The sequence below is a fragment of the Pseudomonas batumici genome (genome assembly GCF_000820515.1).
GTDB lineage: Bacteria > Pseudomonadota > Gammaproteobacteria > Pseudomonadales > Pseudomonadaceae > Aquipseudomonas > Aquipseudomonas batumici.
Genome location: NZ_JXDG01000035.1, coordinates 114281 through 157156 on the forward strand (window position 1 = coordinate 114281; position 42876 = coordinate 157156).

Sequence of the window (42876 nt, forward strand, 5' to 3'; positions counted from 1 at the left end):
GAATGGCTGGCGCGCATCGATGCCTACTGGCGCTAGCGGCATGCCTGGCTTTTTTATTCTTCCACGGACGCTCTGGCGTCCGGCTTCGTAGGTCCTCCATGCAGTTACCCGAATCCTTGCAACCCTGGCGTCAATGGCTGGAGTGGTTTGCCCCTGAACTGGTGCCGACTCTCGGGGCCTTGCTGGGTTGCATCAGCCCGCTGCTGGGGCCCTTCAAGGGAGCACAGCAAGGCGGTGTCCCGGAGCCGGATGGCCTGGGTGACTTGCGCCAGCGTGGCTCCTACGAACGGCTGCTGACCAGCGAGTGGTTGCTGGCCGATGAGTTCGCCGACGAGTTCCTGCGTCGTGCTTCCAGCGGCGAGCATCTGTTTCTCGCGCCCGAGCTTCGCGCAAGGCAGGCCTCACGGCTGATCGTGGTGCTGTTCGATGCCGGTCCACTGCAACTGGGCGGTGCCCGCCTGGTTCACCTGGCGCTGATGATTCTGCTGGCCCGACGAGCGGCCGAGCACGGAGCACAATTTCGCTGGGGTGTCTTGCAGCAGGAGCCCGAGTTGTTCGAGTTGCATTCATCTTCGCAGTTGCGCCGACTGCTCGATGCGCGGACCTATACGGCGGTCACCGAAGTTCACTGGCAGCGATGGCAAGCAGTATTGGCCGAGTCTCCCGAGGCGGCGAGCGAGTGCTGGTTGGTCGGTCAGCGCTTGCCGGCGGCCACGAGTTCCCGGGTCGAGGGCGTGCGCGTTTTGCAGATCCAGCAGGGGCTGTTCGGCGAGGCACTGGAGTTGCAGGTACAGCCCTCGGGGACTGCGCCGATTGTCCTGCCACTACCCGACGCGGCAGCAGGCCAACGCCTGCTCAAGGGTCAGTTTGTGAATGAGGTGTCGGTCGAGGCGCACATCGCCACGTCGGAGCGAATCTCGCTAACCTCGCCGCCGCTGATTTCCAGTGCCGGTACCCATGTCGCGGTCCGCTTGCTGGATGAGCCGGGCCTGTTGGTCTACGCGATCCCTCGGGCGGGGCAGAAAAAAAGCGCCAAGTTCAAACGGCAGCTCTGGCCGCGCGGGGCGACGCCCTTGAGTGTGGTCCTGCAGAATCGCCAGGCCGGCGCGGTCCTGAGTGTTGGCGACCAGTTGCGCTTCTGGCAATTGCCACGCATAGGCGCGGTCAGTCGCCCATCCCGGGAGGAGCTGCTGGCGCCGGTCGGTACGGCAACGCTGCTCCCGGCGGTCTACCTGCGAGACTTCCGTCATAGTCGGCTGTTCATGCTGACGAGCGATCGAACCCTGGCGTTCTGGATGACGCCCAGTGATAAGAGCCTGAATGCGGTTGCTCCCGATATCACTCACTATCTGGATCGGGATGTGCTCGGTATGGCTCGGATCAATGATGAGGTGCTGGTCTATGCCAGTCGCAGTGCCGGCCAGTTGTTTATTCGTCACGTGACCCTCAACGCGACACGGTATGACTCCTACGCACTGGGCGAGGGTAGCGAGGTGACGCAGGTGCTGTTTTCCAGTCTGCCGTTCTGGCGTCGGCGTTTCGGCTCTTGTGCTGTGCAATATGGTCATGGCCGGCGGGAAAACTGGACACTGTTCAGTCACGACAGCCATCCTCAACCGCTGGCCCGTCTCGAACTGGCTCCGGGCTGCAAGGCCATCGGGTTGTTGCATGAAGTCGAGAGCGAGCAGCCTTCGCTGGTGGTCATTGGCAGTGACGAGAAAAGCGTGCTGCTGGTCAAGAGCGGACAGACCCAGGTGCTCTTCACGGCGACCACGAAAATTCTACGGGTCAGCTTCTGTCCGGACTCCACGATATTGGCATTGATCACCGAGGCCCGTGAGTTGCTGGTTTACGCTGTCAGCGAACGGCAGGTACGTCTGAAGGTACAGAGCAACCGCAAGGAGCAGGTCGATGGGTGACATCCTTGAGCTGTCCGTCAAGCGTCCTGGGTTGGTTGGCTGGCAGTCGGTCGGAGCGCTGTGGTTTCCCCGCGACTGGTTCGACGAGGTGACCAGCCAGGTAGGGATTGTCCGGCATTGGCGGCCAGGTGCTCGCGCCTATCGTTTTGCCGACGGTGATGTCCTGTGTTTCAAGGCTGCCGAATCAATGCCCTGCGACCGCCTCAAGCCATGGCCGTTGATCCGTCAGGGGCAGGCTTGGAGTTCGGCGTTGCTTGAGTCGGACGAAATCAGTGCACTGCCGCTGGCGGATCTCTGGTTGATTCGTGGTGCCCGGGTCCAGGCGTTGAACCTGGCCGATGGAATCGAACTACAACCGGGCCAGTGGTTCGATATCGAGCGTTATGCTCTGCTGGAAACCTATGACTGCCGGGAAGCCCTGCCCGAACCAGTGCTGCAAGCCTGGGAATCGCAGGACATTCGCCAAGTGCTGGGGGAGGTGATTCCAGCCCCCAGCGCCGAGCGGGAGGCTGTCGCCAAGGCGTTTAAAACTGCCGGTACCGCCACCCGTCAGGCACCCGTCGCGGCGGTGAAGGTTCCGAAGGTGGTACGAGCGAGCGAGGGGCTGAAGGTCTCGGTTCGTACCTGGCTGTTGTCGGGATTGGTCATGCTGGCGATGCTGATTTCCTATTGGCAGGATGCGGCTCGCCCGGCATCGCTCTCTACCCCCCGATCGCCGCTTCTGAGCGAGTCTTCGGCGGGGGCCGGCTTCAACCCGTCCTTGTTCCTGGGCTGTGTGCTGTTTGTCGCCCTGGTCGTGTGGTTGGTGCGCTTGTCCACCAGGCGACTACGCCAGGGCACGCGCGCGCAGACTCGACAAGGTGCTGTCGCAGCCGCTGCCTCGGTGCCTGAACGCAAGCGGCGAGGTCAGGTCAGGCCGTCACTTTGGCGCCAGTGGTTGGAGCGTATGGCCGTGGCCTCGCAGTTCAACCGTTTACTGGAGCGGCGCCAGGCTGCCTATATGAAGCGCATGCTTGAAATGTTCGAGAGCGGCAATATTGCCGAGGCTCTGCGCCACGCGATTCCACTGGGCAGTGACCAAGCCTGGAACGGGCGGGCCTTTGGCACGCCAAAGCGTCGTGACCACTTGACGGTGGGCCAGGCGCGAGGCCCTGCGGCCAGCCTGGAACTGGCGGACGGGCTCAGGGAGCATCTACGCCGGACCTACCGCCAGACATTCGAACGCCTGGATCGCCAGGGGCGGATCGAAGAAGCGGTTTACGTCCTGGCGGAGCTGCTGCATGTGCGCCAGGAAGCGTTGGACTATCTGGAAAAACACCAGCGCTATCCACAAGCGGCGGAATTGGCACTGACCTGGGACTTGCGACCGGCGATGATTGTCCGGCTGCTGTGTCTGGCAGACGACTGGCAACGAGCCGTACAGGTTGCCCGTCGCGACCGTGCGTTTGCCAACGCGGTCCTGAGTTTGCAGGATCGCTGGCCGGAAGCCGCCGAGCGATTGCGCATCGAGTGGGCCGAGATGTTGGTCGGCCAGGGGGATTGGTTGGAGGCGGTGGAAGTGATCTGGCCGCTGCCAAAGTCCCGCGAACGCGCCCGGCAATGGCTGCTCAGTGCCGAGGCGGCCGGCGGCGGGCTGGCGGCAGCGGCACTGGCCAAGCGGGCGGTACTGCTGCCCGACACCCTGGAGGTCCATGAGCCTTACCTGCGTGCGTTGCGTGACGATCCGCAGCGCGGCAGCGAGCGGGCGGACCTGGCCCGGGAACTGCTCAAGGTTTCTCCCGCAGCGGGCAAGGTGCGGTCGATGGCGGCTGCGATTGTCCATGGGGTGCTGGCGGACCACGCCGGTGGCCATCCGGGGCTCACTCCCAAGGAGCTTGCTGCCCTGGTGAAATTGAGTGGTGATGAACTGTTGAGGCTGGACATGCCCAGTGGGGTGATTGCCCAACAGGGCGTGTCGGACCTGGCGACGGTTATTATTCCCACACCCCACTGGTCGGCGCCCCCACCGGGCAGCTACGCACTGTATGACGCCGTCCCACTGAACGATGAAGGGTATCTGGTGGCACTGGGTGAGTCGGGCGCGGCGATGGTTGACCGCTCCGGCAGCCTGTGCCAGCGCTTCGCCGTGCCTGCGCAGCGCCTGGTCATCAGCAAGAATCGCCGGGTTGCCCTGGCCCTGGTCCGGCGCGATGAGTTGTGGCGTGTCAGCAAACTGGACCTGGTGACCGGTAGTGCCACGGACCTGGGGGTTCTGGCCATGGACTTCTTTGCCAGTACCTTCGAGGGGGTGGCCTGGACCATCGCCACCCGCAAGCAGGTGCGGGTGGTGGATATCGACAAGGAGCTCGCAACGCTCTGGCATGTCAGCGACTTGCCCGGCCCGCTGGTACATTTCGACGCCACGGATATTCAGGAACATTGGTTGCTCCAGCTGGCGGACGGCACTTTCGAACGCTGGAACTACAGCCTGCCCGAGCGCCGCCTGCTGAGTCGCGGTGCTGCGCCCAAGCCGATCCGCGGGGATATTTCATGGCGGTTCTACAGCTTTGGCGAATACCTCGAGTGCTGGTTCGAGGCTCCGGCAGAAGATCAGCAGGAACTGGTGGTCAATGATGAGCAACGGTTGCGGCGTTTTCGCTTTCCCGAGATCACGGAGGATCTGCAGCCTCAGATATTGTCTGACCGACAATGGCTGGTGGTCGGGTTTCGCGTGTCGTTGCAGCGAATGCGCTGGCATTTCATGAACCGTAGCTCGTCGCAGTTGTGTGCCATTCTGGACTGGGGCCAGGGACAGGACGTGGCCGTGCGCCACCACGGGCCGGACTGGATCTTCACTGACTCTGACGGCCGGCTTTTCCATGTCAATGTGATCACCAGTCGGGTTCGAAGCCTGAGCATTCATTGAGGGCTTGCCTGCCCGTGGGGAGCAGGCCACTCTGTTTTTATTCTAACGGCGCTCATTGGCTGATTGGCTCGGCATGCGACGGCAGAGCGTCTAGACTCTATGGCCTCTTCGACACGCGGAGCCACCATGTCCGATTTCACTGAAACGCCGGTACTGTTGTTCTCCTACGGCACCTTGCAGGACAAGGCCGTGCAGCTCTCCAACTTCGGGCGCGAACTGGTGGGCGATGCCGATCGCATGCTCGGCTACGCGCAAGCCTGGGTCGAGATCACCGATCCCCAGGTCCTCGCCACCAGCGGCAAGACCCACCATCCCATCGTGCGCCCCTGCCGCAACCCCGAGGACAGCGTGAGCGGCATGCTGTTCCGGATCACCGCCGAGGAGCTGGCGGCGGCGGATGCCTACGAAGTGTCGGACTACCGGCGGGTCTCGGTCCGACTGGCCTCCGGCCTGGATGCCTGGGTCTATGTAAGCGCCTAGCACAAAGCTTGCGACCTTCGGTGACTACACAAAAGCGGTCATCGACGGGTATGCTTTTGCGGCAAGGTTACAGCTTGATCGAGGGAGCGGATTCATGGACAAAGTCATCGTCATCACCGGCGGCAGTCGTGGTATCGGCGCCGCCACCGCATTGCTCGCCGCGCAGCAGGGGTATCGCATCTGTATCAACTACCTGACGGACGAGCCGGCGGCCCTGCGGGTGCTGGAGCAGGTCCGCGGACTCGGCGCCGTGGCCATTGCCATACGCGCCGATGTCAGTATCGAGGATGAGGTGATCCGCCTGTTCAACCGGGTGGACGCCGAACTGGGACCGGTCACCGCCCTGGTCAACAATGCCGGGACCGTCGGGCAGAAATCCCGGCTCGATGAGATGTCCGAGTTCCGTATCCTGAAAACCCTGAAGACCAACACCCTGGGGCCGATCCTTTGCGCCAAGCACGCGGTGCGGCGCATGTCGCCGCGCCATGGCGGGCAGGGCGGCAACATCGTCAATGTGTCTTCGGCGGCGGCGCGCCTGGGCTCGCCCAACGAATACGTGGACTACGCGGCCTCCAAGGGCGCGCTGGATACCTTCACCCTCGGCTTGTCCAAGGAGTTGGCGGGCGAGGGCATCCGGGTCAATGCCGTGCGCCCCGGCTATATCTACACCGAGTTCCATGCCCTGAGCGGCGATGCCGACCGGGTCAGCAAGCTGGAATCGGCCATTCCCATGGGCCGTGGCGGTCGTGCCGAAGAAGTGGCCGAAGCGATTGTCTGGCTGCTCTCGGACAAGGCCTCCTACGCCACCGGTACCTTCATCGACCTGGCGGGTGGACGCTGAGTCGGTTTTTGTGCCGGGGATGTCGCTCGGGCACATCGACCGGTTGATCGTACGCCCCACACTGTAACGCCGGAGCCAGGGCCTTGCCTGGCTCCGACCGACCGCTACAGGGAACCCCGAATGACCGTTATCTTTCGTCCGGCGCTACGCTCGGACGCCCGCGAGATTGCCCGCCTGTTCCAGATTTCCTCGGAAGGGGCGTCCGATTACATCTGGAGCCAGTTGGCTGAAGGCGCCGAGTCCCTGCTGGATGTCGGCGCGCGGCGCTATGCCCGTGAAGGTGTGGATTTTTCCTATGAGAATTGCCTGATGGCCGAGGCGGATGGCCAGGTCATCGGCATGCTGCACAGTTATCCGATGCTGCATGACCCGGATGCAACGCCGAGCACCGATCCGGTCCTGGCGCCGTATGCCGACCTGGAGATTCCCGACACCCTCTATATTTCCAGCCTGGCCTTGCACGAGGGCTGGCGCAACCAGGGGTTGGGGGCGCGTTTTCTCGAACACGCGCGCCAGCGCTGCCGGGCCCTGCGGCTCAAGGGCCTGAGCCTGATCGACTACGCGATGAATAGCGGTGCCTGCCGTTTCTATCAACGCCATGGCTTCACGATCGTCGGCGAATGCCAGATCGTGCCGCATCCGCTGATCCGGGTGACCGGTGCGGCGTATCTGATGCATTGGCCCCTGGTTGCGGACGTGGCCAACGCCTGAACGCGGTCCCTTTGTAGGAGCTGGCTTGCCAGCGATGGCGGTCGAACAGGCGATGCAAGACTCGCGGGCCTCATCGCTGCGATGCGGCGTCCCGACAAGCCAGCTCCTACAAGGGGGCGTGGTGTTCTTGAGATTGTCGGCTCACTGACCCAGCAACGAGCGCACAATCCGTCCCAGGGTCTCCATGGCCTGTTCCGACACCTCGTTCCACGGGCTGCCGTAATTCAGGCGGATGCAGTTGCGAAAGCGCTGGGTCGGCGAAAAGATCGGTCCCGGGGCGATGCTGATGCCCTGGGCCAGGGCGATCTGGAACAGTTTCAGTGAATCCAGCTGCTCCGGCAGCTCCAGCCACAGGAAATAACCGCCGCTCGGCTGGCTGACCCGGGTCTGCGCCGGGAAGTAGCGGGCAATGGCCGCCAGCATGGCGCTCTGTTGCTCTTCCAGGGCATAGCGCAGCTTGCGCAGGTGGCGGTCGTAGCCGCCGTTTTGCAGATAGTCGGCCAGGGCGGCCTGGGCCGGCATCGAGGCGCACAGCGAGGTCATCAGCTTGAGCCGTTCGACCTTCTGCGCGTAACGTCCCGCCGCCACCCAGCCGATGCGATAACCGGGGGCCAGGCTCTTGGCGAAGGAACCGCAGTGCATCACCAGGCCTTCGGTGTCGAAGGCCTTGGCCGGTTTCGGCGCCTGCTGGCCGTAATAGAGCTCGGCGTAGACATCGTCCTCGATCAGCGGCACCTGATGGTGGCGCAAGAGTTCCACCAGTTCCTGCTTCTTCGCCTCGGGCAGGGTGGCGCCCAGGGGGTTCTGGAAGCTGGTCATGCACCAGCAGGCCTTGATCGGATGGCGTTCCAGGGTCTGGGCCAGCACCCCGAGGTCGATGCCATCGCGCGGATGCACCGGGATTTCCACCGCCTTGAGCTTGAGCCGCTCCAGCACTTGCAGGCAGGCATAGAACGCCGGAGCCTCGATGGCCACCAGGTCGCCGGGCTCGGTGACGGCCTGCAGGCACAGGTTCAGTGCCTCCAGGGCGCCGTTGGTGATCAGCAGTTCCTCCATGGGCAACATCAGCCCACCGACCATGTAGCGCAGGGCGATCTGCCGGCGCAGTTGCGGGTTGCCCGGCGACAGGTCGGTGACCACCATGCGCGGGTCCAGCTCGCGGCCGGCACTGGCCAGGGACCGGGACAGGCGTTGCAGGGGAAACAGCGTCGGGCTCGGGAAGGCCGAGCCGAAGGGCACGGTGGCGGGGTCCTTGATGGAATCCAGCACCGAGAAGACCAGTTCGCTGACATCCACCTCGGTGGACTCGTTGACCTGGCTGCTGATCGCCGGCTCCGAGAACGGGCTCGGCGTGTGGGCGTTGACGAAGTAGCCGGAGCGCGGTCGGGCGCGGATCAGGCCACGGCGCTCCAGCATGTAGTAGGCCTGGAACACGGTGGACGGACTGACGCCGTAGGTCTGGCTGGCATAGCGCACCGATGGCACCCGCTGGCCGGGGCCGAGGACGCCGGTGCGGATCAGTTCAGCGATGTCATCGGCGAATTTTTCGTAGCGTTTCATGGCAGCTCTGGATTTCGAAAACACCGCGTAACCTGTAGGAGCCGCCGGTCGACGCTCGATTGCTGGCGATGAGGCCAGTGAGTCTTGCATCGACCTTGCGGCCGCTATCGCCGGCAAGCCAGCTCCTACAGGGTTCGGTGTTGATGGATCGGCATCGGTGCTCGGGATTCTAGGGCATCAACGGTTCAACGGGGCGACAAAGCGGCTCTTCGCCACGCTGTAGATGCCGGGCTCGTCGCTGTCGACCACCTTGAAGCTGACGGCCTGGGAACTGCTTTTCGGCTTGTCGGTGACCAGCGCCACCGACACCGGCAGGTCGACGATTTCACCCGCCGCCAGGCTCAGCTCGGTCTTGCCCTGCAACTGGAAGCCGTCGCTGTCCACCAGCTCCAGCCGATAGCGCTGGCGCTGCTGGGTCTTGTTGATGATCTTGAGGCTGTAGATGTTCTCGATCTGGCCCAGGCTGTTTTCCCGGAACAGCCCGCGGTCCTTGCTCACGTCCAGCGACACCATGGGCCGTTCCGCCAGGGTCACGGCCAGTGCGCCGATCATGATCAGCAGCACGGCACTGTAGCCGATCAGCCGTGGGCGCAGCAGATGGGTCTTGCCCCCCTGCAACTGGTGCTCGGAGGTGTAGCTCACCAGTCCACGGGCGTAGCCCATCTTGTCCATGATCGAGTCACAGGCATCGATGCAGGCCGCGCAGCCGATGCATTCCATCTGCAGGCCGTCGCGGATGTCGATGCCGGTGGGGCAGACCTGCACGCACATCTGGCAGTCGATGCAGTCCCCCAGGCCGACGCTGGCCGGGGCCACGTCGCGTTTACGCGGACCACGGTTCTCGCCACGGGCGGCATCGTAGGAAATGGTCAGGGTGTCCTTGTCGAACATCACGCTCTGGAAGCGCGCATAGGGGCACATGTGCATGCACACCGCTTCACGCAGCCAGCCGGCGTTGATATAGGTGGCCGCGGTGAAAAACAGTATCCAGAACAGGCTGACGCCGCCGAGTTGCAGGGTCATCAGCTCCTGGGCCAACGGACGGATCGGAGTGAAGTAGCCGACGAAGGTCAGCCCGGTCAGCAGGCTGATGCCCAGCCACAACGTATGTTTGGCGGCGCGTCGGGCCAGTTTGTTCGGACCCCAGGGTGCGGCTTGCAGCTTGATGCGCTGGTTGCGTTCGCCCTCTGTGACTTTCTCGCACCACATGAACAGCCAGGTCCACGAACTTTGCGGGCAGGTATAGCCGCACCAGACCCGTCCGGCGAACACGGTGATGGCGAACAGGCCGAAGGCACAGATGATCAGCAGCGCCGAGAGCAGGATGAAGTCCTGGGGCCAGAAGGTCGCGCCGAAGATATGGAAGCGGCTTTCGGCCAGGTCCCAGAGCACCGCCTGGCGTCCGCCCCAGTTCAGCCATACCGTGCCGAAGAACAGCAGGAACAGAAAGCCCGCGCCGCCCAGGCGCAGGTTGCGGAACAGCCCGGTGAAGCTGCGGGTGTGGATCAGCTGGTCGGTGGACCGGGTCTTCGTCCTTGGACGCGAAGGTTCGAAGGTTTCAACTATCTGGACGGGGATTCTCTCGCTCATGGTCTGTCGCTCGTCAGCCTCCATCAGGCCTGGGCACTATGCCGGGCGAACTGTTTGCATAACAGGCTCAGGTATTTTAATAAAAAGCGGATCAGATGAACGCGTGCGGGCCCCTGCGACAGGTTGTCCTACCTCGCGCCAATCCCGGCTGTCGTGCCCTGCGACGCCTGGCGCAAATGCCGGGCGGCGGCGCTGATACAGGTCAATCAAATCACCGAATCACCGTGGCCGGCGTTCACATGACGGCACTGGCCGGGCGGTGGAGGCGCATTTTGCCTTGCTCCGGGGCACAGGTCTGGTTCGAGTGTTCGATATGCACGGACTTGGTGCTCTCCCTATCTTCAGGGCGCGCGCGTTCGGGGACTCGTGCGGCTGAAGCGACATTCCCGTCTATGCTTGAGGTGCGGCGCGGCCGAGCACGGTCAAGGACACCAGCGCCGGAGCAAGACGCTCGGCAGTCGGATGGAACAGGCTTTGCAATCGCTTTCAGCCTGGAGAGGGCCGCGTCTGAACGTGTCTATGGGGCGGAAAATCGCCCGGCCTGGCTCAGCGTGCCGTTGCACGACCTGAGCGGGTTGTTGAGTGAGGGAAAACCTTGTCCGGTGGAGAGCAGTGATGAGTTTGAGCAAGGAACAAGGTAAGCCCGGAAACCGCGCATTGCCCGACAGGAAGGATATCGAGGCCCTGGTACGGGCCGAACACCAGGACCCATTTGCCATCCTCGGTCCCCACGGCGACGGTGACGGCGGTCAATATATCCGCGCCTTTCTGCCGGGCGCCCTGGGCGTCCAGGCGCTGGCCCACGACGGCGACCAGGTGTTGGGCAGCCTCGACGCTACCGAGGTGCCGGGGCTGTTTGTCGGTCACTTCGAGCATCGCCGGCCCTATCGGTTGCGCATCCAGTGGGCTGCGGGGGAGCAGGTCTGCGAGGATCCCTACAGCTTCGGACCGTTGCTGGGGGAGATGGACCTCTACCTGTTCGCCGAAGGTAACCATCGCGACCTCAGCAGTTGCCTGGGGGCCCAGGTGACCCGGGTCGAGGGTATCGACGGCGTGCGCTTCGCGGTCTGGGCGCCGAATGCCCGGCGGGTCTCGGTGGTCGGCGACTTCAATGCCTGGGACGGGCGTCGGCATCCGATGCGCTTGCGCCATCCCAGCGGTGTCTGGGAAATCTTCATTCCTCGCCTGTGTCCGGGGGAGGCCTACAAGTACGAGATTCTCGGCAGGGACGCGATCCTGCCGCTCAAGGCCGATCCCGTGGCCCTGGCCACCCAACTGCCGCCGGACACCGCTTCGCGTGTCGCCGCGCCCTTGCGGATCGACTGGCAGGACCAGGCCTGGATGCAGTCGCGTGGCGAACGGCAACGGCATGCGGCGCCGCTGTCGATCTATGAACTGCATGCCGGTTCCTGGCAGTGCGAGATCGATGAAGTCGGCGAGGTGTCACGGCAATACAGCTGGAGCGAACTGGCCGAGCGACTGATTCCCTATGTCCGGCAACTGGGCTTCACCCATATCGAGCTGATGCCGATCATGGAGCATCCGTTCGGCGGCTCCTGGGGTTACCAGCCGCTGTCGCAGTTCGCGCCGAGTGCGCGCTATGGCAGCGCGGACGACTTCGCGGCGTTTGTCGATGCCTGCCACCAGGCCGAGATCGGCGTGATCCTCGACTGGGTGCCGGCGCATTTTCCCACCGATACCCACGGCCTGGCGCAGTTCGACGGCACCGCCTTGTACGAGTACGGCAACCCGCTGGAGGGTTTCCACCAGGACTGGGACACGCTGATCTACAACCTCGGCCGCACCGAGGTGCATGGCTTCATGCTGGCCTCGGCGCTGCACTGGCTCAAGCATTTCCATGTCGACGGCCTGCGGGTGGATGCAGTGGCGTCGATGCTGTATCGCGACTATTCGCGCAACGCCGGTGAGTGGGTGCCGAACCGCCATGGCGGTCGGGAAAACCTGGAGGCCATCGACTTCCTGCGTCATCTCAACGACGTGGTGGCCCTGGAGGCCCCGGGTGCCCTGGTGATTGCCGAGGAATCCACGGCCTGGCCGGGCGTGAGCCAGGGGACCGAGCAAGGCGGGCTGGGGTTCGCCTATAAATGGAACATGGGCTGGATGCACGATTCGCTGCACTACATCCAGCAGGACCCGGTGTACCGCGCCCATCATCACAACGAACTGAGTTTCGGCCTGGTGTATGCCTGGTCCGAGCGCTTCATCCTGCCGATTTCCCATGACGAAGTGGTGCACGGCAAACATTCGCTGATCGACAAGATGCCCGGCGACCGTTGGCAGAAGTTCGCCAACCTGCGCGCCTACCTGAGTTTCATGTGGGCGCACCCGGGCAAGAAGCTGCTGTTCATGGGCTGCGAGTTCGGCCAGTGGCGCGAGTGGGATCATGACCAGCAACTGGACTGGTACCTGCTGCAATACTCCGAGCACCTTGGCGTGCAGAAGCTGGTGAGCGATCTCAACCAACTCTACCGCGACGAGCCGGCGCTGTACGACCAGGACGATGTGCCCCAGGGGTTCCAATGGTTGATTGGCGATGACGCGACCAACAGCGTCTATGCCTGGGTGCGCTGGAGCCGGGAAGGGCGACCGCTGCTGGTGGTCGCCAACTTCACCCCGGTGCCGCGCGAGGCTTATCGGATCGGGGTGCCGTTTGCCGGGCAGTGGAAGGAAGTCATCAACAGCGATGCGGCGATGTATGCCGGCTCCAACTATGGCAATGGCGGCGCGGTCTTCACCGAAGACCACGCCAGCCACGGTCAGGCCACGTCGCTGCTGCTGAACCTGCCGCCGCTGGCGGTGTTGATGTTGCGGCCGGAGGAGTAGCTACCAGCGCATCCGCACCCCGATGTTGCCGATGAGGCCACTCAGGCCATTGTCAGGGGAGGTGCCGCTGTAATCCCCGCTGATATACAGGCTGAGCGTCGGGGACACCCTGGCCACCAGGCCCAGACCCAGCTCCACGGTGGGGCTGTTGCGACCACTGGTGAGCTTGTCGACCGGCTCCAGGCTCAGGGTGTTGCCGCTGCCGAACGCGTACCAGAGGTTGGTCCGCAGGTAGGGTTCCAGCGGCAGGCCGTTCACTTCATAGCTGCCCTGGAGGCGGGCGCCTATGCGGCCGCTCCACTGCGACTGGTCGCTGGAGGTATTCGCCTGCCCGAGCGTGTCCAGGCTGCCTTGCTGGTTGACCACCTGGGCCTGGGGCTCGATGACCCAGTACTTGCCCAACCCGATCGGGAAACCGCCCTGCAGCGAAAACGTCGTTTGCCGGGAGGCCGCGCCTTGCAGGGTGCCCTGGTCGGAGCGGCTGTAGATCGTACTCTGGCTGTTCATGGCAGTCAGGTTGACGTGCCAGCCCTGTTGTCCGGTCAGGCTCCAGAATGCCCCGAGATTATTGCCTTGGGGGCTCAGGCCGTCCGTACGCGGATCGCGGGGCGCCGTGACGAACGCGTCAGTCTGGTCCAGGGCGCCGCTGTGTCCGGTAAAGACCCCGGCCTGCAATGTCTGGCCATCGCTGTGATTGCTGTAAAGACTGGGAATGACCAGCAGGTCGCCAAAGGCGCCGGTAAACTTCGGATCGAAGTTGCCGGCCTCACCTTGGCCCAGTGCACGGTCGTGGAAACGTACCGCCGGATCGGTCGCGCCGCTGTCCGGGGTAATGCCGGCGAGTCGCCAGCCGGGCAATTGACCGCTGTTGTCCAGTATTGGTTGTCGACCGGGAGATAATGGCGAAGGCGTGTCGTCACGGTACCAGGGTTGGAGGTCTTCTTCGGAGGGCGCCGCCTGGATTTCAAGGGCGGAGCACAGCAAAAAGGCAGTCGAGATCGTATAAACCGTCATCCTCAGGTTGGGGTGGGCCATGAGCGTGTTCATCGGGTGTTCCTTGCTGTCGCATAGATACCTGCATTGGTGTCTCTCCTGCCCCCGAACGAGGGACGGCCGAAATCATCGAGGCAAGCCTCCGGCGACCCGCTCTGGCGGGCTCCGAGGGCTGGCCCCTTGGGTTTTAAAACCGGGGGTAGTCACTTCTAGCTAAGGAGAGCTACAGGTCGGCGTCAAGGAAGTAACGCACAAATAGATCTGTTTGATTAGGCTTTGCAAGTGATTGATCAATCGGCTATTTGGTTTATTCAGGCTGGATCTGAGCGAGTCTGGAAAGCAGGGGCTTGGCCCCCAGGTCTTTCAGATGAACACCAGCTCGAACGGCTGTCGCGCCCGTTCGAGCAGGGCCGGTACCAGGGCCGGCGGCAGCCCCAGTTTCGGGTCGCCTTGCAGGTGGCTGTGGTAGGCATGCGCGGCATGCAGCTTGCGGGCGATGCCCCAGGTATCGAGCCGGATCTTGCGGGCCCGGTGCCAGGGGATCAGGCCTTCGTCGCGCAACGGCCGGAACCAGGTATGCACGGGGATTTCCAGCAGCGTTGCGCCGCTGGCGGCACAGGCCTGGGCGGCGGCCCGGCCGACGCTGTCATGATCGGCAATCCCGTCTTCGCGCCAGGTGGTCAGCACCACGTCGTCCGGGCGCAGGTAGCGCCGCAGGAATTGACTCAAGGGCTGCTCCTGCTGCTCCAGTGCGCCGTGGCGAAAGCCGCCGCGAATCCATTTCAGCCGGTGCAGTTCCAGGCCCAGGCGCCGCAAGGCTTCGGCACTTTCCTGGGGGCAAACCACGCTCAGGCGGCTTGAAGGCCAGAGGGTCGAGCCGGGGTAGAGGGCGCTGCCATCGGTAATGGAGATCAGCAGCAGCGGGTGTTCGAGGGCGGCGAGCATTTGCAGCAGGCCGCCGCAGCAATGCACTTCGTCACCGGGATGGGGGGCGATCACCACCACCCGGGCGCCAGGTTGGATCAGGCGGTGCAGGCCTACGGTCGGGACACGGGCCAACTGCCGCGAGTTCCAGATCAGCGGTGCAACTTCGTTGCGTGCAGCTTGGATTCTCATGATGTTTGTCACTTCCTTGTGTGGACATGCATGCACCCTCCATCAATCCTGATGCGTCCGGTACCGCGTGGCAACCGGGTAGTGCGCGAGTGAGTATCGCCCATATGACTCGAAATGCGACTTTTATTGCTGAAGAAACGTCAGGTTTTTTCGTCACGCCATAGTTCGAACATCACCAGCGAACGTCCGGTGAGGGTGTATTCACGGGTGAAGGCGAACCGCTCCTGGCCCTTGACCCGCGGGTCGTTGGTGTCGATCACGCAGCGCCAGTCGATGCCTTGCGGCACGGGCGGCAAGCGGAAATTGACCCCGTCGTGGTGGGCATTGACCGCCAGCAACAAGGTCGCATCGTCGCCGCTGCGGGTAATGCCGCAGGCCCGCGCCCGCCCGTCGAGCAACATGCCCAGGCAGCGGCCGTGGCCGTCATGCCAGTGTTCGGTGGTCATTTCGTGGCCGTCCGGCGTCAGCCAGGTAACGTCCTTGCTCCCCAGTTGTTCGTTGTAGTCGCCGACCAGGAAACACCCGCGCCGCAGGATCGGATAGGCCAGGCGCAGCTTGACCAGGCGCTTGACGAACTCGAGCAGCGACTGGCCGTCGTCGTCCAGCGCCCAGTTGACCCAGCCGATTTCGCCGTCCTGGCAGTAGGCGTTGTTGTTGCCGTGCTGGGTGCGGGCGAACTCGTCGCCGGCGACGATCATCGGCGTGCCCTGGGCCAGCAGCAGGGTGGCGAAGAAGTTGCGCATCTGGCGCAGGCGCAGGGCATTGATCGCCGGGTCGTCCGTCGGCCCTTCGACGCCGTGGTTCCAGGACAGGTTGTGGTTGCTGCCGTCCTGGTTGTTTTCGTCGTTGGCTTCGTTGTGCTTGTGGTTGTACGACACCAGGTCGCGCAGGGTGAAACCGTCATGGGCGGTGATGAAGTTGACCGAGGTGTAGGGGCGTCGACCGCGCCGGTCGAACAGGTCGGCGGAGGCGGTCATGCGCTTGGCGAAGTCGGCGAGCTGGCCGTCGTCACCTCTCCAGAACGCCCGCGCGGTGTCGCGGAAACGGTCGTTCCACTCGGCCCAGCCCGGCGGGAAACCGCCCACCTGATAGCCGCCGGGACCGCAGTCCCAGGGTTCGGCGATGAGCTTGAGCTGGCGCAGCACCGGGTCCTGGCGGCAGGCGACAAGGAAACTGTGACGTTCGTTGAAACCGTCGCGGTAGCGCCCGAGGATGGTCGCGAGGTCGAAGCGGAACCCGTCCACGCGCATGTCCGTGGCCCAGTAGCGCAGCGAATCGGTGACCATCTGCAGCACGCTGGGATGGCTCAGGTCCAGGGTGTTGCCGGTGCCCGAGTCGTTCATGTAGAAGCGTTTGTCGTCGGGCATCAGGCGATAGTAGGAGGCGTTGTCGATGCCGCGCATGGACAGCGTCGGACCCAGCTCGTTGCCTTCGCCTGTGTGGTTGTAGACCACGTCGAGGATCAGTTCCAGGCCGGCTTCGTGCAGGCGCGCGACCATGTCCTTGAATTCGGCGATCTTGCCGCTGGCCAGGTAGCGCGGGTCGGGGGCGAAGAAGGCGATGCTGTTGTAGCCCCAGTAGTTGCTCATGCCTTTGGGCAACAGGTGCTGGTCGTCGACGAAGGCGTGGATCGGCAGCAGCTCCACCGAGGACACCCCGAGTGTGCGGATATGTTCCAGCACCTCGTCGACCATCAGCCCGGCGAAGGTGCCGCGCAGTGCGTCCGGCACCGCGGGGTGGCGCATGCTGAAGCCGCGCACATGGGTTTCATAGAGCAGGGTGCGGTCCCAGGGGACCTTGACCCGCTGGTCGTGGCCCCAGCTGTGGGCCGGGTCGATGACCTTGCTCTTGGGGACGAAGGGCGCACTGTCGCGCTCGTCGAAACTGAGGTCGGCATCGGGGTGGCCGAGGGTGTAGCCGAACAGCGCCTCGGACCATTTCAACTGGCCGACCAACTGCTTGGCGTAGGGGTCGATCAGCAGTTTGTTGGGGTTGAAACGGTGGCCGTTGCGCGGGTCGTAGGGGCCGTGTACCCGGTAGCCGTAGATCAGCCCGGGGAGGGCATCAGGCAGGTAGCCGTGGTAGATCTCGTCGGTGTACTCGGGCAGTTCGATGCGTTCGAGTTCCACTTCGCCGCTGGCGTCGAACAGGCACAGTTCGACCCGGGTGGCGTTGGCGGAAAACAGCGCGAAATTGACCCCCAGGCCATCCCAGGTAGCACCGAGCGGGAAGGGCAGGCCTTCGCGGATTCGCGAGGCCTGGGCTTTGGGTGTGGGTTCGGGACTTCTCGGCTTGGTCATTGATAGCGGTTCAACTGGCCGCCGGCTTGCGTGGCGCTCGTGGTTTCTTCTCGGCGACGGGTTTGGCGGCGGTGGCCGGTTTCACCGGCGCTTTCGCGGCCGCGGCGGTCTTCGTGGCGGTCTTGGGCTTGACGGCAGGCTTGGCCACCGTCGGCTTTTTCGGGGCCAGCGCCTCGGCCTCCGCCAGCTTGCGCGCCATCTCCCAATGCCGGCCCTCCTGGCCCTCGGGGCGACCCTCGGATTCCCAGATCTGATAGGCAAACTCACGGATGCGTTTTTCGTCGCTACTCATCGCCATGCTCCTGAACTCAGGTTTGTATAAAGAGATTGACCGGGAAATCTTCGAGTGCCTCACCGCCCGGCGGACTCACCGGTCACGCTCGGCGGCCTGGAGCCGGGCACAGGCCAGCAGTTCCAGGCGGCGAGCGGCATCCGTATCGTCCAGCAACTGGCCGCTGTCGCCGGGCAGGCGTCGGCACCAGTTGGGATGACTGTCGATGGTCCCGGGCAGATTGGCCTGCTCCTCGACACCCAGCACGTCCTCCAGCGGCAGCAACACCAGGGGCGCCCGGGTATGACCGAGGAAGCGCACGCTGGCGTCGAGGACCTGGTCGGTCTCGTGGGATTCATCGCGGAAATTCTGCGGGTCGTTGCTCAGCGCGCGGTGCAAGCCCTCGCGCTCGTGCTGGCGGGTTTCGCGCCAGTGATCGGCGCTGGCCTTGTCGATCAAGCCGAGCCGGATGTTCCAGTCGATATCCCGGGCATGCCACCAGCCGTTGAGGGTCGGCAGGTCGTGGGTGCTGGTGGTGGCCAGGGCGTTGTCTGGCCAGTCGAGGATCGGGCGGAAACGATGGCCGTATTCCTGCTCGAACAACAGCACGCGCATGCCAAGGATCGCGCGGGCGCTCAGTTTTTCCCGCAGGCCCTCGGGGACCGTGCCGAGGTCTTCGCCCAGCACCAGCGCCTGGTGGCGCGCGGACTCCAGGGTCAGCAGGCGCAGCAGGTCGTCCAGCGGATAATACAGGTAGGCGCCATCGCTCGACGGTGAACCGAGGGGGATCACCCAGAGCCGTTGCAGGCCCATCACATGGTCGATGCGCAGGCCCCCGGCATGGGCGAAGTTGGCCCGCAGCATTTCGATAAAGGCCCTGAAACCGTGACGCTTCAAGCCTTCCGGGGAGAAGGCCGAGATCCCCCAGCCTTGTCCGGCGCGATTGAGACTGTCCGGCGGTGCGCCGACGGTGAGTTCGGCCAGCAGTTCGTCCTGCCGGCTCCAGGCCTGGCTGCCGCCGCCGTCGGCACCGACGGCGAGGTCGGCGATCAGGCCGATGCCCATGCCGCTGTCCCGGGCGGCCTGTTGCGCGCGCTCAAGGCAGCGGGCGATCAGCCACTGGCTGAAGGCATAGAAGCCGATCTCATCGGCCTGCTCCGTGGCGAAGGCGGTGAGGGCCGGGTTGTCGGGATGCTGCCAGGCCGCGGGCCATTGCCGCCAGTCGGTGCTTTCGCCCCGATCCGCACAGACCGCTTGCCGGGCTTCGAAGCGGCAATGATTTTCCAGGGCTTCGCCGCCGGCCTGGCGGAACTCGGCGAAGTCCGCGGCGAGCGGGTGGGCATCCTGGCGAAAACCGTCGTACAGCGCACGCAACAGGCACTGTTTGGCGCGGGCGGCACGCGGCCAGTCGATCAGTGGCAAGGCTTCCAGCTGGCGCAATTCGTCGGCCAGCCCCGCGGTCTCGATGGCCTGGCGCAGGGCCTGTTCGCCGAGAATCGCCTCCGGCGCCGCATAGAGACTGTTGAGGAGCAGGCGGCTGGACGGCGAATAGGGGCTGTAGCGTTGCGGGTCGCAACTGAACATGGCGTGCAACGGGCTGATCGCCAGGGCGTCGGCACCGCGCTCGCCGGCGGCGCGGGCCAGGTTCTCCAAGGCCAGGGTGTCGCCGAACCCGCCATCGCCCGACCGTTGCAGGGAGTAGAGCTGCACCGCCAGGCCCCAGGCGCGGGGTGTCGCGGTATCGGTGGCCGCCGCCATGCTGTGGCACTGCTGCGGGGCCACGGCGAGGGTGAAACGCTGGCCGTCGATATGGACGGTCTGGTAACCCACGGGAATCCTGCCCGGCAGCACCGCGTCCTGGTCGAGCTGCAAGTGCAGGAGCGTGCCGTTTTCCAGATGCACCTCGCAGCAAGTGCCGGCGGCGAAATAGCGGGACAGGTCCAGCCCCTTGTCGACGTCCGCGGTCAGCAGGGGCGGCAGGTGGTTGTGTTGCTGCGCCAGTTGCAGTTCCAGCAGGCTGTTCTCGATGGCCTGGTCACTGTCGGCGGGATGCCCCAGCCCGGCGAGGACCTTGCGCAAGGCCTCGGGCCGGACTTTCTGCGGTCGGCCATTGGCATCGATCCAGTCGACGGCCAGGCCGGCCCGATGGGCGAGTATTTCCAGTTGCACGTCACTCATGGGGGTTCTCCGGTGGGTGGCTGCGATGAAGACCTCCTCAGTGCTGGCCCGACCTGCTCCGGGACTTGGCGACCAGATTCTGGTACAGCTCGGCGTAGGGTTCCACGGCCTTGCACCAGTTGAACGGCGCGGCCATGGCGCGGCAACGCATGGCGTTGAGCAGCGGCGGGTAGGCGAACACCTTGAACGCCCGGCGCAACGCCTGCGCATAGCTTTCCACGGTGGACTCGTCGAACAGGAAACCGGTGACCCCGTTGTCGATGGTGTCGGCCAGCCCGCCGGTGTTGCGCGCCACCGGCAGCGAGCCGAAGCGCTGGGCGTACATCTGGCTCAGGCCGCACGGTTCATAGCGCGAAGGCATCAGCAGGAAGTCGCTGCCGGCGAACATGCGCCGGGCATCGGTTTCGTTGAAGCCGATGCGCACCCCGATCCGGCCTGGAAAGCGCAGGGCCAGTTGGCGCATGGCCTGTTCTTCTTCCGGCTCGCCGCGGCCGATGATCGCGATCTGGCCGCCTTCGGCCACGATCATTTCGCTGACCGCCTCGGTCAGGTCCAGGCCTTTCTGGTAGACCAGCCGCGAGACCACCGCGAACAGCGGCCCGCTGGAGGGATCCAGGCCGAACAGGGTGCGCACATGGTCGGCGTTGACGGCCTTGCCCTCCCAGTCGCCCGGCAGGAAGGGGCGGACCAGGTGGCTGTCGGTGGCCGCGTCCCAGCTTTCGTCGATGCCATTGGGAATGCCGCTGAGCAGGCCCTGGTGGGTCTTGCTGGCGAGGAAACCGTCCAGGCCGCAACCAAATTGCGGGGTGGTGATTTCCTGGGCGTAGGTGGCACTCACCGTGGTGATATGACTGGAGTAGGCCATGCCGGCCTTGAGGAACGACAGCTTGCCGTAGAACTCCATGCCTTCCTGCTGCAGGGCGTGGGGCGGGATCCCCAGCTCCGGGCAGCAGGCGAGGCTGACCACGCCCTGGTAGGCGAGGTTGTGAATGGTGAACAGGGTCGGGGTGCGCTGGCCGCGCCAGTGCATATAGGCCGGGGCCAGGCCGGCCGGCCAGTCGTGGGCGTGGACCAGGTCCGGGGTCCAGTGGATCTGGGCCAGGTTGGCGGCGATATCGGCGGCCGCCAGGCCCAGGCGGGCGAAGCGGATGTGGTTGTCCGGCCAGTCGCGACCGTTGTTGGCGCCATAGGGCGTGCCTTCGCGCTCATAGAGCTCGGGGCAGATCAGCACATAGATCACCAGGCCGTCGGGCAGGTCCATGCGGCCGATCTTGCAGGGTGGCAACGCGGCGTGGCCGCCCAGTTCGCCGATGATATGGATCGGGTTGTCGCTGTGGATCACCTGCGGGTAACCGGGAATCAGCACCCGCACATCATGCAGGTGATGCATGGCCCGTGGCAGGGCGGCGGACACATCGCCCAGGCCACCGGTCTTGACCAGGTCGGCGAACTCGGAGGTGACGAACAGCACCTTTTTCTTGTCCGGATTGACAGCGGCTGCCGTCAACACAGGTTTTCCTCCCGCCAAGGGGGCTGACACGGGGACCGCTTCGCTGGCCTGATTAAAATGCTCTTCCTGAGTTTCCAACGCAGCGTTGATCATGTGCCTCTCCCGATTTATTTGATCTGGTTCATCCTTTCTTTCATACAACGTGCCCAAACCGCTTCCTTTGGTCGGACACACCGCTTGCGCGAAACTGGGCGAAGGACGTCCAGCGCACGGCGGCAAGAAAGTGCGAGGGGAGCCCCTGTCCGTAATCCCCCCGGAACAGAGGCCCTACCTTTGACCTGACCGACCGCCGTTGCAGAAGTTTCGACTTTTTGTCGCAGGAATGACCGAGCGGTCAGCAGGCCCGAAAAACAGTGTAGGAGAGATGTTGCCGCCGTGAAGGGCGTTGTTTAGACGAATATTGGGAAAATGCAGCGCGTTTGATTCAAGTCACAGGCGACCATGCTGCCATCTGGAACGGACGTCCATGAACGGCTGCACCCCGCTGGCGCGGGCTCGAAACCCAAACGCTCAAGGATGGTGCGTGGGTGTCCCGGGAGAGTGCGTGGTACGCCCAGATATAGAGCCCGCCGATTTGCTTCCGGGTCACCTGGTCGAGGAACCGCCGCAGGCTGTGGTCGGTCAGGCCACGGCCGGTCAGCCAGGACCCGTTGCCGGGCCCTGGCACCATGGCTTAACTCAGGAGCCGGATCGGCTGCCCGGCCGCCCAGGCCTGGATGTCTTCGATCATCTGGCTGTAGAAGAGCCGGTAGTTGTTCTGGCTGACGTAGCCCACATGGGGCGTTGCCAGGACGTTGTCCAGAGTGCGGAACGGATGGTCGACCGGCAGCGGTTCCTGTTCGAAGACATCCAGGGCGGCGCCGGCCAGCCGGCCTTGCTCAAGCGCGGCGATCAGCGCCTGTTCGTCGACGATCGGCCCGCGTGCGGTGTTGATCAGGTAGGCCGAGGGTTTCATCCAGCCCAGCGCCTGGGCGTCCACCAGGCCGCGGGAGCGCTCGCTGAGCACCAGGTGCACGGAGAGCAGGTCGGCCTGCTTGAACAGTTCGGCCTTGCTGACGTACTCCACGCCGGATTCGGCGGCTCGTTCGGCGGTGAGGTTCTCGCTCCAGGCGATGACCCGCATGCCGAACGCCTTGCCGTAGCCGGCGATGCGCTGGCCGATGCTGCCCAGGCCGAGAATCCCCAGGCTCTTGCCATACAGGTCGCCGCCCAGGCCCTGCTGCCAGTGTCCGGCGCGCAGGGAATGGGCTTCCTTGAGGAGATTGCGGCTGACGGCCATGATCAATGCCCAGGTCAGTTCCGGCGCCGCCTGTTTGTAGCTCTCGGTGCCGCAGACCTGGATACCCAGCGCGTTGGCGGCCTTGATGTCGAGGGCGGCATTGCGCATGCCGCCGGTCACCAGCAGCTTCAGGCGGGGCAGTTGGCGCAGCAGGGCCTCGTTGAACGGGCTGCGTTCGCGCATCACGCAGATCACCTCGAAACCGCCCAGGCGCTCGGCCATGGTGGCGGTATCGGCCGGGTAGTCGTGGAGAAAACTCACCTGGCCCACGGCGCTCAAGGCGCTCCAGTCCACGGCGTTGGCGGCCACGCCTTGCCAGTCATCGATTACCGCGATCTGCAGGGTCATTCGTTGTTTCCTCGTCAGGGTTGGCTGGCCAGCCAGTCGAGCAGGGCCTTGTGGAAACGCGCCGGTTCTTCCATCTGCGGCGCATGGCCCAGGCCGGGGAACTCCACCAGGGTCGACTGCGGGATCAGTTTCGCCACCTGTTTGCCCAGCACGTCGTAGTGACCGATGCGCGCCTTGACCTCGGGCGGCGCGATGTCGCTGCCGATGGCCGTGGTGTCGGCGGTGCCGATCAGCAACAGGGTGGGCATCTTCAGGTCCTTGAACTCGTAATAGACCGGCTGGGTGAAGATCATGTCGTAGATCAGCGCCGAGTTCCAGGCGACCGCGACGTGACCGGGGCCTTTGTTCAGGCCGGCGAGCATATCGACCCAGCGGTCGAACTCGGGTTTCCAGTGGCCGGCGTAATAGGTGTTGCGTTCGTAGTTGCGGATGCCCTCGGCGTTGAGTTTCAGCTCGCGTTCGTTCCATTGGTCGACGGTCCGGTAGGGCACACCGAGGGCTTTCCAGTCTTCCAGGCCGATGGGGTTGACCAGCGCCAGGCGTTCGACCTGTTGCGGGTAGAGCAGGGCATAGCGGGTGGCGAGCATGCCGCCGGTGGAATGACCCAGGATCAGGGTTTTCTGGATGCCGAGTTTTTCCAGCAGGGCGTGGGTGTTGTTCGCCAGTTGCTGGAAGCTGTATTGATAGTGGTCGGGTTTGCTGGAGGTGCAGAAACCGATCTGGTCCGGGGCGATCACGCGGTAACCGGCGGCGCTCAGGGCCTTGATGGAGGAGTCCCAGGTGGCGCCGCAGAAATTCTTGCCGTGCATCAGCACGATGTTCTGGCCGTTGGCCTTGCCGCTGGGCTGGACGTCCATGTAACCCATCTGCAGGGATTTACCCTGGGACTGGAAGGCGAAATGCTGCACTGGATAGGGGTATTCGAAACCTTGCAGTTCCGGGCCGTAGGCCGGGCCTTCGGCGGCGTGGGACAGGACGGGGAGGGAGGCGGCCAGGAACAGGCCGCCGAGCACGAGGGCGCGGGCATTCGACATAAGGGATCTCCAGAAGAATGGGACCGATGCTGGTGAGCGGCGATTAACCCTGGATTAACATGCGCATAATCAATCCATAGCATTGGAGGTCTGCGGGTAAAGCCGACTGCGACCTCGGGTCGCTCCTCGTTTCTTTCATCTTACCCGGTCGTGGATGTAAGACTTTTCCTGCAATATTTAGTGTGCTTTTCTCTAAATGGTTTTCTCTTTTCCTATGACTTCTAGATCATCACGGGTTTGTTGAGTGTTGCCCAAAACCGATTCTCTCTTGGTGTCAAAAATATATCGGGTTAGTTGTGAATCTCGTAAGTTTTAGTGCTTCTTATTTTTGTAATATTCTGAAATAAATGATAGCCCCAGAGGGCTCAGCTCCTTTGGGCTGCATGTTACCTAGGATGTAGAGCGATTCCTTGGCAAAAAAATAGGCAATTGATTGTTGTGCTGGTTTTTTGACGTAAAATCAGTGGTTGACAGAGCATTTTTTCTGCGCCTAAAGTCCTTTCCATAAACAAAAGATTTATTCGTACGAAATAACAATTGCGCGTGTGTTTATCTCTCGTTTACGTGTGATGAATCCATAACATAAAAAGCTTTTGGACGGGCGTGGTGGTGCGACATGGATAACGATCAATTTAGAGGTAAGTGGCAGCGACGTTGGGTGGAAGGCAATGTATTCGCCGTCGATAATTTTGTCGATAAACCCACTTATTATGTGCTTGATATGTTTCCCTATCCATCGGGCAATGGTTTGCATGTTGGGCATGCCGTTGGTTATATCGGAACGGATATTGTTGCGCGTAAAAAAAGAATGGATGGGTTCAATGTGCTGCATCCCATGGGTTGGGATGCGTTTGGCTTGCCTGCAGAGCAATACGCTATAAAGACCGGTGTGCATCCCGCCGAAGTGACACGGATAAACTGCCAGAACTTCAAGCGGCAGCTTATGCTGATGGGCTTAAGCTATGACTGGGGCCGGGAAGTCAATACATCTGATAAAAAGTACTATCGGTGGACTCAGTTTCTTTTTCTCAAGTTGTATGAGCGTGGTTTGGTGTATGAGAAAGAGGAAAGTGTCTGGTGGTGTGAAGCACTTCAAACCGTTCTGGCGAATGAAGAAGTTATCGATGGGCGTTCTGAACGTGGTGATTACCCCTGCATCAAAAAACCGCTAAAGCAATGGATGGTGAAAATCACTGAATACGCTGAGCGCTTGTTAGCTGATCTGGATCAGCTCAATTGGCCGGAGTCGGTCAAAAAAATGCAGCGTGAATGGATTGGGCGTACCGAGGGTGTCGATCTCGATCTCCTCGTGCAGGAGGACGCGGCCAGTTCCCTCACTTTGTTTATCTCAGAGGCCGAAACACTTTATGGCATCAACGCCGTATTTCTGTGCCCTGAACACCCCTACGTAAAAGAACTCTGTCGGGTTCATGACAGTGACCTCTCCACCCGGATTGCCGACTTGCAGGACCCAAAGGTCGCAGTAGACGGCCTGTCTTTGCAGCGCCACGTACGTCATCCACTGACGGGAGCACCGTTGCCCATTTATATCGTCAACTACCTGGCGTTCGATGGTAGAGAGCAGGCGATATTCTCTGTACCAGAAACTGATCCCAAAGCCTCGTCTTTGTGCAAGCATTTCGGTTTGCCCTACATTTCTGTTCTCGATGAGGCCAATATGCGGGCCTGCCTCAAAAATTCCGGGGTCTTTAGCGGTCTCTCCAGGCCCGAAGCTCGTGGGCGGATCGAAGCTGAGCTCATAGGCAATCATGGAGCCGTCAGCAGAGTTCGTTACAGGATGCGTGACTGGCTGTTCTCCAGGCAGAGGTACTGGGGTGAACCTTTTCCACTATACCGGGACTGTAACGGTAACGTGGTTGCGGCTAACCATGGGGAGCTGCCGATCGAGTTGCCGACGGTCGAGAGTTTCCGCCCAAGTGCCGACGGTACCAGTCCGCTGCAGTGCGCGCAGGACTGGGTGAACTGCAAAGATGCTGCTGATAACCCGCTATACCGGGTCACTGACACCATGCCTGGATGGGCCGGATCGTGCTGGTATTTTCTGCGGTTCATGGATCCGCACAACGAAGCCGAACCGTTCTCGGCAGCGAGTATGGAGTACTGGAAACAGGTCGATCTGTACGTTGGTGGGGCGGCCCATGCGACTATGCACCTGCTTTATGCAAGATTTTGGCACAAGGTGCTTTTCGATGTCGGCCTGGTGAATTTCGATGAGCCCTTCAAGACGCTCTATAACCAGGGATTAGTGACTGCCGATGCATTCAAGGACGGGACCGGTCGGATAGTGGCGGTGGATGAAGCCGAGTATCGGGCAGGCAAGTACTGGTTAAAGAATAGCGATCACGAGTTGCACGTGTTCAATACCAAGATGTCAAAATCCCTTTTGAACGTGGTCGTGCCAGACGACATCATTCGTGAGTTTGGAGTCGATACCTTTCGTATTTACATGATGTTCATGGGACCGCTCGGGCAGAGCAAAAAGTGGGATGTAAAAGGTATAAAGGGATGTGAGCGGTTCCTTAATAGGGTCCTGAGCATTTTCACCGATGGTCTTGAGTCCGGCGCTTCTTGCAGCGAACCTGCGGCTTCGGACCAGCATCCGCTGGAGATGCAGTGGGGAAAAACCCTCGCCAAGGTCGATGCGTCCTTTGTGACCTTGAACTTCAATACTGCGATTGCCGCGTTTATGGAGTTCATGAATCAGGCCGAGAAGCACAAGGCCTATTTCTTCGAACGTATAGGCGCTGACTTTGTGAAGGCCCTGTTCCCCTTTGCCCCTCATGTGTGCTCTGAAATCTGGGAGCGTTTGGGCTACCGCAATATCGACTATGTACAGTGGCCCGCTGCGCGGGTGCGCCCGGTCAGGGCGACTCGGATCTACATCAATGGCAAATATATGGACGACCTGGTGGAGGGGACAGGTGAGGAACTGATTGACGTCGATCTTGCTCGGAGCAAGGTCTTCGATGCCCTGAAAGGATGTGCAGTGACCAAGGTGATCTATGTGCCAAACCAAATCGTGAATTTTCTTGGCAGTTATGAAACCTGAGTCGAGATTGCAGGTAATACGCGGGTCCAACTGACGTTTGTAATATCGGGATTCATCTCGACTCAAAATATAGTATGTCCATCGCCTTAAGAAAAGAATCTATGATTAACAATAAATTTCATCGCCAGGTCGGGGCTGTCTTTGCATTGTTTATGTGCGGCATGATTTCCCTTCATGGTGGAATCACCCTGTTTTACTTGAGCATGACCAGCATTGACTTCACCTCTCAGGAGATTTTGACGTTCTATTTGTCGGGCTGTCTGACGGTGGTGTTGATTCCTCTAATGGGTGCTAGTTGTGAGCGAGTGGTACAGGTGGCCTTGGTGGCCAAGATACTACTGGTGCTCTGCGTATTGTCGACCGGTATTGTCTGGATTATTCCAGAAGCGCTGTGCTCGGGGCTTATTGCCTCATCGAGTTTCTATTTTGCGATGCGCGAGGTTTCCAAAGGAGCGCACGGAAAATTGCTTGCGTCGGTGTTGGTACTGATCATCAATATTGAATCTTTGGTCTGGTATGCCGCTCTGGGCTGGCTCTCGGAGCTGCAGTCCCGAGTCTGGCTGTCATTAGCCTATGGGCTTGCCACAATTCTGCCCTTGCTCTACCTCAGCACATTTGTCGGTACTGCAATGACCCAGCGTGTCAGCATCAAACAACTGCTGGTTCTCGGTAAGTCGCTTTCGGTCTATAACCTGTGCTGCTATATGCTTGCGGCGTTCGCAGCCAATTGTTTCAATCTGTCACTCCATCATTGGGCGGAACTTGATGCGCAGCGTTGGTGGGGCAGTGTCCCCGGCATTACCGGGTTCTATATCCTCGGTGTTTTGGCCTGTGTGGTGCTGTTGTCCCGGTTGAAGGTCCGTGACGAGAAGCTATTGGTCGTGGCACTGCTCGGACTTTGCGCCATCGGGTATTGGCTCGCTGGCAACGCTACTGAGGATTCTCTGCTCCTGGCTGCAGCCGTATTCGGATTGGGAAGCACAAGTACACTGGTCATGTCATCGATAGTTGCGGATCTCGCGCAAACGCATGACACCCTCAGCCGTCTGCTGGTGGTAGCCGTGCTGGCAGCGATGCAAGTGTGTCTGATCTCGTTGATTCATATAGTCAAGGTATTCGCTCATATCGCTATCAATGAGTGGCAGGCGATTGCCATAGCTGGCGGTGCATTGATTCTATTTAAAGTACGTCGCTTGTACGTTGAGGGCTTTAAGCTCAAGCCTCAATAGTGTCGGGCAAGGCGTTAAGCAAAATATCTCATGTCGCTGGCCTGGATCGATCGGGTAGGTATCGGGTTTTAATACGCTGTACTCAACCTGCGCGTAGGCGCTCTTATGGAAAGGAAACTATATGTATATCGACTCTCGTCGCATTAATGAAATGAGCTACACGGAATTTGTAGCGTTTATTAACCAAACCAATGTTCCTCCAGGCTCTTACAGTACTCTGACCAAATGGCGTAATAACTCAAACCTTAACGCTGGCTCGCGGGTCTTGGAAGTGGCCTGTACAACCGGATTTTCCATCAACTCGCTGGTAAAGGAGTCTGGCTGCGAAGGAGTGGGTATTGACCTGTGTAAGGACTCTATCAGCCAAGCGCGTGTTAATGCCGAACAAATGGGGTTGGGCAACAAGGTTCGATTTACGGCGATTGACGGCACGTTGTACGAATCTCCCGAGAAGTTTTCTCATATTGTGGTCGGTGCCGGATTGGGCTTTTTTCCTCAGCCTGAACGAATGATCGAGAATATCTGCCGATTGTTCAGCTCGTCGGGGTATCTGCTGGCCTCGCCTTTTTACACTGTCGAAGATATTCCCGAGAAAATGCTGAACCAGGCTGCCAAAGTGTTCGGTATTACACCTACAGTTCAGCCTTATAAAGAAGTTATGCAGCTGTATAAAGGTTTTGAGGTGTATTTTGAGGAACGTTTGCAACCTTTGCCGGAAACCGAAAAAGAGCTGCATCACTATTGTGAATCGACGGTGGAGCGAGCCAGTCATTCGTACGGTTTGGAAGATGAGGGTGTCAAGTCGATGATGTACGATAGGCTGTACAGTATCAAAAAAATGTCGAACGAGCTTCGTCAATATCAGGGTTACAATGTTCTGGTCTTGCACTATGACGCCCAGTGTTATCCAAATCGTTATGTGGAGTTGTTTTGAGAGAATAACGGTCAATTTGATTCCGATTCGCAGCTTGTTTTTCGAATGCTAAAGGTCTTGGCTGCGTCGATACGAGTCAGTGCGGTCGTCTGTCTGGGGGCTGCTTGTTGGGGGATAGAGGAGCAAGCAAGTCTTGAAAGTAACCAATAATAGGTGTGGATATGATCTTGACTGGGGAGAGAATTATAGAGTCTGTTGAAAGCGGCGATATCATTATTTCAAACTTTGATCGTTCGCGTGTAAATCCCAATAGTTACAACTATTTATTGGGTGAGGAAGTGAAGGTCTTTAGCGGGAGATGCTCCGATGGATATCCGAGGTTTGACACCGTCAGGCTGGGAGAGGATGGGTATGTGTTGCACCCCGGAACCATGTATTTGGGGGTGACTGATGAAGTCATCGGTAGTCCTCGGTATGCGATGTCGCTGATTGGTAGAAGTTCCATGGGGCGTTTTGGTCTGTTCTTGCAGATATCGGCTAACTTGGGGCATACCACATCCAGTCATCAATGGACTCTGGAGCTACACGCGGCTCGGGCAATTCGTGTCTATCCAAAGATGCCGATTGGACAAGTTTCATTCTGGACAAATTACGGGGGTGTACGTTGTTTTGGTAAAAACTATGCCCTTTACAATAGTCCCACTGAGAGGCTGCTGATATGATTCTTACAGGAAATAAAATACGTGATGAGATAGTCGCCGGAAATATTATCGTTGACCCCTTCGTTGACTCTCAGTTGAGTACCAATTCATATGATCTTCGTTTGGGTTATAGATATCTGAAATATGAGGGTGGGGTTATTGATCCTAAAAAGCAGCACGCCTATGAGATTCATGATATTCCCGCAGGCGGGCTGCAATTGGAGGCGGGGGATTTTTTGCTCTCGGAGTCTCTGGAAGTGATAGGCAGTAATCATTTTGTCCCCATTATTCACGCCAAGTCCGGCACAGCCAGGGTAGGCTTGTTTGTGCATATCACCGCTGACTTGATAGATATTGGTTCGATCGGCAAAACCACGTTTCAGCTATATGCCACTTTGCCGGTCAAGGTGTATCCCGAAATGCTTTTGGCCCAAGTGTCATTTTGGCGCCCGGAAGGGCAGATCACACTGTATCGGGGGAAGTATCAGAACACCACCGGACCACAGCCTTCCAAAACCTATCTGGACTACATGTGATGATGAAAACATTGACTTCGAATCCGCACTTCAGGGCCGTCGATCTGGATATGTCCCCCATTGCCGATCTGTCGAGCTTTAGCCGAACTGATGAACCTGCGGTCTTTATCGACCTGCTTCAGGATACCGTCAGTGAAACGCAGGCTCGTGATATCGCCTTGTCGCTACCTGACCATTACAAAGCGATCTACCTGAACAAAGAAATTCCTCTTATCAAAACGAGGTTACAAGAGACGTTGCAGCTGCATCTTGCGGCTGAACTATTGAACCCGCTGATGAATGAACTGTGCAGCGCCATGGATTTATTTTTCCGACTCACCTTGGATGAGAAACCTTTGGTGTCTTTACGCGTGGTGACGGCGGAGTACGTGGCCAAGGAGTATCCGTCTGTCAGCCAGTATTACCACCGGGATGCTGCCGCCATGACGTTGACCAAGTGCTTCTATGGTGAGGGGGCAATATATCTACGGGAGAAAAACACAAGGCGCGATTACTTTCAGGAGAACTCCATTGCATTGAATGACGCCGATGCAGCTTATGATGATGCCGATTGTCAAGTGGTCCCTCCGATGAAGTGGGTTTTGCTCAAGGGAGAGATGTACGAGGGTATTGATTCCCGAAATCAGGCGGTCATCAATATCGTTCTTGGCGAGAAGTCGCATTTCAGGGATTTCGCCAAGGGCAAGGGGCTGATCCATAAAGGAGGGCGATTCATCGATACTGATCGGCGCTTGGTATTCACCATCAGTACCTATAAGACGGAGTTCTGATGAAAAATATAATCCTCGGAACCTGGCAGGTAGGCGGCGGTAGCTGGTCGACGGTCAATAGTTGGAAAGCCTATGAAACGCTGTTCTGTGCCATTGACCAGGGCATCGAACGGATAGACACGGCGCCCAGTTATGGGGATGGCCATTCGGAGAAGATCGTCGGCGAGGTGATCCGGCATTTCAGTAACAAGGCACTCAAGGTCATCAGCAAAGTGCCGCCCGACATGATGACCCGTGCCAAGGTGATCCAGAGTGTCGAGGGCAGCCTGACACGGCTGGGAGTGAGCCAATTGGACACATTGCTGATCCACTGGCCGGCCGGGACCATGGGGACCGATCCTGTGTCGTTGGAAGAAACCTTGCGAGCCTTGGAACTGGCGAAAAGCTCTGGGCTCACGAAGAAAATTGGGGTCTGCAATTATGATCTGGCAGATCTGGAGACCATCGACAGTCTACTGAAACTGGACTGTCTTCAATATGCCTACTCGCTGTTCTTCAGGGGCGTGGAGTTCGGAGTCAGCCAGTTCGCCGAGGCACGTGGTATTGAGTTGATGGGGTACTCCACGCTCGCTCAAGGCATCTTGACCGACCGTCCAGACTACGCGGGCTTCTCCACCGACGACCACAGAAACTATGTCGTCCTGTTCGCGGAAAAATATCGGCCACATATACAGCGCATGTTGCAGGAACTCCGGGCTCTTTTACCTCAGGGTGTAGGCTTGAGCAACCTTGCGGTGAGCTGGGTGCAGTCAAGGGGTGTCACCCCTATTCTTGGGTTGCACACTCCTGACCATCTGACCGCGTTCAGCAGCGGTCGTATTTCAGATGATGTTTTACTGGATGCGGCGGACGTGATTTCCAGGGAGTTCAAGGCTGAGTTGGGGAAGCGCCTATCACTGTGGGGTGACGTATGAGCGATCTGCATTTGGCGATCAGGACTGCAAATCCCGAGCGCATGATCAGCTTCTACCAAGAGATCTTCAATTTCAAAGTGGTGGAAGAGTTTGCCGCACACGACGGTTCGTTCCACCTCTATTTTCTATCGGATGGTCAGCGGCCTAAGCTCGAACTGATCGTCAATCGAGAGCCTGCCCTCCAGGAAAAGGGCGACACATTGTCTCACTATGGCTTTTTCGTCGATGACTATCATCGTGTGCTGCTGGCTTGTCGGGTCGCGCAGCTACCGATTCTGGAGGAAAAACTCATCAATGGGCTCAGGCAGTTCTACGTCCAGGATCCGGATGGACACTATGTGGAAGTGAATCAGGTCTGATTTCGCCGATAGTGCAGGCAGTAAACGCGTGGACGAGGTGCCTGGGATGAAGGGTACAGATTTAGTGGAGGCCGGGAGCGCTGTGCGGCCCGGAGAGCATTACCGATTCACCGACCGGGGTAGTTCGACCTGCGTGCTCTGCATTCACGGTCGCCCCGGTAACTGTCTGTTGATGGAGCCCTTCGACACCTGGTGTGCAGAACGGTCCTACGACTGTTATCGCTATGACCAGTTCGCCTGTCGAGACAGGGACGGCTTTCAAATCGATTCGGAGCAACTGTTCGCCATTCTGGTGGAGGAACTCTACCGGCATGTCAGCAAACTCAAGGATCGCGATCTGTTGATCGTGGCTCACTCCTTCGGCGCTGTTCTGCTTTGTGAAATCTTTCAGAGATACGAGTTTTCACAGCAACGCATCAAGATCGTGCTCTCGGGCTTCTGTCCAGAGCGAGAGGAGTTCCTGCAGATCAACCAGAAACGCCTGGAGAGTTATGCTCGTGAGGGCGACGAGCGTCACGCTGAGAACAGGTTCTTCGACGCACATATCTGCGGCAAACGATTCATGACCCCTGAACAGTTCCAGGCGCTTCAAGTGCGGCCGATGGGGAACGTCAGCTTACGCGCCTCCTATCTGGAACTGCTCGGCGTCATACGTTGCCCGGTGCTGATCACCTACGGAAGCGAAGATATCTGCAGCGACTATCAAGTTGCCAAAACCAGCGAGCACCTGGTGGACTTTCGCGTCGCCCGGTTTTCCGGTGCTGCACATTATCCTTTCATCGAACAGACTCAGGCCTATTTCCAGGAACTCGACCGTTTCATGGGTATTGGGTGAAATAGCGAGTTCGTATCTTTCACCATTATCTGATCAATACGACCTTGAATCCCAGTTCTTACGCATGTATGGGGCTTGGCTATGATCATGGAGTTTTATAATGGAAGTTGTCGTTATGCGCAACGTATTGATTATCGGTGATTCTTACGTCGATGCCGATTTTTTCGATGCAAACACCCGTTGGTTTCATATTGGCAAAGAGCCGCCGACGCTTGAACTGACCGCTTGCAGAAGGCTGTGCCTGGCAGCTAAGTTCGATGTCGAGCAGTACGACAAGAAGCTGTTGGAAATATTCCTTTTCTGTAATGAGATTATGTTTGAGTTTGGCAGAATCGACTATGTGATCGCCAACACCGAGTACAGCATTTTGTGCGGCGCGGCGGTTCGTGATCATTACGGGATATCTGGTCGTCGGCTCGGCGACGTTGTTGTGTTCAGAAACAAGTTCCTGATGAAGTCGGCGCTTGCCCAGCAGGCTGAGGTCGCGACCAGTCGCTTTGTCGGTGGTGAGCGGCTGGCTACGAAGGGGATGATTGCGGTATCCGAAGTTTTTACCTCAAGCGATTATCCGCTCGTGCTTAAGGCCGCCTCCCAAGCGGGGAGCCGCCATGTCTACGTGACTCAGGATGCCATGGAGTTAGAGCAGAAAATGCATGAACTCCAGGTCCTCGGTGTCGAGTACTTGGTGGAGCAGTTTGTCGACGCGCCGGTCATTCATATTGACGGAGTCTGTCGGCAGGGGGAGTTGCTGTTTGTCTGTGCGTCCCGGTACCTGGATGATTGCTATGCCTGGCAGCATGAAAAGGTCGCCATGTCTTCGGTGCTAATCGATGAACCGTCGCTTCAGAAAGCCATAGTGCAATTCACGCAGCGTACGCTCTCCTCATTGAATGCCCGTGATTTAGTCTTTCATCTGGAAGCCTTCCTGCTCAGCGATCAGCGTCTGGTGTTTCTGGAAATCTCCTCGCGTCCCGGTGGAGCAGCGATAGTACCTTGTATAAAGAGTATCTATGGCGTGGACCTGCTTGAGGAGAACTTCAGGGTGGAGGTCGAGGCCCCGTCGGTCTTGAGTTCCTCGGGATTTCTTGGCGCTCATGTGAGCAAGTCAGGGGGCTGGATCGTACTGGCTTTGCCTGAGACGTCATGGTGCGAGGTACTGTCGGTCCAGGGAGCCCCTCCGTTGGGCGAGCATGTGACGTGGAGAAAGATTGTTGCTGCCGGTACTCGCTTCAATAAGGAGTATTTTGAGGACCCTGCGGTCGGGATGTTCGTCGTGCGCCACGATAGCGCAGAACAGGTAGAGGTAAGTATCCAGCAGATCAAGGCGGATTTTTCCATTGAGGTGCTACGATTGGAGCAATCCATATGACGCACCCACTTCGGTCGATGACCAATAAGTATGAGCTTGAGGCCCTGACCGGTCATTTCAACACACTGGCTGCGCAGTTCGGCTTTATCCCAGCAGCACCGACGCAATTGCTCAGCGACGATGAGACCCTGCTCTTTGCTAACTCAACCATCGCCGGCTACAAACGGCACCTTCTTGAGGGGCGTGTGCCTTTTCCGGGCTTTTCGATCGTTCAGGAGTGCATCAGAAATCAGAATCTCAAAAGCATCAGGAATTGGAGCGAAGAGCTGGAGTACATGAGCTGTTTCACGCAATTGGGGGTGTTAGGTGGCCCCAATTCATTGCCGCGGATTCTGGAGTTCATTACCGATTACCTCGCGAGTATCAGCAGTCGGCAGCGCTTGCTATGTCGAGTAAGTCGTTCGCTCACTCTGTATGAGTCTGTCACCTGTAAATGCGAAGGCTGGCGGATCGAGATCGATGGGCGTCCACCCGGTTACTACCACTGGAAATACGGCCTGGATGGGGTGAGTGGTGAAGGCGTTACCTTCGCAATTCAGGATCAGAGCCGGGGACTGTATCGGGATATCGGCAATCTTGTTGAGATCAGAGACAGTGCCGGTGTACTGGGGTACGAGTTCGGGTTCGGTGGGGAAACCCTAGACTCTCGGCTTCGAGGCCTCGATTCACCATTCGAGTCCAGTCCGCTGCATGACTATCTGGACGTGGGCAATGAGCCTTCGCTGAAAAGAAAAATGCTCGATTCGCTCATGCTCGCCGCGATGTTGTGTGCTATCGGTGTAGATGAAACAACTCTCAAGCGTGCTTCGATCCTGAGGCGTGCTATGAACGACCTGTTCTATCTCACCTACCTGTGTAGGCTGGAGCCGCACTTGGTTCTGGCTGCCGGGAGACAGTATCTGCAGGCGAAAGGCGTAGCCGATAGTCATTTTGTACGAAGCTTCGACACCTTCCAGAGACGGGTTGGCAGCAAAATCGATCTGGCTCGGCAATACATTGACTATGCAAGAATGCATGACAAGGCTTGGGGGCATGTGCGTCGGTACTGCGTCGACCGAATGGGTATTCCGACTGCCTATTTCGAGAGAATATTTGAGCCTCCACAAGCTCATTAGGTGTGCGCTGACACCTCCCGTTCCAGACTGTTGATCAACAACCGCCACAGGTGGTCGGCTGCCGGGGAGAGTCGTCGGTCGGAGCTGCGTAGCACATGGCATTCAGATGTTCGTGCGATAGGGTGGTCGATTGGGATCGCGACGAGTGGATTCGTAGCAGCACTTTGACCTAGGGATTGGGCGGTCATGAAGGCAATGCCCAGGCCTGCCTGACATAGCGACTGGGCCGATGAAAGCAGGTTGCAGCGATACGCGGGGCTGAATATCAGCCCTTCGGATTCGAACATCTTGTTGACGTAACGCTGTATGCCGAACGCGTCGGTCAGTGCAATCAGCCTGTACTCGATCAACTCGTCCAGCCTGACATCCGGCTGTCTGGCCAGGGGATGGTCTTGCGGCACCACGGCGCAGACGGGGCCCCGATAAAAACTTCGGCGGTGCAGGGACATGTTGCCGACGGAGCCAAAGGAAAAGGCCATATCCAGCTCACCGCGAACCAGCATCATCAAGGTGGTGCCCAAGTCGCCAGTGCTGATGTCGACAAAGACATCAGGATAGTCATTGGAAAATTCCCGCAGGACACCGTTCACAAAGCTTTCAATCATGCCTTGGCCAATGCGCAGGCTCACCGTGCCGCCGCGCATGTAGCGCAGGTCGGTCAGGTGTTTGGTGAGCGTTTCTCGACGCGCTCGGGTTTCGGCGAAGTGCTCGGCGAGCAGCTTTCCCGCCTGGGTCAGGATGACGTTTCTGCCGCTGCGTTCCAGAAGCGGCAGATGCAGGCTGCGCTCCAGCAATGCCACTTGGCGGCTGATGACCGATGGGTTGACGTTCAGCGCATCGGCGGCTTTGCGAATCCCCCCCTGTACCCCCACTTGATGGAGATAGCTCAGTCTTTTTTCTTGAAAATCGTCGTCCATCGTCAAGGCTTTGATCCGGTAAACTGTTGACTATAGGGCAACAATATAGGCCCCGACCTCGCATTCTTCAATGACTGGGTGCTCGGCATAATTGGGCCTATATCCAGCCTTGAGCGACCCTTCCATGAGCAGCGTGCAACAGTACCTTCATCTCCATGCCCAACAGATTCTGGATGATCTGAAACGGCTGGTCAGTGCCGAATCGCCCTCTACCGACAAGCAGGCCGTGGACGCCTGCGGCCGGGTCTTGCAGGACATCATCGCCAAGCGCCTGGGTTCGTCTGCCGAGGTGATACCTCGTGAGACTCTTGGGGACCACCTTGCGTTCAGCATCGGTCAGGGTTCCCGCAGGACCGCGATACTGGGGCATTTTGATACGGTCTGGGATGTTGGCCACCTGACCTTGCGCGAGGAAGGCGGCAAGCTCTATGGCCCGGGGGTTCTGGACATGAAGGGCGGGCTTGTCCAAGCGATCTGGGCAGTGCGTGCGTTGGTGGAACTCAACCTTCTGGACGATCATGAGATCAGATTCCTGTGTTCCAGCGATGAAGAGTTGGGCAGCCCGACATCCCGTGAGTGGATCGAGCAAGAGGCCAGGCTGTGCCAGCAAGTACTGGTGGTGGAGCCCGCCACGGCGCATACCCATGCATTAAAAACCGAGCGCAAGGGCACAGGCCGTTTTGAAATCACTATCAAGGGACGTGCGGCCCATGCGGGCAACAACCCGGAGGACGGGATCAGCGCCGTGCATGAAATGGCCGAGCAGATTCTTTTTCTGCAGGGGCTCAATGCACCTGAGCGTGGGACGACGATCAACGTGGGGATTGCACAGGGCGGTGATCGTACCAACGTGGTTGCCGAGCGGGCTCGTTTAAGCGTGGACCTACGGGTTACCAGCCTTGCCGAAGCCCGCCGTGTCGAATTCGCAGTCAACGGCCTTCAGCCACGTTTGACCGGGGCGCAAATCTCGGTGACGGGTGGATTGGTGCGTCCTCCCCTGGAAAACACCGAGGGCAACAGATGGTTGTTTGCGCTCGCCAAAGAGGCGGCCGGTGAATTATCCATCGATCTCCTCCAGGCCTCTGTGGGCGGCGGAAGCGACGGCAATTTCACTTCGGCCATCGGCATACCGACGCTGGATGGCCTGGGAGCAACCGGTGTCGGCCCGCACGCCATCCACGAGCACATCATCATTGCCGATCTTCCCGTTCGCACCGCGTTGCTTGCTGAACTGATCAAGAAACTTTAAGGCTTCGGCTACGACAATAATAAGGAAGGCTTGAAATGACTCACGTTCACCCGGCAGCAGCACCCTCGGCGAAACCGAGGCAAGAAAGTAAAAGCCCTTACGTGCTGCTGTTTATCATTTTGATCGTGGCTGCCATTGGCACGTGGGTCGTTCCTGCAGGTGTCTTCGACAAGGAGACGCGCGATGGCATTACCTTTGCCGTGTCCGGCAGTTTGCATGCTGTCGAGCAAAGCGGCGCTCGTCCGCTGGATATCTTTGTGGCGGTTGCCAAGGGCCTGCAGACGTCAGCGCCGATTATCTTTCTTATCTTGTTTACGGGTGGCGCACTCGCGGTCCTGGAAAGTACGGGCGCCATCCACCAGGTGCTCAAAGGCATCGCGCGCAGTTCAAGGCTCAATGATTTTTCGATCATTCTGATTTTTGCGTTGGTGTTTGGTGTGCTTGGCACCACGGGTGTGGTTGTCAATGCGGTGATTGCCTTCGTTCCCATCGGCATGCTGGTGGCCAGATCCGTTGGCCTGAATCCCATGTTCGGGGTGTCTCTCGTCTACCTGACCTGCGCCGCCGGTTTCAACACGGCGATCACCAACCCGGCGACCACCGGATTGACCCAGCGTTTGGCGCAACTTCCGCTGTTCTCGGGTATGGGTCTGAGGGGGATAACGTCAGCACTGTTCGTCGTGGTCTGCATCGTCTTTCTGACCTTATACGCGCGTCGGTGCAGGCGAAACGGCGAGCAACGGCCAGTCATTCCGGTAGAGGATGCCACTGACGTTCCGGCGACTTGGCGTCACTGGATCATCCTGGCCTTTGCCTCCGTGACCTTGATCTCGTTCATTTACGGCGCAATGACCGCCCAATGGGGCGAGATCGAGATGACGGCGATGTTTCTATTCATGGCCGTGGGCAGCGGCCTGCTCGGGCGCCTTTCTGCATCAGACATCGCCAACCGCTTTATCGGTGGCTGTTCCGGCATCCTGCAGGGTGCCCTGATCGTCGGCATGGCCAGGGCGATATCCATTGTGTTGGAACACGGCAATATCCTTGACTCGATCGTGGGTTACCTCTCCGAGCTGATCGCTCCGCTGCATCCGGCCATGGCAGCGGTAGGCATGCATATCAGTGCCGCACTCATGCATTTTGCTATCTCGTCCGGCTCCGGTGAGTCCACGTTGCTGATCCCGATCTATGTACCCATTGGCGATATGGTAGGGCTGACTCGACAGGTGACGGTCCAGGCGGTGTTGTTGGGGGAGGGCATCGTCAATTGCGTCAGTCCGACCTCAGGTATTCTGATGGGCGTGCTGGCGGTGGGGGGGATTCCCTTTGGCCGCTGGCTGAAGTTCGTTGCCCCGTTGATTGCGGTCTGGGCAGCGATCTGCATCATCACCTTGGTCATAGGGGTGGAAATGAACTGGGGGCCTTTCTGATCCCACCGAACGTGCGCAAACCCGGTGGGAGCCAGAAATAGTTGGGGTCAGGCACCGACGATCAATGGCCGGTGCAGTCCGCGACGACCCCGTTCGTCCAGGATGGCTCAGGCGGTAGAGCGCTTCGGGGTTTCCAGCAGGCGCTTGAGGTTGTTCATCGCCTGGGTCGAGAGCTCGACCAGGCGCGCCTGCAGACCGCCCAGGTTCAGTTCGGTGATGTACTGCAAGCTACGGGTGAGCCGCGTACCAGGGCCGGCACGGTGCAGGCTGTAGTGAATGCAGCCATCGACCACCGAGGAAGTGAAGGCCGCCTTGAATTCGGCAGGAGGGTTGGCGATGACCACCCGATAGTTCATCTCGATCCGCAGGCCCAGCAGGTCGATGACGCCTGTGAAGCGGTGATCCTTGGGCAGGGGGCCGCGGATGCCGGTCTCGGCGCTGACGGACGTGGGGTGCCATTCATGCCAGCGGTCCGGCTGGGTTATATAGGCATAGACCGTCTCGATATCGACTTCTATATAGACTTCGTTGCTGAGTGTCTTGGCATAAGACTGAAAAGAGGACTGTTCCATGTCATTGCTCCGACTGTATTCCTTGTTTAAAGACGGAAACAGTTATGAGCATAGATGAAACAAAATGTTTCAATACGTATAAGACCAGCGGTCGTGTCCACCCTTGGGGCAGGCACGACCGACCGTGTTCTACCTGACCTTGAAGCGTCCCATCAACGCACTGACCCGGTTGTTGGCGTCCAGCAGGCTGCGGGTATTGGCGTCGGTGGCGTGGCCGCTTTCGACCAGTTCCTCGACCATCTGGCGGATCTGCACCATGCTGCGGTTGATCTCCTCGGTGACCGCGCTCTGTTGTTCGGCGGCCGTGGCGATCTGGGTGCTCAGGCCGTTGATATGGCTGACGGAGCCGGCCATTTCATCGAGCCCCGCGTTGACCCGCGCCGTGGCTTCGGCCGCGGACTGACAGCTGGCCTGGGTGTTTTCCATGGCCGCGACCGACGAACTGACCCCCTGGGTCAGGCGCGTGAGCATCTCGTTGATTTCCGAGGTGCTGGTCTGGGTCCGGGCGGCGAGGGCGCGCACCTCGTCGGCCACCACCGCGAAACCGCGCCCCTGCTCCCCGGCGCGGGCGGCCTCGATGGCGGCGTTCAGGGCCAGCAGGTTGGTCTGCCCGGCAATGGCGCCGATCACCCCGAGAATCTCGGTGATGCGTTGGGCATCCTGCTGCATGCTCTCGACCTTGTGGGTGGCGCTGGAGACCTCGTCGATCAGCGCGATCACGCTGTTGGACGCTTCGCCCACCACCACCCGCGAACGGTCGGCGTGTTCGTTGGCGCGCTGGGTGAAGGCGGCGGTTTCGGCGGCGTTGCCGGCCACCGTGTCGGCGGTGGAACTCATCTCGGTGATGGCGGTGACCGTCTGTTCGGTCTCCGAGGCGTGGCGGGTGAGGATCCGGTTGGTATGGGCCGAGGTCTGTTGCAGCTTGTCCAGGCTTGAGGCCATGTCGCCGGTGGCCTGGGTGACTTCGCCGATCATGTTCTGCAGGTAGACGATAAAGCGGTTCACCGAGTGGCCGATGGCCCCCAGCTCGTCTTCGGCGCGGATGGTGATGCGCCGGGTCAGGTCGGCATCGCCCGTGGACAGCGCGTCGATATTGCTCCTGAGTGCCTGCATCCGGCTCACCAACTGGCGGATGGCATACACCTGCAACAGCGCCAGCAGCACGATCATCGGGATCTGCAGCAGCGCCAGGGTATTGAGCACGTCATCGCGCTGGGCGGTGATCAACTGGGTCGGCAGGGCCGTGGCGAGGAACCAGGGGGTGCCTTCGATGGGGCGCATGAAGAAGGTGCTGGCCACGCCATCGTTGTCGAATTCCACCCGCTGGGACGCGGTGTCACGGTTCTGCAGGGCGCTCTTGACCTGTGCGGCGAAGGTCGAGCCGGCGGCCAGGTCGTTGATGTTCTTGAGCACTACCGGGCTGTTGATATGGGTGCTGTTGCTGATGATCTTGCCGTCGGCTTCGACGATCAGCATTTCACCGCCGATGTCCTTTTCCTTGCGCGCCACCAGGTCGTTGAAAAAGCCCAGGGTCACGTCGATGGTCGAGACGCCGTACGGCACGCCGTCGCGCTGGATGGCCATGGCGCAGTTGGTGCGCGGCTCCTGGCTCGCGTCATCCTTGTAGGCCGCCGCCCAGGCGCACTGGCCGCGCGGGGTGGCCATGCCGCCCTTGTACCAGGGCTGCTCGTAATAGTTGGGGGCTTCGGCGCTGTTCCAGAAGGTATTGACCTTCAACTGGCCGTTGGCATCGCGGTGCCAGAAGGTGCTGTGCTTGTTCCGCCCCGGTGTGCGCTGGCCGGGCAGGGGCCAGATACCGCCACCGAAGACCTTCAGCTCACCGTACTGGTCCACCAGGCCGGGCAGGACCTTGTCGATGGTGTCGCTGTCGAGCAGGGGAATGGTCTGGGTAATGCTGCGTTGCTGGGCCTGGACCTTGTTCAACTCCCCCTTGATCTGCTCGGCCACTTCGGCCACGCGGTTGAGTACGACCTGCTCCTCGGTCTTGCGCAGCGTGGGCGCGACCAACTGGCTGATACCGACCACGGTCAGGACGAACAACAGGAGGATGAACAGGACCAGAAACAGCGTGTAGCGGGCTTGGATCGTACGGAACATGGGCATGGGAGCTGTCCTAGCAAAGCGGTTTTTATTCTTCGGTCGCCTGATCTGTTCAGGGCTTCGTCAAGCTATCGGCTTGAAATAAGTCGACTTTAGTACGATCGTGCAAGAAAGAGCTGAAGGCTCTGACGTTGCGCCTGCTGACCGCGCCAAGGCCCAGCGAGCAGTCACGGCAATGCTTTTGTCCGAACTGAAATAAATTGGTACATTTCATTGACGCCATTAAATGGCCTCCCTATGATCGCGCCCCGTTGATGGCATAAGGCTATCCAGAAGGATCTGCGATGTGGGGGTTGGCATGGTGCCGTTTCTCCATCAAGACCATCGACGTGCAAGGTGCTGACGCCCTGTTTGCGAGCACCTGTTCAAGCCCTGTATCGCCCCATGCCCTGACATGCCCTGCTCAATGAGCGGCTTGATCGAGCGTGCTGCGCCGATCTGTTTCCACCTGGGCTGCTTCCGTTAATTCAATTTATTGCCTTCGTTGCATCGAGATTCCGACATGGACGTTCGTCAGTTTGCCTTCCTCGCGGGCCAGCCTTCTGCTGCCCTGAAAAACCGTGAGCACTTCTGCGGACTGCCCAAGCGCGGACTGGCCTTCATCCTGGCGAACGCCATGTTCTGGCAACCGTTGCTGGCCCATGCGGACGGGATCGTGGTCAGTGCGCCGGGCACCACGCTGGGCCAGGCGGGCAATGGCGTACCCATCGTCAACATCGCCGCACCGAATGCCCAGGGGCTGTCGCACAACCAGTTCCATGACTACAACGTCGGGACCAACGGGGTCATCCTCAACAACGCCACCGCGCGGACCCAGTCGACGCAACTGGGCGGGATCATCGTCGGCAACCCGAATTTCAGCGGGGCTGCGGCCAACGTCATCCTCAACGAAGTGAACGGCGGCAGCCCGAGCCAGTTGCGCGGTTACACCGAAGT

At 59.9% G+C, this 42876-nt stretch carries 34 protein-coding genes (1 of these 34 running past the window's edge); 21 read left to right on the forward strand and 13 right to left on the reverse strand.

The window, feature by feature from the left end:
- The 6 genes from UCMB321_RS13640 to UCMB321_RS13665 all read left to right on the forward strand — a co-directional run.
- Positions 1-36 carry the 3' end of a bpX5 domain-containing protein gene (locus UCMB321_RS13640; protein ID WP_040067522.1) on the forward strand. It extends 378 nt beyond the left edge of the window, so 36 of the gene's 414 nt are visible here — the last part of the coding sequence; its start codon lies off the left edge, out of view; the stop codon is at positions 34-36.
- Positions 37-98: 62 nt separating this feature from the next.
- A complete protein-coding gene (locus UCMB321_RS13645) occupies positions 99-1919 on the forward strand; it encodes a hypothetical protein (RefSeq protein WP_040067524.1) in 1821 nt (606 codons plus the stop codon).
- On the forward strand, positions 1912-4824 hold the full coding sequence (locus tag UCMB321_RS13650) for a bpX6 domain-containing protein (RefSeq protein WP_040067526.1): 2913 nt from the start codon (positions 1912-1914) through the stop codon (positions 4822-4824). Before UCMB321_RS13645 ends, UCMB321_RS13650 begins: the two co-directional genes overlap by 8 nt.
- Before the next feature lie 126 nt (positions 4825-4950).
- Entirely contained in the window at positions 4951-5304 is a 354-nt protein-coding gene (locus UCMB321_RS13655) for a gamma-glutamylcyclotransferase family protein (protein WP_040067528.1), read from the forward strand.
- 94 nt (positions 5305-5398) lie between these two features.
- Complete coding sequence (locus tag UCMB321_RS13660) at positions 5399-6145, forward strand: SDR family oxidoreductase (RefSeq protein WP_040067530.1); 747 nt, start codon at positions 5399-5401, stop codon at positions 6143-6145.
- A 120-nt stretch (positions 6146-6265) separates the two neighbouring features.
- Positions 6266-6856, forward strand: coding sequence for a GNAT family N-acetyltransferase (locus tag UCMB321_RS13665; protein ID WP_040067533.1), 591 nt, complete (start codon positions 6266-6268; stop codon positions 6854-6856).
- A gap of 141 nt (positions 6857-6997) precedes the next feature.
- Here UCMB321_RS13665 and mapR read toward each other — a convergent pair whose 3' ends face one another.
- Both mapR and ccoG read right to left on the reverse strand, forming a co-directional pair.
- The gene (gene mapR, locus UCMB321_RS13670) at positions 6998-8416 is read right to left on the reverse strand and encodes a GntR family transcriptional regulator MpaR (RefSeq protein WP_040067535.1); all 1419 of its coding nucleotides are present in this window, start codon (positions 8414-8416) and stop codon (positions 6998-7000) included.
- Positions 8417-8593: 177 nt separating this feature from the next.
- Positions 8594-10006, reverse strand: a complete 1413-nt coding sequence (gene ccoG / locus UCMB321_RS13675) for a cytochrome c oxidase accessory protein CcoG (RefSeq protein WP_040067537.1) — start codon at positions 10004-10006, stop codon at positions 8594-8596.
- A 615-nt stretch (positions 10007-10621) separates the two neighbouring features.
- Here ccoG and glgB point away from each other — a divergent pair.
- Positions 10622-12850 (forward strand): 1,4-alpha-glucan branching protein GlgB, encoded by a 2229-nt coding sequence (gene glgB / locus UCMB321_RS13680; RefSeq protein ID WP_040067540.1) that lies wholly within the window; start codon positions 10622-10624, stop codon positions 12848-12850.
- On the opposite strand, the gene UCMB321_RS13685 is transcribed toward glgB, so the two are convergent.
- The 8 genes from UCMB321_RS13685 to UCMB321_RS13720 form a co-directional block, all read right to left on the reverse strand.
- Positions 12851-13897 carry an autotransporter domain-containing protein gene (locus UCMB321_RS13685; RefSeq protein WP_040067542.1) on the reverse strand — a complete coding sequence of 349 codons (1047 nt, stop codon included), beginning with the start codon at positions 13895-13897 and terminating at the stop codon, positions 12851-12853.
- Between the two features lie 309 nt (positions 13898-14206).
- On the reverse strand, positions 14207-14959 hold the full coding sequence (locus tag UCMB321_RS13690; protein ID WP_052451187.1) for a PIG-L family deacetylase: 753 nt from the start codon (positions 14957-14959) through the stop codon (positions 14207-14209).
- 140 nt (positions 14960-15099) lie between these two features.
- Entirely contained in the window at positions 15100-17259 is a 2160-nt protein-coding gene (glgX, locus tag UCMB321_RS13695; RefSeq protein ID WP_040067544.1) for a glycogen debranching protein GlgX, read from the reverse strand.
- 10 nt (positions 17260-17269) lie between these two features.
- The gene (locus UCMB321_RS13700) at positions 17270-17551 is read right to left on the reverse strand and encodes a DUF2934 domain-containing protein (RefSeq protein ID WP_040067546.1); all 282 of its coding nucleotides are present in this window, start codon (positions 17549-17551) and stop codon (positions 17270-17272) included.
- 75 nt (positions 17552-17626) lie between these two features.
- Positions 17627-19708: a 4-alpha-glucanotransferase gene (gene malQ / locus UCMB321_RS13705; RefSeq protein WP_040067548.1), complete on the reverse strand. Its 2082-nt coding sequence runs from the start codon at positions 19706-19708 to the stop codon at positions 17627-17629.
- Positions 19709-19745: 37 nt separating this feature from the next.
- Complete coding sequence (gene glgA / locus UCMB321_RS13710) at positions 19746-21311, reverse strand: glycogen synthase GlgA (protein WP_040067549.1); 1566 nt, start codon at positions 21309-21311, stop codon at positions 19746-19748.
- Positions 21312-21891: 580 nt separating this feature from the next.
- Positions 21892-22845 (reverse strand): D-2-hydroxyacid dehydrogenase family protein, encoded by a 954-nt coding sequence (locus tag UCMB321_RS13715; RefSeq protein ID WP_040067550.1) that lies wholly within the window; start codon positions 22843-22845, stop codon positions 21892-21894.
- A gap of 14 nt (positions 22846-22859) precedes the next feature.
- Positions 22860-23879: an alpha/beta fold hydrolase gene (locus UCMB321_RS13720; RefSeq protein ID WP_040067552.1), complete on the reverse strand. Its 1020-nt coding sequence runs from the start codon at positions 23877-23879 to the stop codon at positions 22860-22862.
- 616 nt (positions 23880-24495) lie between these two features.
- Between UCMB321_RS13720 and leuS the strand changes: the two genes are divergently transcribed.
- From leuS to UCMB321_RS13770, 11 genes are all read left to right on the forward strand, one after another.
- Positions 24496-26949, forward strand: coding sequence for a leucine--tRNA ligase (gene leuS / locus UCMB321_RS13725; RefSeq protein ID WP_040067554.1), 2454 nt, complete (start codon positions 24496-24498; stop codon positions 26947-26949).
- Between the two features lie 101 nt (positions 26950-27050).
- The gene (locus tag UCMB321_RS13730) at positions 27051-28178 is read left to right on the forward strand and encodes a hypothetical protein (RefSeq protein WP_040067556.1); all 1128 of its coding nucleotides are present in this window, start codon (positions 27051-27053) and stop codon (positions 28176-28178) included.
- 121 nt (positions 28179-28299) lie between these two features.
- Positions 28300-29112: a class I SAM-dependent methyltransferase gene (locus tag UCMB321_RS13735; RefSeq protein ID WP_040067558.1), complete on the forward strand. Its 813-nt coding sequence runs from the start codon at positions 28300-28302 to the stop codon at positions 29110-29112.
- Positions 29113-29273: 161 nt separating this feature from the next.
- Positions 29274-29774 carry a dCTP deaminase gene (locus tag UCMB321_RS31765; RefSeq protein ID WP_084615010.1) on the forward strand — a complete coding sequence of 167 codons (501 nt, stop codon included), beginning with the start codon at positions 29274-29276 and terminating at the stop codon, positions 29772-29774.
- Positions 29771-30289: a dCTP deaminase gene (gene dcd, locus UCMB321_RS13740; protein ID WP_040067560.1), complete on the forward strand. Its 519-nt coding sequence runs from the start codon at positions 29771-29773 to the stop codon at positions 30287-30289. Before UCMB321_RS31765 ends, dcd begins: the two co-directional genes overlap by 4 nt.
- Positions 30289-31059, forward strand: a complete 771-nt coding sequence (locus UCMB321_RS13745; protein ID WP_040067561.1) for a DUF1826 domain-containing protein — start codon at positions 30289-30291, stop codon at positions 31057-31059. The genes dcd and UCMB321_RS13745 overlap by 1 nt, the downstream gene beginning before the upstream one ends.
- The gene (locus tag UCMB321_RS13750) at positions 31059-31973 is read left to right on the forward strand and encodes an aldo/keto reductase (protein WP_040067564.1); all 915 of its coding nucleotides are present in this window, start codon (positions 31059-31061) and stop codon (positions 31971-31973) included. The genes UCMB321_RS13745 and UCMB321_RS13750 overlap by 1 nt, the downstream gene beginning before the upstream one ends.
- A complete protein-coding gene (locus UCMB321_RS13755; protein ID WP_040067566.1) occupies positions 31970-32332 on the forward strand; it encodes a VOC family protein in 363 nt (120 codons plus the stop codon). The genes UCMB321_RS13750 and UCMB321_RS13755 overlap by 4 nt, the downstream gene beginning before the upstream one ends.
- 46 nt (positions 32333-32378) lie before the next feature.
- On the forward strand, positions 32379-33167 hold the full coding sequence (locus UCMB321_RS13760; protein WP_157015947.1) for an alpha/beta fold hydrolase: 789 nt from the start codon (positions 32379-32381) through the stop codon (positions 33165-33167).
- Between the two features lie 100 nt (positions 33168-33267).
- Entirely contained in the window at positions 33268-34536 is a 1269-nt protein-coding gene (locus tag UCMB321_RS13765) for an ATP-grasp domain-containing protein (protein ID WP_040067570.1), read from the forward strand.
- On the forward strand, positions 34533-35651 hold the full coding sequence (locus UCMB321_RS13770) for a hypothetical protein (protein WP_040067572.1): 1119 nt from the start codon (positions 34533-34535) through the stop codon (positions 35649-35651). Before UCMB321_RS13765 ends, UCMB321_RS13770 begins: the two co-directional genes overlap by 4 nt.
- Here the strand turns inward: UCMB321_RS13770 and UCMB321_RS13775 are convergent.
- Positions 35648-36568, reverse strand: coding sequence for a LysR family transcriptional regulator (locus tag UCMB321_RS13775; RefSeq protein WP_040067573.1), 921 nt, complete (start codon positions 36566-36568; stop codon positions 35648-35650). The two genes, UCMB321_RS13770 and UCMB321_RS13775, sit on opposite strands and share 4 nt — an antisense overlap.
- A 124-nt stretch (positions 36569-36692) precedes the next feature.
- Between UCMB321_RS13775 and UCMB321_RS13780 the strand changes: the two genes are divergently transcribed.
- Both UCMB321_RS13780 and UCMB321_RS13785 read left to right on the forward strand, forming a co-directional pair.
- Entirely contained in the window at positions 36693-37817 is a 1125-nt protein-coding gene (locus UCMB321_RS13780) for a M20 family metallopeptidase (protein ID WP_040067574.1), read from the forward strand.
- Between the two features lie 35 nt (positions 37818-37852).
- Complete coding sequence (locus UCMB321_RS13785; RefSeq protein ID WP_040067575.1) at positions 37853-39247, forward strand: YfcC family protein; 1395 nt, start codon at positions 37853-37855, stop codon at positions 39245-39247.
- 107 nt (positions 39248-39354) lie between these two features.
- Here UCMB321_RS13785 and UCMB321_RS13790 read toward each other — a convergent pair whose 3' ends face one another.
- Both UCMB321_RS13790 and UCMB321_RS13795 read right to left on the reverse strand, forming a co-directional pair.
- Positions 39355-39819, reverse strand: a complete 465-nt coding sequence (locus UCMB321_RS13790) for an SRPBCC family protein (protein ID WP_040067576.1) — start codon at positions 39817-39819, stop codon at positions 39355-39357.
- Between the two features lie 129 nt (positions 39820-39948).
- Positions 39949-41943 (reverse strand): methyl-accepting chemotaxis protein, encoded by a 1995-nt coding sequence (locus UCMB321_RS13795; protein WP_040067577.1) that lies wholly within the window; start codon positions 41941-41943, stop codon positions 39949-39951.
- Positions 41944-42442: 499 nt separating this feature from the next.
- On the opposite strand from UCMB321_RS13795, the gene UCMB321_RS13800 reads away from it, so the two are divergent.
- Positions 42443-42876, forward strand: a 434-nt coding sequence (locus tag UCMB321_RS13800) for a two-partner secretion domain-containing protein (protein ID WP_040067578.1), incomplete at its 3' end; no start/stop codon positions are given.

Bases quoted from the DNA above. Each gene is read 5' to 3' on its own strand.
- UCMB321_RS13645 (WP_040067524.1), top strand. From the start codon at position 99: ATGCAGTTACCCGAATCCTTGCAACCCTGGCGTCAATGGCTGGAGTGG.
- UCMB321_RS13650 (WP_040067526.1), top strand. From the start codon at position 1,912: ATGGGTGACATCCTTGAGCTGTCCGTCAAGCGTCCTGGGTTGGTTGGC.
- UCMB321_RS13655 (WP_040067528.1), top strand. From the start codon at position 4,951: ATGTCCGATTTCACTGAAACGCCGGTACTGTTGTTCTCCTACGGCACC.
- UCMB321_RS13660 (WP_040067530.1), top strand. From the start codon at position 5,399: ATGGACAAAGTCATCGTCATCACCGGCGGCAGTCGTGGTATCGGCGCC.
- UCMB321_RS13665 (WP_040067533.1), top strand. From the start codon at position 6,266: ATGACCGTTATCTTTCGTCCGGCGCTACGCTCGGACGCCCGCGAGATT.
- mapR (WP_040067535.1), bottom strand. From the start codon at position 8,416: ATGAAACGCTACGAAAAATTCGCCGATGACATCGCTGAACTGATCCGC.
- ccoG (WP_040067537.1), bottom strand. From the start codon at position 10,006: ATGAGCGAGAGAATCCCCGTCCAGATAGTTGAAACCTTCGAACCTTCG.
- glgB (WP_040067540.1), top strand. From the start codon at position 10,622: ATGAGTTTGAGCAAGGAACAAGGTAAGCCCGGAAACCGCGCATTGCCC.
- UCMB321_RS13685 (WP_040067542.1), bottom strand. From the start codon at position 13,897: ATGAACACGCTCATGGCCCACCCCAACCTGAGGATGACGGTTTATACG.
- UCMB321_RS13690 (WP_052451187.1), bottom strand. From the start codon at position 14,959: ATGAGAATCCAAGCTGCACGCAACGAAGTTGCACCGCTGATCTGGAAC.
- glgX (WP_040067544.1), bottom strand. From the start codon at position 17,259: ATGACCAAGCCGAGAAGTCCCGAACCCACACCCAAAGCCCAGGCCTCG.
- UCMB321_RS13700 (WP_040067546.1), bottom strand. From the start codon at position 17,551: ATGAGTAGCGACGAAAAACGCATCCGTGAGTTTGCCTATCAGATCTGG.
- malQ (WP_040067548.1), bottom strand. From the start codon at position 19,708: ATGAGTGACGTGCAACTGGAAATACTCGCCCATCGGGCCGGCCTGGCC.
- glgA (WP_040067549.1), bottom strand. From the start codon at position 21,311: ATGATCAACGCTGCGTTGGAAACTCAGGAAGAGCATTTTAATCAGGCC.
- UCMB321_RS13715 (WP_040067550.1), bottom strand. From the start codon at position 22,845: ATGACCCTGCAGATCGCGGTAATCGATGACTGGCAAGGCGTGGCCGCC.
- UCMB321_RS13720 (WP_040067552.1), bottom strand. From the start codon at position 23,879: ATGTCGAATGCCCGCGCCCTCGTGCTCGGCGGCCTGTTCCTGGCCGCC.
- leuS (WP_040067554.1), top strand. From the start codon at position 24,496: ATGGATAACGATCAATTTAGAGGTAAGTGGCAGCGACGTTGGGTGGAA.
- UCMB321_RS13730 (WP_040067556.1), top strand. From the start codon at position 27,051: ATGATTAACAATAAATTTCATCGCCAGGTCGGGGCTGTCTTTGCATTG.
- UCMB321_RS13735 (WP_040067558.1), top strand. From the start codon at position 28,300: ATGTATATCGACTCTCGTCGCATTAATGAAATGAGCTACACGGAATTT.
- UCMB321_RS31765 (WP_084615010.1), top strand. From the start codon at position 29,274: ATGATCTTGACTGGGGAGAGAATTATAGAGTCTGTTGAAAGCGGCGAT.
- dcd (WP_040067560.1), top strand. From the start codon at position 29,771: ATGATTCTTACAGGAAATAAAATACGTGATGAGATAGTCGCCGGAAAT.
- UCMB321_RS13745 (WP_040067561.1), top strand. From the start codon at position 30,289: ATGATGAAAACATTGACTTCGAATCCGCACTTCAGGGCCGTCGATCTG.
- UCMB321_RS13750 (WP_040067564.1), top strand. From the start codon at position 31,059: ATGAAAAATATAATCCTCGGAACCTGGCAGGTAGGCGGCGGTAGCTGG.
- UCMB321_RS13755 (WP_040067566.1), top strand. From the start codon at position 31,970: ATGAGCGATCTGCATTTGGCGATCAGGACTGCAAATCCCGAGCGCATG.
- UCMB321_RS13760 (WP_157015947.1), top strand. From the start codon at position 32,379: ATGAAGGGTACAGATTTAGTGGAGGCCGGGAGCGCTGTGCGGCCCGGA.
- UCMB321_RS13765 (WP_040067570.1), top strand. From the start codon at position 33,268: ATGGAAGTTGTCGTTATGCGCAACGTATTGATTATCGGTGATTCTTAC.
- UCMB321_RS13770 (WP_040067572.1), top strand. From the start codon at position 34,533: ATGACGCACCCACTTCGGTCGATGACCAATAAGTATGAGCTTGAGGCC.
- UCMB321_RS13775 (WP_040067573.1), bottom strand. From the start codon at position 36,568: ATGGACGACGATTTTCAAGAAAAAAGACTGAGCTATCTCCATCAAGTG.
- UCMB321_RS13780 (WP_040067574.1), top strand. From the start codon at position 36,693: ATGAGCAGCGTGCAACAGTACCTTCATCTCCATGCCCAACAGATTCTG.
- UCMB321_RS13785 (WP_040067575.1), top strand. From the start codon at position 37,853: ATGACTCACGTTCACCCGGCAGCAGCACCCTCGGCGAAACCGAGGCAA.
- UCMB321_RS13790 (WP_040067576.1), bottom strand. From the start codon at position 39,819: ATGGAACAGTCCTCTTTTCAGTCTTATGCCAAGACACTCAGCAACGAA.
- UCMB321_RS13795 (WP_040067577.1), bottom strand. From the start codon at position 41,943: ATGCCCATGTTCCGTACGATCCAAGCCCGCTACACGCTGTTTCTGGTC.